The sequence below is a fragment of the Streptomyces sp. NPDC031049 genome (assembly GCF_055571015.1).
Map to the genome: position 1 here is coordinate 76,393 of NZ_JBVIGC010000006.1, position 56,516 is coordinate 132,908.

General features: G+C 73.6%; 50 protein-coding genes (2 of these 50 only partly in view). 25 read left to right on the top strand and 25 right to left on the bottom strand.

Annotation, left to right across the window (positions count from 1 at the left end; all coding sequences use genetic code 11):
- Together ACZ45Q_RS12240 and ACZ45Q_RS12245 are read right to left on the bottom strand one after the other, a co-directional pair.
- Positions 1–347, bottom strand: partial view of a guanyl-specific ribonuclease gene (locus ACZ45Q_RS12240; protein WP_468258781.1) — the 5' portion only. It extends 49 nt beyond the left edge of the window; the window shows 347 of its 396 coding nt (coding positions 1–347); it begins with the start codon at positions 345–347; the stop codon falls past the left edge of the window.
- An 86-nt stretch (positions 348–433) separates the two neighbouring features.
- Entirely contained in the window at positions 434–1,081 is a 648-nt protein-coding gene (locus tag ACZ45Q_RS12245) for a dihydrofolate reductase family protein (protein WP_468258783.1), read from the bottom strand.
- 166 nt (positions 1,082–1,247) lie between these two features.
- Between ACZ45Q_RS12245 and ACZ45Q_RS12250 the strand changes: the two genes are divergently transcribed.
- Positions 1,248–2,003 (top strand): SDR family oxidoreductase, encoded by a 756-nt coding sequence (locus tag ACZ45Q_RS12250; protein WP_468258785.1) that lies wholly within the window; start codon positions 1,248–1,250, stop codon positions 2,001–2,003.
- 75 nt (positions 2,004–2,078) lie between these two features.
- On the opposite strand, the gene alc is transcribed toward ACZ45Q_RS12250, so the two are convergent.
- Complete coding sequence (alc, locus tag ACZ45Q_RS12255; RefSeq protein WP_468258788.1) at positions 2,079–3,194, bottom strand: allantoicase; 1,116 nt, start codon at positions 3,192–3,194, stop codon at positions 2,079–2,081.
- Between the two features lie 44 nt (positions 3,195–3,238).
- Positions 3,239–4,576 carry an allantoinase AllB gene (gene allB / locus ACZ45Q_RS12260; RefSeq protein WP_468258790.1) on the bottom strand — a complete coding sequence of 446 codons (1,338 nt, stop codon included), beginning with the start codon at positions 4,574–4,576 and terminating at the stop codon, positions 3,239–3,241.
- Positions 4,577–4,859: 283 nt separating this feature from the next.
- Here allB and allR point away from each other — a divergent pair, with 283 nt between their 5' ends.
- Positions 4,860–5,669, top strand: a complete 810-nt coding sequence (allR, locus tag ACZ45Q_RS12265; RefSeq protein ID WP_468258793.1) for an allantoin degradation transcriptional regulator AllR — start codon at positions 4,860–4,862, stop codon at positions 5,667–5,669.
- Between the two features lie 266 nt (positions 5,670–5,935).
- On the opposite strand, the gene ACZ45Q_RS12270 is transcribed toward allR, so the two are convergent.
- The gene (locus ACZ45Q_RS12270) at positions 5,936–6,250 is read right to left on the bottom strand and encodes a DUF5955 family protein (protein WP_468258796.1); all 315 of its coding nucleotides are present in this window, start codon (positions 6,248–6,250) and stop codon (positions 5,936–5,938) included.
- Between the two features lie 200 nt (positions 6,251–6,450).
- Here ACZ45Q_RS12270 and ACZ45Q_RS12275 point away from each other — a divergent pair, with 200 nt between their 5' ends.
- The gene (locus tag ACZ45Q_RS12275; RefSeq protein WP_468258798.1) at positions 6,451–7,050 is read left to right on the top strand and encodes a nucleotidyltransferase family protein; all 600 of its coding nucleotides are present in this window, start codon (positions 6,451–6,453) and stop codon (positions 7,048–7,050) included.
- Between the two features lie 216 nt (positions 7,051–7,266).
- The gene (gene aceB, locus ACZ45Q_RS12280) at positions 7,267–8,889 is read left to right on the top strand and encodes a malate synthase A (RefSeq protein WP_468258801.1); all 1,623 of its coding nucleotides are present in this window, start codon (positions 7,267–7,269) and stop codon (positions 8,887–8,889) included.
- A 3-nt stretch (positions 8,890–8,892) separates the two neighbouring features.
- Here aceB and ACZ45Q_RS12285 read toward each other — a convergent pair whose 3' ends face one another.
- The 3 genes from ACZ45Q_RS12285 to ACZ45Q_RS12295 all read right to left on the bottom strand — a co-directional run bounded on the left by ACZ45Q_RS12285 (position 8,893) and on the right by ACZ45Q_RS12295 (position 12,158).
- Positions 8,893–9,171, bottom strand: coding sequence for an Rdx family protein (locus tag ACZ45Q_RS12285; protein ID WP_468258804.1), 279 nt, complete (start codon positions 9,169–9,171; stop codon positions 8,893–8,895).
- 11 nt (positions 9,172–9,182) lie between these two features.
- Positions 9,183–10,097 (bottom strand): HipA family kinase, encoded by a 915-nt coding sequence (locus ACZ45Q_RS12290; protein WP_468258807.1) that lies wholly within the window; start codon positions 10,095–10,097, stop codon positions 9,183–9,185.
- Positions 10,098–10,661: 564 nt separating this feature from the next.
- The gene (locus ACZ45Q_RS12295; RefSeq protein WP_468258810.1) at positions 10,662–12,158 is read right to left on the bottom strand and encodes a cation:proton antiporter domain-containing protein; all 1,497 of its coding nucleotides are present in this window, start codon (positions 12,156–12,158) and stop codon (positions 10,662–10,664) included.
- A gap of 186 nt (positions 12,159–12,344) precedes the next feature.
- On the opposite strand from ACZ45Q_RS12295, the gene ACZ45Q_RS12300 reads away from it, so the two are divergent.
- On the top strand, positions 12,345–13,010 hold the full coding sequence (locus ACZ45Q_RS12300) for a hemerythrin domain-containing protein (RefSeq protein ID WP_468258813.1): 666 nt from the start codon (positions 12,345–12,347) through the stop codon (positions 13,008–13,010).
- 72 nt (positions 13,011–13,082) lie between these two features.
- Here ACZ45Q_RS12300 and ACZ45Q_RS12305 read toward each other — a convergent pair whose 3' ends face one another.
- Positions 13,083–13,679: a PepSY domain-containing protein gene (locus ACZ45Q_RS12305; RefSeq protein ID WP_468258815.1), complete on the bottom strand. Its 597-nt coding sequence runs from the start codon at positions 13,677–13,679 to the stop codon at positions 13,083–13,085.
- A gap of 104 nt (positions 13,680–13,783) precedes the next feature.
- A complete protein-coding gene (locus tag ACZ45Q_RS12310) occupies positions 13,784–15,286 on the bottom strand; it encodes an IucA/IucC family protein (RefSeq protein WP_468259494.1) in 1,503 nt (500 codons plus the stop codon).
- Between the two features lie 94 nt (positions 15,287–15,380).
- Here ACZ45Q_RS12310 and ACZ45Q_RS12315 point away from each other — a divergent pair, with 94 nt between their 5' ends.
- The 3 genes from ACZ45Q_RS12315 to ACZ45Q_RS12325 all read left to right on the top strand — a co-directional run bounded on the left by ACZ45Q_RS12315 (position 15,381) and on the right by ACZ45Q_RS12325 (position 19,070).
- The gene (locus tag ACZ45Q_RS12315; protein ID WP_468258818.1) at positions 15,381–16,922 is read left to right on the top strand and encodes an IucA/IucC family protein; all 1,542 of its coding nucleotides are present in this window, start codon (positions 15,381–15,383) and stop codon (positions 16,920–16,922) included.
- Between the two features lie 64 nt (positions 16,923–16,986).
- Positions 16,987–18,255, top strand: a complete 1,269-nt coding sequence (locus ACZ45Q_RS12320) for a VWA domain-containing protein (protein WP_468258821.1) — start codon at positions 16,987–16,989, stop codon at positions 18,253–18,255.
- Complete coding sequence (locus tag ACZ45Q_RS12325; RefSeq protein ID WP_468258824.1) at positions 18,255–19,070, top strand: hypothetical protein; 816 nt, start codon at positions 18,255–18,257, stop codon at positions 19,068–19,070. Before ACZ45Q_RS12320 ends, ACZ45Q_RS12325 begins: the two co-directional genes overlap by 1 nt.
- A gap of 49 nt (positions 19,071–19,119) precedes the next feature.
- On the opposite strand, the gene ACZ45Q_RS12330 is transcribed toward ACZ45Q_RS12325, so the two are convergent.
- Positions 19,120–19,755 (bottom strand): winged helix-turn-helix transcriptional regulator, encoded by a 636-nt coding sequence (locus ACZ45Q_RS12330; protein ID WP_468258826.1) that lies wholly within the window; start codon positions 19,753–19,755, stop codon positions 19,120–19,122.
- An 87-nt stretch (positions 19,756–19,842) separates the two neighbouring features.
- On the opposite strand from ACZ45Q_RS12330, the gene ACZ45Q_RS12335 reads away from it, so the two are divergent.
- A complete protein-coding gene (locus tag ACZ45Q_RS12335; RefSeq protein WP_468258829.1) occupies positions 19,843–21,051 on the top strand; it encodes a pyridoxal phosphate-dependent aminotransferase in 1,209 nt (402 codons plus the stop codon).
- 28 nt (positions 21,052–21,079) lie between these two features.
- Here ACZ45Q_RS12335 and ACZ45Q_RS12340 read toward each other — a convergent pair whose 3' ends face one another.
- A complete protein-coding gene (locus tag ACZ45Q_RS12340; protein WP_468258831.1) occupies positions 21,080–21,547 on the bottom strand; it encodes a hypothetical protein in 468 nt (155 codons plus the stop codon).
- Between the two features lie 62 nt (positions 21,548–21,609).
- On the opposite strand from ACZ45Q_RS12340, the gene ACZ45Q_RS12345 reads away from it, so the two are divergent.
- The 5 genes from ACZ45Q_RS12345 (at position 21,610) to ACZ45Q_RS12365 (ending at position 25,423) form a co-directional block, all read left to right on the top strand.
- Positions 21,610–22,209, top strand: a complete 600-nt coding sequence (locus tag ACZ45Q_RS12345) for a histidine phosphatase family protein (protein WP_468258834.1) — start codon at positions 21,610–21,612, stop codon at positions 22,207–22,209.
- A 69-nt stretch (positions 22,210–22,278) separates the two neighbouring features.
- Positions 22,279–22,950, top strand: coding sequence for a hypothetical protein (locus tag ACZ45Q_RS12350; protein ID WP_468258837.1), 672 nt, complete (start codon positions 22,279–22,281; stop codon positions 22,948–22,950).
- Between the two features lie 116 nt (positions 22,951–23,066).
- Positions 23,067–23,534 carry an acyl-CoA thioesterase gene (locus ACZ45Q_RS12355; protein ID WP_468258840.1) on the top strand — a complete coding sequence of 156 codons (468 nt, stop codon included), beginning with the start codon at positions 23,067–23,069 and terminating at the stop codon, positions 23,532–23,534.
- Positions 23,535–23,768: 234 nt separating this feature from the next.
- The gene (locus ACZ45Q_RS12360) at positions 23,769–24,641 is read left to right on the top strand and encodes a lysozyme (protein WP_468258843.1); all 873 of its coding nucleotides are present in this window, start codon (positions 23,769–23,771) and stop codon (positions 24,639–24,641) included.
- A 122-nt stretch (positions 24,642–24,763) separates the two neighbouring features.
- Positions 24,764–25,423, top strand: a complete 660-nt coding sequence (locus tag ACZ45Q_RS12365) for a peptidoglycan recognition protein family protein (RefSeq protein WP_468258845.1) — start codon at positions 24,764–24,766, stop codon at positions 25,421–25,423.
- 73 nt (positions 25,424–25,496) lie between these two features.
- On the opposite strand, the gene ACZ45Q_RS12370 is transcribed toward ACZ45Q_RS12365, so the two are convergent.
- The 8 genes from ACZ45Q_RS12370 to ACZ45Q_RS12405 form a co-directional block, all read right to left on the bottom strand.
- Positions 25,497–26,879: a nucleobase:cation symporter-2 family protein gene (locus ACZ45Q_RS12370; protein ID WP_468258849.1), complete on the bottom strand. Its 1,383-nt coding sequence runs from the start codon at positions 26,877–26,879 to the stop codon at positions 25,497–25,499.
- 260 nt (positions 26,880–27,139) lie between these two features.
- Positions 27,140–28,525 carry an 8-oxoguanine deaminase gene (locus ACZ45Q_RS12375; RefSeq protein ID WP_468258851.1) on the bottom strand — a complete coding sequence of 462 codons (1,386 nt, stop codon included), beginning with the start codon at positions 28,523–28,525 and terminating at the stop codon, positions 27,140–27,142.
- Between the two features lie 69 nt (positions 28,526–28,594).
- Positions 28,595–30,007: a nucleobase:cation symporter-2 family protein gene (locus ACZ45Q_RS12380; RefSeq protein ID WP_468258853.1), complete on the bottom strand. Its 1,413-nt coding sequence runs from the start codon at positions 30,005–30,007 to the stop codon at positions 28,595–28,597.
- Positions 30,008–30,071: 64 nt separating this feature from the next.
- Entirely contained in the window at positions 30,072–30,995 is a 924-nt protein-coding gene (pucL, locus tag ACZ45Q_RS12385) for a factor-independent urate hydroxylase (protein WP_468258856.1), read from the bottom strand.
- A gap of 4 nt (positions 30,996–30,999) precedes the next feature.
- Positions 31,000–31,398: a hydroxyisourate hydrolase gene (gene uraH / locus ACZ45Q_RS12390; RefSeq protein ID WP_468258859.1), complete on the bottom strand. Its 399-nt coding sequence runs from the start codon at positions 31,396–31,398 to the stop codon at positions 31,000–31,002.
- A 2-nt stretch (positions 31,399–31,400) separates the two neighbouring features.
- Entirely contained in the window at positions 31,401–31,913 is a 513-nt protein-coding gene (gene uraD, locus ACZ45Q_RS12395; RefSeq protein ID WP_468258862.1) for a 2-oxo-4-hydroxy-4-carboxy-5-ureidoimidazoline decarboxylase, read from the bottom strand.
- A gap of 204 nt (positions 31,914–32,117) precedes the next feature.
- Positions 32,118–32,486, bottom strand: coding sequence for a helix-turn-helix domain-containing protein (locus tag ACZ45Q_RS12400; RefSeq protein ID WP_468258865.1), 369 nt, complete (start codon positions 32,484–32,486; stop codon positions 32,118–32,120).
- A complete protein-coding gene (locus ACZ45Q_RS12405) occupies positions 32,483–32,734 on the bottom strand; it encodes a YkoF family thiamine-binding protein (protein ID WP_468258868.1) in 252 nt (83 codons plus the stop codon). The genes ACZ45Q_RS12400 and ACZ45Q_RS12405 overlap by 4 nt, the downstream gene beginning before the upstream one ends.
- 140 nt (positions 32,735–32,874) lie before the next feature.
- Here ACZ45Q_RS12405 and ACZ45Q_RS12410 point away from each other — a divergent pair, with 140 nt between their 5' ends.
- The 5 genes from ACZ45Q_RS12410 (at position 32,875) to ACZ45Q_RS12430 (ending at position 37,939) form a co-directional block, all read left to right on the top strand.
- Positions 32,875–33,714, top strand: a complete 840-nt coding sequence (locus ACZ45Q_RS12410; protein ID WP_468258871.1) for a TIM barrel protein — start codon at positions 32,875–32,877, stop codon at positions 33,712–33,714.
- Positions 33,715–33,745: 31 nt separating this feature from the next.
- Positions 33,746–34,642, top strand: a complete 897-nt coding sequence (locus tag ACZ45Q_RS12415; protein WP_468258874.1) for a 2-hydroxy-3-oxopropionate reductase — start codon at positions 33,746–33,748, stop codon at positions 34,640–34,642.
- A gap of 216 nt (positions 34,643–34,858) precedes the next feature.
- Positions 34,859–36,322, top strand: coding sequence for a catalase (locus ACZ45Q_RS12420; RefSeq protein ID WP_468258877.1), 1,464 nt, complete (start codon positions 34,859–34,861; stop codon positions 36,320–36,322).
- 488 nt (positions 36,323–36,810) lie between these two features.
- Complete coding sequence (locus ACZ45Q_RS12425) at positions 36,811–37,143, top strand: barstar family protein (protein ID WP_468258880.1); 333 nt, start codon at positions 36,811–36,813, stop codon at positions 37,141–37,143.
- A 151-nt stretch (positions 37,144–37,294) separates the two neighbouring features.
- Positions 37,295–37,939 carry a TIGR04222 domain-containing membrane protein gene (locus tag ACZ45Q_RS12430; protein WP_468258882.1) on the top strand — a complete coding sequence of 215 codons (645 nt, stop codon included), beginning with the start codon at positions 37,295–37,297 and terminating at the stop codon, positions 37,937–37,939.
- 63 nt (positions 37,940–38,002) lie between these two features.
- Here the strand turns inward: ACZ45Q_RS12430 and gcl are convergent, their stop codons facing one another.
- Positions 38,003–39,787 carry a glyoxylate carboligase gene (gene gcl, locus ACZ45Q_RS12435; RefSeq protein WP_468258885.1) on the bottom strand — a complete coding sequence of 595 codons (1,785 nt, stop codon included), beginning with the start codon at positions 39,785–39,787 and terminating at the stop codon, positions 38,003–38,005.
- A 202-nt stretch (positions 39,788–39,989) separates the two neighbouring features.
- Between gcl and ACZ45Q_RS12440 the strand changes: the two genes are divergently transcribed.
- On the top strand, positions 39,990–40,649 hold the full coding sequence (locus tag ACZ45Q_RS12440; protein ID WP_468258888.1) for a hypothetical protein: 660 nt from the start codon (positions 39,990–39,992) through the stop codon (positions 40,647–40,649).
- Positions 40,650–40,668: 19 nt separating this feature from the next.
- Here ACZ45Q_RS12440 and ACZ45Q_RS12445 read toward each other — a convergent pair whose 3' ends face one another.
- Together ACZ45Q_RS12445 and ACZ45Q_RS12450 are read right to left on the bottom strand one after the other, a co-directional pair.
- The gene (locus ACZ45Q_RS12445; protein ID WP_468258891.1) at positions 40,669–42,297 is read right to left on the bottom strand and encodes an AMP-binding protein; all 1,629 of its coding nucleotides are present in this window, start codon (positions 42,295–42,297) and stop codon (positions 40,669–40,671) included.
- Positions 42,294–43,967, bottom strand: coding sequence for an AMP-binding protein (locus ACZ45Q_RS12450; RefSeq protein ID WP_468258893.1), 1,674 nt, complete (start codon positions 43,965–43,967; stop codon positions 42,294–42,296). The genes ACZ45Q_RS12445 and ACZ45Q_RS12450 overlap by 4 nt, the downstream gene beginning before the upstream one ends.
- A gap of 141 nt (positions 43,968–44,108) precedes the next feature.
- Here ACZ45Q_RS12450 and ACZ45Q_RS12455 point away from each other — a divergent pair, with 141 nt between their 5' ends.
- The 3 genes from ACZ45Q_RS12455 (at position 44,109) to ACZ45Q_RS12465 (ending at position 49,746) form a co-directional block, all read left to right on the top strand.
- Complete coding sequence (locus ACZ45Q_RS12455) at positions 44,109–44,945, top strand: helix-turn-helix transcriptional regulator (RefSeq protein ID WP_468259497.1); 837 nt, start codon at positions 44,109–44,111, stop codon at positions 44,943–44,945.
- A gap of 802 nt (positions 44,946–45,747) precedes the next feature.
- Positions 45,748–48,558, top strand: coding sequence for an AAA family ATPase (locus tag ACZ45Q_RS12460; protein WP_468258896.1), 2,811 nt, complete (start codon positions 45,748–45,750; stop codon positions 48,556–48,558).
- A gap of 396 nt (positions 48,559–48,954) precedes the next feature.
- Complete coding sequence (locus ACZ45Q_RS12465; protein ID WP_468258899.1) at positions 48,955–49,746, top strand: S1 family peptidase; 792 nt, start codon at positions 48,955–48,957, stop codon at positions 49,744–49,746.
- A 120-nt stretch (positions 49,747–49,866) separates the two neighbouring features.
- Here ACZ45Q_RS12465 and ACZ45Q_RS12470 read toward each other — a convergent pair whose 3' ends face one another.
- Both ACZ45Q_RS12470 and ACZ45Q_RS12475 read right to left on the bottom strand, forming a co-directional pair.
- Positions 49,867–50,979: a winged helix DNA-binding domain-containing protein gene (locus ACZ45Q_RS12470; protein WP_468258902.1), complete on the bottom strand. Its 1,113-nt coding sequence runs from the start codon at positions 50,977–50,979 to the stop codon at positions 49,867–49,869.
- Between the two features lie 115 nt (positions 50,980–51,094).
- Positions 51,095–54,871 carry an nSTAND1 domain-containing NTPase gene (locus ACZ45Q_RS12475; protein ID WP_468258905.1) on the bottom strand — a complete coding sequence of 1,259 codons (3,777 nt, stop codon included), beginning with the start codon at positions 54,869–54,871 and terminating at the stop codon, positions 51,095–51,097.
- Between the two features lie 411 nt (positions 54,872–55,282).
- Between ACZ45Q_RS12475 and ACZ45Q_RS12480 the strand changes: the two genes are divergently transcribed.
- Both ACZ45Q_RS12480 and ACZ45Q_RS12485 read left to right on the top strand, forming a co-directional pair.
- On the top strand, positions 55,283–55,684 hold the full coding sequence (locus ACZ45Q_RS12480) for a hypothetical protein (RefSeq protein ID WP_468258907.1): 402 nt from the start codon (positions 55,283–55,285) through the stop codon (positions 55,682–55,684).
- A protein-coding gene (locus tag ACZ45Q_RS12485) for a hypothetical protein (protein ID WP_468258909.1) crosses the window boundary here: on the top strand, positions 55,681–56,516 show its 5' portion. The gene runs 559 nt beyond the window's last position; 836 of the gene's 1,395 nt are visible here — the first part of the coding sequence; its start codon is at positions 55,681–55,683; its stop codon lies beyond the right edge, outside the window. Before ACZ45Q_RS12480 ends, ACZ45Q_RS12485 begins: the two co-directional genes overlap by 4 nt.

Here is a 56,516-nt window from a genome sequence, read left to right on the forward strand (position 1 = left end):
TAGTAGTCCTCCTGGTGCTCCTCGCCAGTGACGACGCGGCGGGCGCCGCGGGTCTCGGAGCCCGCGGTGATCACGGTGTACTCGTGGTAGTAGCCGGTCGGCCGGCCGGGCAAGATGCCCTCGCGGTTGTGGAAGACGGTCCCGTCCTGCTCGAAGGGGTAAGGGCCGCCCTGTTCGATGAGGTCCAGGGTGTCGTGCGCCTGTGGGGGCAGATCGCTGTAGCAGATGTCGCCGACCGCCTGGGCGGCGGCGCCTGCCGGGGTCGCGGTGACGGTGCCGCCCACGAGGAGGGCGGACAGGAGTGCGGCTGCGGCGCCGGTCCGAGCGGCGCGTGGGGGGAATCGCATGCGGTCATGATGACGCGCGTAGACGATGGCACGTCAATGACACCACCGAGGATTCCCCCGCCAACTCCCCCGGGTTCTCACAGATTTCACGCACCGCTCCGCTGGTCCCCGGCGTTCTCCGGCAGTTCGAACGAGCCGTACTCGGGGCGGCCCGCGGCGTCGTACGACTGGACGGACACCCCGGCGGCCGTGACGCTGCCGCCCGTGTGCCGGAAGGCGGTCGGCACCGAGCCGTCGGCGAACAGGCGGCGGCCGGCGCCGAGCACGACCGGGAAGGTCAGCAGATGGAGGCGGTCGACCAGGCCGGCGTCGAACAGCGACCGGACGAGCGCGCCGCTGCCGTGCACCTGGACCTCGCCGCCGGTGCGCTCCTTGAGTGCGGTGACCTCCTTGGCGAGGTCACCGGCGAGCACGGTGGTGCCGGCCCACGCGGGGTCGGTGAGGGTGCGGGAGACGACGTGCTTCGGCAGGGCGTTCAGCTTGCCGGCGACCGGGTCACCGGGGTCGGTCACCTTCGGCCAGTGCGCGGCGAAGATGTCGTACGTCCGGCGGCCGAGGAGGAAGGCGCCCACCCGGGAGAAGACGCCGTCGACGAACCGGCCGAAGTCCTCGTCGATGTACGGGACGACCCAGCCGCCCTGGTCGAAGCCGTCCCGGGTGTCCTCGTGGGGGCCGCCCGGGCCCTGGTAGACGCCGTCGAGGGAGACGAAGGTGGTGACAACGAGCTTGCCCATGGCGGCGGCCTCGCTTTCGTGCTCGGAGTGATGCGGTCATCAGCTCAGACCCCGCCGCCGGCCGCAACTCATCGGTCCCCCGGCATGCCGGCGTCATCGGTCGCCCCGGCAGGTCGACGTCCGTTGGCCGCCGGTGTCGCGGCACCGGTGCCGCTGTGATGGAGGCATGAACACGACGACGAACATTGCGGAAGACCTGACCGGCCGGGCGGCCCTGGTGACCGGCGGCAGCCGCGGGATCGGCGCCGCGACGGCACTGCGGCTGGCGCGCGAGGGCGTGGACGTGGCCGTGACCTATGTGCACGGTGAGGATGGCGCCGCGGAGGTCGTCCGCGCGGTGGAGCGGCTCGGGCGCCGGGCGGTGGCCCTGCGCGCCGACCTGGCCGACGCGGCGCAGGCCACGGGGGCCGTCGAGCGGACGGTGGACGCGCTGGGCGGGCTCGACGTCCTGGTGAACAACGGGGGCGTGGGGCTGCTCGGCCCGATGGAGGGGATCTCGCTCGCCGACCTGGACCGGGTGCTGGCCGTCAATGTGCGGGGCGTCTTCCTCACCTCGCAGGCCGCGGCCTCGCGGATGACGGAGGGCGGGCGCATCATCACCGTCGGCAGTTGCATGGCCCAGCGGGTGCCCGGCCCCGGCGGGACGCTGTACGCCATGAGCAAGTCGGCGCTGGTCGGACTGACCCGGGCGCTGGCGCGCGAGCTGGGCCCGCGGGGCATCACGGCCAATCTCGTCCACCCCGGCCCGATCGACACCGGCATGAACCCGGCGGACGGCCCGTACGCCGACGGCCAGGCGGCGCTGACCGCGCTGGGCCGCTTCGGCAGGGCCGACGAGGTGGCCGCGACCGTCGCACACCTGGCGTCGGCCGCCTATGTCACCGGGGCGCAGTTCGCGGTGGACGGCGGCCACGCGGCGTGATGCCGCCGTCGGGGTGATGCGCGTGGGGCGCGCCGGTGCTGTCCAGGCCGGGCGCGCCCCACGGGTCGGGGTGGGTCAGCCGCCCAGTTCCTGGTGGCGGGCGGCGAGGTGGGCCGCGCCGTCCTCGGTCAGGGAACCGAACAGGCGCAGGCGGGAGATACCGCCGTCGGGGAAGATGTCGACGCGGGCGTGGGTGCCGACGGCCGGCTCCGGCAGGACGAAGCGGTGGTTGGTGTCGGGCTGCATCCGGGTGCGCGGCAGCACCTCGCGCCACTCGCCGTCCTCGCCGTCCTTGACGGAGACGGACGCCCAGCCGGCGCTGTTGCCCTTCAGGTACGCCGTGTCGATCTCGACCGCGCGGATCTGGGAGCGGTCCGCCAGCCGGTAGCGGATCCAGTCGTTGCCCTGGTCGCGGCGGCGGCGGGTCTCCCAGCCGTCGTCCATCTTGCGCGAGCGGCCCGGCTGGATGGTGTTGGTGGCCGGCGAGTAGAAGAGGTTGGAGGCGTCCTCGACCTGGCCGCCGTTCTCCAGCGCGACGACGTCGAAGGTGCCGAGGGCCGCCAGCCACTTCGGGTCGGGGAGCACCTCGCCGTGCACGCGCAGCCGGGCGATGCCGCCGTCGGGGTGCTGCTTGACCCGCAGGTGGGTGAAGCACTGCTCGACGGAGACCGCGAAGCCGTTGGCCGCGTGGCCGCCGACCGGCGTGCGCGGGACCAGGGTCGTCCACTTCACGTCGTCCGCGAGCAGCTCCTCGGGCGACGGGGAGCCCGGTACGCGGGCGCCCTCGACGGAGACCGCCTGGGGGTAGTTGCCGCGGAAGTGGGCCGTGTCGACGACGATGCCGCGGATCACGCCGGGGGCGCCGAGCCGGATCAGCGCCCAGTCGTGGTCGTCCTCGGCGGGCCAGGGGTGCTCGGCCGAGACGCCGCGGCGCCGACGGGTCTCCCAGCCGTCCATGACCTTGCCCTTGTGCCCGAAGTGCTCGGGGTCGAACTCGGCGCGCTCGGGCACCAGCAGGTTCTCGCGCTGGGCGAAGAACTCGTCGTTGGCCGCGACGACACCGGCGCCGAGCTGCCGGTCGGCGAGGTTGGCGTAGTGGGTGAAGGGGAGGTCGGCCGTGCGGTAGTCCGCGTACGGGTCACCGCCTCCGTAGGGGTTCGCGTCGCCGGTGAAGCTGGGTATCGCCGTCACGGTGATCTGGGCCTGCCTTTCGAGTCTCGAGCGCTGTGGTGTGGTCAGTTGGTCCGGGTGAGGAGCTGCCCCTTCGGCTCGGTGAACTCGCCCTCCGCCACGATGCGCCGTCCGCGCAGCCAGGTCGACTTCACGACGCCGTACAGGGTCCGTCCGGCGTACGCCGTGACGCGGTTGCGGTGCTGGAGGGCCGCCGGGTCGACGACGAAGGTCTCGTCGGGGGCGAGTACCGCGAAGTCGGCGTCACGTCCTGCCTCGATGGCGCCCTTGCGGTCCAGTCCGACCAGGCCGGCGGTCTTCGCGGACATCCAGCGGACGACGTCCTCCAAGCCGTGCCCGCGCTCGCGGGCCGCGGTCCACACGGCGGGCAGGCTGAGCTGGAGGCCGGAGATGCCGCCCCAGGCGGTGGCGAAGTCGTCGGTCTTCAGGTCGGCGGTGGACGGCGAGTGGTCGGTGACCACGCAGTCGATCGTGCCGTCCGCCAGGGCCTGCCACAGCAGGTCCTGGTTGGCGGCCTCGCGGATCGGCGGGCAGCACTTGAACTCGCTGGCGCCGTCCGGGACCTCCTCGGCGGTGAGGGCCAGGTAGTGCGGGCAGGTCTCGACGGTGAGGCGGACGCCCTCGGCGCGGGCCTCGGCGATCATCGGCAGGGCGTCGCTGGAGGACAGGTGCAGCACGTGCACCCGGGCGTCGAACCGCTTGGCCTGCGCGATCAGGCTCGCGATGGCGGTGTCCTCGGCGTCGCGCGGGCGGCTGGCGAGGAAGTGGGAGTACCGGGGGCCGCCCTGCTGCGGGGCGGAGGCCAGGTGGTGCGGGTCCTCGGCGTGCACGATCAGCAGGCCGTCGAAGGCGGCGATCTCGGCCATCGAGCGGGCGAGCTGCTCCTGGTCGAGGTGCGGGAACTCGTCCACGCCGGAGGGGGACAGGAAGCACTTGAAGCCGAAGACCCCGGCGTCGTGGAGCGGACGCAGGTCCCTGACGTTGTCGGGCAGGGCGCCGCCCCAGAAGCCGACGTCGATGTGCGCCTTGTCGGCGGCCACCTTCTGCTTGGTCCGCAGGTGGTCGACGGTGGTGGTCGGCGGCAGCGAGTTGAGCGGCATGTCGACGAGGGTCGTGATGCCGCCGGCCGCCGCGGCGCGGGTGGCGGTCCAGAACCCCTCCCACTCGGTGCGGCCGGGGTCGTTGACGTGCACGTGGGTGTCGACCAGACCGGGCAGGACGACGTGGTCGCCGACGTCCTCCAGCCGGGCGCCGTCCGGCACGGGGGCGTCGTACGGCAGGACCGCCGTGATCGTCTCCCCGGTCACCGCGATCGACGCGGCACGCGTTCCCTCGGGAGTGATGACACGCGTCGAGCGCAGCACCAGTTCAGCCTCGGACACCCGAACCCCTCTCTTCGCCGCCGGTCCACGTCCCGGGAGGGGGACATGACGGGAGTTGTCCCCATCCAGCCGTTTCAACGTTCTGTTGAAGGAGTCTTGCCCCGCCGCTTCCACGCCGTCAAGAGGCACACTGCTCGTAGGCATGCTCGAGGCGCCGCCCTGGACGTTTCCACAAAGCGGAATTAGAATTCCAGCAAGCAGAACGTAGCTACGTACAAGCGGGGAGTCAACCGGGTCCCGGGTAGGCTTCTGCCCTCCCGTCCGCCTCGAAAGGAACCGCGCCGTGCCGACGTCCAGCGCCAGCACCACCGACTCCGCCAGGCCCGCCGCCACCGGCGGCGTCCAGTCCCTGGAGCGCGCCTTCGACCTGCTCGAACGGATGGCGGACGCGGGCGGCGAGGTCGGCCTGAGCGAGCTGTCCGCGAGCAGCGGACTGCCCCTTCCGACCATCCACCGCCTGATGCGCACGCTGGTGGCCTGCGGCTACGTACGCCAGCAGCCCAACCGCCGCTACGCGCTCGGCCCGCGGCTGATCCGGCTCGGCGAGTCCGCCTCCCGGCTGCTGGGCACCTGGGCGCGCCCGCACCTGGCCCGGCTGGTGGAGGAGACCGGCGAGACGGCGAACATGGCGCTGCTCGACGGGGACGAGATCGTCTACGTGGCGCAGGTGCCGTCCAAGCACTCGATGCGGATGTTCACCGAGGTGGGCCGGCGGGTCCTGCCGCACTCCACCGGCGTCGGCAAGGCCCTGCTGGCCGACTTCCCGGCCGAGGAGGTGCGCGCGCTGCTCGCCCGGACGGGCATGCCGGCGGCGACCGAGAAGACGATCACCACGCCGGACGGGTTCCTCGCGGCACTGGAGGAGGTGCGGCGCCAGGGCTATGCCGTCGACGACAACGAGCAGGAGATCGGCGTGCGCTGCCTGGCCGTCTCCGTGCCCGACTCCCCGACCGCGGCGGCCATCTCCATCTCCGGCCCGGCGGGCCGGGTGACCGAGGCCGAGACCGACACCATCGTGCCGCTGCTCCAGCAGGTGGCGGCGGAGCTCTCGGAGACGCTGCTCAGCTCCGGCGTCAACGGCAACGGGGGTTAGCGGGGCCGGGGGGGCCGTGAATGGCCTCCGGGGTGCCGTGGTCCGCCGTAGGGGGTGCGGCCGGTCGCAGGGGGTGCCAGGGCCGGTCGTGGGGCGGCTGCGGGTTCGTCGGGGCTGGTCGCGCAGTTCCCCGCGCCCCTGGGGTGTTGCCGGGCCGCCCCTTGGCCGGTGAGCCGGCGACTTACGACGACGGCCGGCGATCCGGCGGATCACCGAAGGCGGCCGGCGCCCGGCCACTCGCCGAAGACGGCCGGCGCCGCAGACGGTCAGTGACCCGGTGGCTCGCCGAAGAGGTCCACGGCGTTGCGGACCTCCGTCAGCCCGGGGCGCAGTGCGCTGACCGAGCCGATGGCGCCGGCGATCAGCAGGAGGGACCGGCGCAGCCGGGCCACCTCCGGGACGCCGTGCCGCGTCATCGCGTCGAGGTCGGCGAGTTCGTCCTCGGCGACGGCCCGGTCGGGGAAGTCGGCCGGCAGCACGGCCAGGCGCCGCCGCAGCCGGGACACCGCGGCCCGCAGTTCCGTCACCCGGATGTCCTCGTCGCCGACCGTCACGCGCCTCTGCCCCACGCTCCGCAACACAGCCCTCCCCCTCGCACGCCGTTGTGCGCCCCTAGTGGTGAACCTGCCGAGCACCCCCGCGGCGCTTCCCGGGCGCCGGGGGACGCGGGCCAGTAAACGACAACCGGCCCGGGGCGCGCCACCGTGGGGGCCGAAATTCAGTCCCCCGTGCACCCGCCGTCCGACGGGTCGTCAGGGGCGGGGTCCGGTATGCAGGACCCATGACGGACAACGAAGACCAGGTGGCCGGGCTGCTGCTCGCCGCGGGCGGCGGACGCCGGCTCGGCGGACGGCCCAAGGCACTGCTGCGCCACCGTGGCCGACCCCTTGTCGAACACGCGGTCGGCGTCCTGCGCGCGGCAGGGTGCGCCCGCGTGCACGTGGTGCTGGGGGCGCGCGCCGACGACGTACGCGACCGGGCGGCGCTGCCGGGATGCGTGCTGGTGGACAACCCCGACTGGGAGCAGGGCATGGGCTCCTCCCTGCGGGCGGGACTGGAGTCACTGGCCGGGACGGGGGCGCGGGCCGCCCTGGTGTCGCTCGTCGACCAGCCGGGGATCGGTGCGGAGGCGGTGGCCCGCGTGCGCGCGGCCTACCGGGACGAGACGTCGCTGGCCTCGGCCGCCTACGACGGTGTGCGCGGCCATCCCGTCCTGCTCGGCGCGGCCCACTGGGCGGGCATCGGCGCGACTGCGACCGGGGACCGGGGGGCACGCGCCTATCTGAGGGAGCACGAGGCGGCGATCACGCTGGTGGAGTGCGGGGACGTGGCGGTGCCCCACGACATCGACACCGAGGCGGACCTGGGCCGGCTGGAGTGAACGTGGAGTGAACGGCGTGGCACCGAGCGCCACCTTCCCTCGACTCAGAGAATCTCGACATCAACAAACCATTGAACTTCCACTATGAGGAAACTACTATCCACTGTTCAGAAGCGCCCGGCCGCTCCGCGGGGCGCGACATGCCGTGTCCGGGCTCCTGACACCCGGTGCCACGAAGAAGCTCGCGAAGAAGCTCGCTGAAGGAAGTGACAGCTCATGTCCGCACCAGCGCCGTCCCCGCTGGCCATCGTCGACGCCGAGCCCCTGCCCCGGCAGGAGGAGGTCCTCACCGATGCGGCGCTCGCCTTCGTGGCCGAGCTGCACCGGCGGTTCACGCCCCGGCGTGACGAGCTCCTCGCCCGCCGTGCGGAGCGCCGCGCCGAGATCGCCCGCACCTCCACCCTCGACTTCCTCCCGGAGACCGCCGCGATCCGCGCGGACGACTCCTGGAAGGTGGCCCCCGCTCCGGACGCGCTCCAGGACCGCCGGGTCGAGATCACCGGTCCCACGGACCGCAAGATGACCATCAACGCGCTCAACTCGGGCGCGAAGGTCTGGCTCGCCGACTTCGAGGACGCCTCCGCCCCGACCTGGGAGAACGTCGTCCTCGGCCAGCTCAACCTGATCGACGCCTACACCCGCAGCATCGACTTCACCGACCCGCGCTCCGGCAAGTCGTACGCGCTGAAGGCGGACGAGGAACTCGCCACGGTCGTGATGCGCCCCCGCGGCTGGCACCTGAACGAGCGTCACCTCCGGCTCGACGGCCGCCCGGTGCCCGGCGCGCTGGTCGACTTCGGCCTGTACTTCTTCCACAACGCCCAGCGGCTGCTGGACCTCGGCAAGGGCCCGTACTTCTACCTGCCGAAGACCGAATCGCACCTGGAGGCCCGCCTCTGGAACGACATCTTCGTCTTCGCGCAGGACTACGTCGGCATTCCGCAGGGCACCGTCCGCGCCACCGTCCTGATCGAGACGATCACGGCGGCGTACGAGATGGAGGAGATCCTCTACGAGCTGCGGGACCACGCCTCCGGGCTGAACGCCGGCCGCTGGGACTACCTGTTCTCCATCGTCAAGAACTTCCGCGACGGCGGCGAGAAGTTCGTGCTCCCGGACCGCAACGCGGTGACGATGACGGCCCCGTTCATGCGGGCGTACACCGAACTGCTGGTGCGCACCTGCCACAAGCGCGGTGCGCACGCCATCGGCGGCATGGCGGCCTTCATCCCCTCCCGCAAGGACGCCGAGGTCAACAAGGTGGCCTTCGAGAAGGTCCGCGCCGACAAGGACCGCGAGGCGAACGACGGCTTCGACGGCTCCTGGGTCGCCCACCCCGACCTGGTGCCGATCGCCATGGAGTCCTTCGACAAGGTGCTCGGCGACAAGCCGAACCAGAAGGACCGCCTGCGCGAGGACGTCGACGTCAAGGCCGCCGACCTCATCGCCATCGACTCGCTGGACGCCAGGCCGACCTACGCGGGTCTGGTCAACGCCGTCCAGGTCGGCATCCGGTACATCGAGGCATGGCTGCGGGGCCTCGGCGCAGTCGCCATCTTCAACCTGATGGAGGACGCGGCCACCGCCGAGATCTCCCGCTCGCAGATCTGGCAGTGGATCAACGCCGGAGTCGTCCTCGACAACGGCGAGCAGGTCACCGCCGAGCTGGCCCGCAAGGTCGCCGCCGAGGAGCTTCAGAACATCCGCGCCGAGATCGGCGACGAGGCCTTCGCGGCCGGCAACTGGCAGCAGGCGCACGACCTGCTGCTTCAGGTCTCCCTCGACGCCGACTACGCCGACTTCCTGACGCTGCCGGCGTACGAGCAGCTCAAGGGCTGAGGCTCACCGCTCACGGTCCGAGTGGCCCAGGGACTTCCCCGGGGCCACTCGGTCGCGTACGGCCCGCTTCACGGCCGTCGGCTCGGGAAAGCCCTGCTCCCGGCGGTCCCAGACCACCTCGCCGTTCACCCGGACGACGAAGACGCCGCCCGTCCCCGGCCGCAGCGCCAGCTCGCTCAGCTCGGTCTCGAAGGTGGTCAGCAGCTCCTGCGCCAGCCAGGCGGCGCGGGGCAGCCAGCGGCACTGCGTGCAGTACTCGATCTCGACGCGTCGCGCGTCCACGGGGCCCTCCGTCATCCCAGGTGCACCGACCAGTCCTGTTCCGCCGCCGGTTTGCCGTGCAGGTCGGGGACCCGCTTGAGCCAGTCCGGCCGGCCCCGCTGGGTGCGCTCCGCGCGCCGGGCCTCCTCGGCGGCGAGCTCCTCGCGGCTGGGGAACCCGGTGGGCAGCCAGGCCTCGGAGACCCGCACGCGCGCGTGCAGGTGGTCCACGTACGCCTGGCGCGCCTCGTCCGGCGTGCCGCGTCCCGCCTCGGGCACCAGCCAGGCGTCCGGTACGGCGGCCGTGACCTCGCGCAGCAGGTCCGGCGTCACCCGCGGCGCCAGCTCGGCGTCGGCCGCGCGGACGTCCGGCCCGTAGTGGCCGAGGGCGTGGTGCCGGAAGTCGTAGGCCCTGGCGGGGTCCGCGCCGTCCCAGCGGTGGTGGAAGACCAGGGCGGCGCCGTGGTCGATCAGCCACAGACGAGGCGGCACGGTCCCCAGGGTCGGCCAGACCATCAGGTTGGAGCTGTGCACCGTGCGGTCCACGTTGGCGGTGAGCGCGTCCAGCCAGACGATCCGCCCGGCCTCCACCGGGTCCACGTCGAAGGTCTTGGCCACCTCGGGGGTGAAGTCCCGCGCCCCCGGCAGCCAGTCCATGCCGAGATTGACACCGGCGCTCGCGCCGTGGAGGTCGCGCACCTCCTGGTGCGGCTCGTCCCCGGCGATCGCCGGGTCGAAGTGCACCAGCACCAGCTCCGGGAACCGGAACCCCAGCGCCCGCGCCAGCTCCCCGACGATCACCTCGGCGACCAGCGCCTTGAGCCCCTGCGCGGAGGCGGTGAACTTCACGACGTAGGTCCCGAGGTCGTCGGCCTCGACCAGTCCGGGCAGCGAACCGCCCTCACGCAGCGGCGTGATGTAGCGGGTGGCGGTGACCTCGGTCAGCATTTCCCCAGGTTACGCGATCTCATGACCTTACAATCCGTGACTTTCCCGGATCCCCCCCGCTCCAGGAGGAGTCCGGCACGGAGGTGAACACCGGTCCCGTGGCGCACGGGGCCGCGTGGAAGCGTCAGGAACGCGCGGCACGGAGGACGAGGGCGGCGGTGGCTCCCGGGGAACCGGAGGGGAAGCCGTGAACTCCGGGCAGCGTCGCCGTGCGGCCGTCGGGTGCCCGCCGCGCCGCCTGCTCCACCCAGCCGGGCGGCGCGAGAGGATCGTGCGCGCCGCCGGCGAGCAGGACGGGACAGGCGGCGTGCGGAATCCGGCACTCACCGGCGAAGGGGCCACCGGCCGCAGACGACTCTGCCGCCCGCCCGGGCCGTTCGCATCCGCGGTACCCGCCCGCGCCGTCGTCACGGCACCCGGCGCCCGGCGTCGCGGGGGCCGCCTCGCCGCTCTCGGGGACACCTGCCGGGGGCGTCACCGCGCGGGCGGACGGCTTGAGTCACCGGCCGGCGAGGCGACCGAACGGGGTACCCGGTACGCCGTCGGGACGCACCGACGGCGGCGTCAGGAACGCGGCTCCGGCGGCCGGCGGCCGGAGCCGAAGACCTCCTCGGCCGGCCGGCCGGATTCACCGGCCCGCGGATCGGTCACCACCACCTCGTCCCCGGCCCGCAGGGGGGTACGAGGGCTCAGTGACACCAGCTCACCGTCCCTGACGACCAGGGAGACCCAGACGTCGGGGGGAAGCCCGAGGTCCGCGAGGGGGGTGTCCTCGGCGGCCGCACCGGGCCGGACCCGGTAGCGGCGCACCCCGGAAGGAGGATTCTTCAGGCGGACGCCGAGGGGCCACGGCCGCAGCGGCGTCTCGGTCAGCGGGATGCCACAGCGCCGGGCCAGCCACGGGATCAGCGTCCCCTGGACGACGACGGAGGCCGCGACCACCACGAACACGATCGCGTAGGTGGACTGGCTGTGGGCGGCGTGGCCCGTGACCAGGAAGCTGCCCAGCAGGATCGGCACGGCCCCCTTCAGCCCGGACAGCGCCAGGAACACCCGCTCACCGCCGCGCAGCCGCACCGGCAACAGCATCAGCAGCATGACGGCGGGGCGCACCACCACCAGGGTGACCGCCGCCATGACGGCACCGTCGACGAAGGTGTCGACGCCCCGGAAGTCCGCGAGCGTCACCGTCAGTCCCAGCGTGGTGAAGGCGGCGATCTCGCCCAGGCTGGCCAGCGCACCGTGGAAGCGTCCGATCTCCCGTTCGAAGGGCAGGTCCCGCTCCGCGAGCAGGAGCCCGGTGGCGAAGACCGCGAGGAATCCGGAACCGTGCGCCACGGTGGCCACGCCGTAGACCGCGAGGGCACCGGCCAGCACGGCCAGCGAGTACAGGCCGCCCTCCGGAAGGCGGACCCGCCGGAGCAGCCACCGCAGGGCGAGTCCGCCCGCGACGCCGATCGCGGTGCCGACCGCGAGCTGGACGGCGAAGACCAGGGCGACGTGACCGAACGCGGCCGAACCGGTCCGGCCGCCCAGTTCCAGCACCCCGGCCAGCAGGGCCACGCCCGCCGGGTCGTTCAGCCCCGCCTCCCCGTTCAGCAGGGTGCCGCTGCGGCCCCGCACCTCCTTGCGGCCCAGCGCCGAGAAGACCGCCGCCGGGTCGGTCGGGGCCAGGGCGATGCCGAGGAGCATCGCGGCGTGCCAGGAGAAGTCCAGCAAGAGGTGCGCCAGCGTACCGGTCGCCCCGGCGATCACGACGGTGCCGACCAGGCCCATCCAGGACGCGGCCGCCAGCGACGGCCGCAGCCTCCGCCAGCCCAGTGAGGCACCGCCGTCGAGCAGGATGAAGATCAGCGCCACGGTGACCAGTTGCTGGGCGGCGCCCAGCGGGATCGCGGGCACCGCGGGCACCAGCTCCGACACCGCGATCGCGGCGAACAGGAAGAACGCGGGAGCGGGCACCCGGGTGCGTGCGCTCACCGGATGGAAGACGAGAGCCGCCGCCACCACCGCACCGGCGACCAGCAGTACCCAGCCGAACGACTCGAGTTCGTGCGTCATCCCTGCCGACCTCACCCCTCACCGAGACACCACCGAACGCCCCGGGTTCCCCGGCGCCGCCGGCGAACCACGCCGTCGGCCGGCGAACGCCCCGCTGTCGGCCGTCGCCTACTCCGCGGGCTGAGTCATGGCGGAAGCGCGGGGTACCCGCCGGGCCGTTCACGTCCTCCGGCATGAGGAGAACTCATGGGAGCGTTGATCAAGAAGACGGCGTTGACTGCCGCGGCCAAGCAGTTCCTCGTCACGAGGACGACGGCGAGGGCCGCGAAGCCGGCTCCGACCCGGCCTTTGCAGGCCGTTCGCGCGCTGGGCGGCGAGAACGTCGTCGACGTGCTCACCCGCCAGCACCGGCAGATCAAACACGGGTTCCTGCGAGCGGCTCTGCCCGGGCCGCAGCGCCGCCGGAACTTCGAGGGGCTGATGCGTCTGCTGGCCGTCCACGAGGCCGCCGAGGAAGCGCATGTCCACCCCGTGGCCCGCCGGGCGCTCACGCATGGGCGCGAGCTGGCTGCCCGCCGTCGCCACGAGGAAAAGGAGGCCAAGCGCATGCTGGTCCGGCTGTGGCGCACCGGTCCGTACGGCCACGGCTATCTCCGGCAGCTCAATGAAGTCCGCCGCGCCGTCGTCGGCCATGCGGCGCGTGAGGAACGGGAGGAGCTGGCCGCGCTGGGCAAGGCGCTCAGCCCCGCACGGCTGCGCATGCTGGGCGCGGAGGTCAAACTCACCCAGGCCTACGCACCGACCCGGCCGCACCGCTGGGCCAACAACGAGATGGCGAGCAAGCTGGCCGCGCCGGTGCTCGGCCCCCTGGACCGGGTCCTCGACGCCGCCCACGGCCGAAAGACCGCCTGACGACCACGCCCCGGGGTCGCCGGTTCCGCGGACCGCGGGCCCGGCCCCGGGTGACGTGCGGCTGGTGTCCGCTCAGGCCTCGTGGCGTTGCAGGACGTCGCCCGTCCTCGCGTTCACGAGGTGGACGGTGGCCTGCTCGTCACGCACACCCACGGCGCTGACCTTCCAGACCGGGGCGCCGTCACGCCGGTCCAACTCGATCGCCTTGATGACCTCACCGTTCTCCGTGTCGGCGACTTCACGGGCCGCCTGGCCCGGCAGGAGCGTGGCCTCCTCGAGAAGCCGCCGCAGGTCCTGCCGCTCGGCGTCCGTCAGGGCGGGGCCGGAACTCCTCCCCAGCACCTCGCCGCGAGTCGCCTCGACGCGCACGGTGGTGAGTCGCCCCTCCTCGTCGGCGACCCGGCTCTCCCACACGGGCGACACCGAAGCGGGGTCCTTCAGGTCGAGGGCGACCAGCTCACCGCCGGAGACCTCGGCCACGGACAGGCGGATCGCCCGCTCGTAGTCCACCTCGACCATGTCGTACCGCTCGTGGGGATCGTTCAGCGGTTCGTCCCGGCCGCAGCCCACCAGCAACCCCAGGGCCACGACGGGCGCGAAGAGGATCACGGCGAGCCGCCTCCACACCCGTCCGCCTGCGTATCGGGAGAAGGTCTCCATCGCTGCCATGAGAGCCGTGTATCCATCGCCATCGGCGCAAACCGGGAGTATGTGGTGCTTTCCCGTTCACCTCATCCGTGTCCGATCTTCCCTTCAGTCACGTTTCCCTTCAGTCACGCAGCCGTGCGCAGCGGGTTGGGCAGCGGGCGGTAGCGGGACGCCGCGCCGTCGGCGTTGGTCCAGCGCAGGAGGAGGTTGGTCTTGCCGGGGAGGGTGGGCGAGGCCAGCAGGGCGGGGATCTCCGGGAGGTCGTGGCGGGCCAGGGCGCGGCGGGCGGCGGGCCAGGGGTCGAGGCCGGGGTGGTGCTCGGCGAGGGCGGTGGCGATCTCGCACAGGTGGTTGACGACCAGGCAGTACACCAGCCGCTCCCAGCCGGCTGCCCGGCCCACGTCCCGCAGCAGCTTGACGCCCTCGGCGTCCCGGAACAGGGCCTGCACCGGGGTGCCGGCGCGGTCCACGGCGACCAGGGTGTTCTGGAGGTGGGCCTCCAGGACGACGCCGTGGCCGTGGAAGGCGGTCAGGACCGGTGGTACGACGGCGTCCAGGTAGGCCTCCCACCAGGCCGCCGGGTCCGGGGCCGCGGGCAGCGGGCTGTCCGGGAAGCCCTCCGCGAGGGCGGCGGCCAGCAGCGGCGTCGCCCCGGCCAGCAGGTGGCCGCGCAGCCCGCCGCGGACGAGGACGGCCAGCTCCTCGAAGGCGAAGCCGGCGGTGCGGTACCCGCGGTCGGTGAGCCAGGCGGCCGGCGGGCCGATCGCGGTGAAGGCGTCGGCGACCGCCGTGTCGGTACGGCGCAGGGCGCGCAGGTCGTGGCGCCACAGCCGCCGGATGTCGTTGGTGATGCGCACGTCGAGGCTGAACTTCAGGAACAGGTCGCGGCCGGGGGCGTACACGGTGCGGATCGCGGCCGTCGGCCAGACGGGGAAGGGTGTGGTGCCGAGCCGGATCAGCCGGCCGTCGGCGAAGGCCGGGGCCAGGGCGGCGCCGGTCAGGTCGAGTTGCCAGGGGTGAGCGGGCAGCAGGCGGTAGCCGGGGGGTGCCTCGCCGAGGGCGTCCAGGGCGGAGGTGTCGCCCTCCTCGGCGACCGTGTCCTCGCGCACGCCGAGGAGGGCCATCGGGAAACGGGCGTGCGCCTCGGGCGCGTACGGCAGCCAGCCGGTGTGCGGTCCGCCGCCGCGCGCCTTCGGGGCGGGGTGCTGGGGGTGACCGGTGATCAGGGACTGCTCGGAGCGCAGGTACGGGTCGTCGGGCGGGGTGGCACGCGCGCGTGCGGTCAGCAGTGCGGCGACCGCGTCCCGGCTGTCGATCATCTCGGTGGGCAGCTCGTGGTTGGGCAGGCCGGTGTGCCGGCGCAGTTCCTCGGCGACGATCTTGACCAGTTCGGTGTGGCCGACGCGGTGCCAGGCGCCCGCCGCGTGCACCTCGGGCTCGGCGGGCCGACGTCCGCCGCGCACGCGCAGCAGCCTGCCCCCGGGCAGCCGGTACACCTGCCGGTCGCCGGCGCCGGGAGCGGGTTCCGCCACTTCCCGCAGCAGGCAGTTCAGCAGCGGCGCGGTGGCGCAGGCGTCGGCGCGGCTCGCGGTGTCGGCGGGTGGGGGCTGGCGGTCCACGCGGTCCACTCGTTCCTTACGGTCTGTCATAGGGCGGAGACGATCAGTATGTCGCTCGTCGTCGTCCGCCGTGCCGTCCCACCCGTACCCGAGGAGCCCGACCGTGCACCGTCCCCCCACCGCCGAGGCCGAGGTCGCCGACGAACTGCTCGCGCTGCGCCCCGGTCTCGTCCCCCGGTTCACGGCCGCGCTGCCCGGCGCCCGTGCGGCCGTGCTGACCCGGCTGTGGCGTGCGCTGGTCCACGAGCCGCTGCCGTGGATCGCGCACCGGGGGCCCGAGGGCGGCGGATGCGAACTGCGGCTGGCGGACGGCCGCCGGCTGCGCGGTCCGGTCGCCGACCCCTACGGCACCGGCGCCCGGGTCGAGGCCGTGCACCTGGACGGTGTGGCGTACGACGACCCGGCGCGGCTGACGACGGCCCTCGCCGTACCGCACTCGGCGGGGTTCGCCGCCGAACTGGGGCACGGTGTCGCGTCGTTGGCGCTGTCCCGGACGGCCGGGGAGCCTCACCCGGACGAGTGGCCGGGCACGGACTGGGAATGGGAGCGGCGGGTGGTCGACGGGCACCCGTTCCACCCCAACTGCCGTTCCCGGCCCGGGTTCTCGGTGGCCGAGCAGCTCGCCTACGGGCCCGAGCACGGCCCGGTGGTGCGGCTCGGTCTGGTGCCGGTCCGGGCGGCGGAGTGCCTGGTGACCGGCGCCTGGCCCGCCCAGCTGCGGGACGCGGACCGGCTGCTGCTGCCGGTGCATCCGTGGCAGGCGGCCCATGTGCTGAAGCGGCCGCAGGACCCGGACGGGGCCGACGGACCGGACGCGGCCGAGGGCCCGGGCACGGGCGAGGGGCTGGACGCGCACCCGCTGATGTCGCTGCGCACCCTCGCGGTGCCCGGCGGACCGCATGTGAAGACGGCGCTGAGCGCCCGGCTGACCTCGTCGGTGCGGGACATCTCCGTAGCCTCCGTCGCGGCCTCGGCGACCCTGTCGGCGTTCGGCGAGACGCTGGCGGCGCGCTCGGAGGGGCTGCTGCACCTGACCCGCACGCTCGCCGCCGCCACTCCGCACTCCCCCGATCTCGCCGCCGTGCTGCGCGAGTCGCCGCGGGTGTACGCGGCACCCGGCGAGCACATCGTCCCGGTGGCCGCGCTGCCGACGACCCGGCTGCCGGGCCGTCCCGCCTGGCTGTCCCGCTTCGCCCGGCTCGCGCTGAGGGCCGGCCTGCGGATGCTGGAGCTGGGCGTGGCCCTGGAGGCGCACGGCCAGAACCTGCTGGTGGTGCTCTCCCCCGACGGTGAGCCGCTGCGCCTGGTCTACCGCGACCTGGCCGACATCCGGGTCAGCCCGGCCCGGCTGGCCCGGCACGGCGTCCCGGTCCCCGAACTGCCCGCCCGGATGGTCACGGACGATCCGACGACGCTGCGGCGCAAGCTGTTCGGCTCCCTGGTGGCCGGCGCGCTGGCGTCGGCGGCCGGGTCCCGGGCGGCGCTGCGGGCGGCGCTGGAGCCGGCCGTGCGGGACCTGCCGCGCACGCCGGACCTGGTGGCGCTGTGCGAGGAGCCGCTGCCGGCGAAGGCCCTGACGCTGATGCGGCTGACTCCGGACCGGATCGGGGACCTGTGGACACGGCTGCCCAACCCCCTGCGGTGAGCGGGCCGTCGGCTGCGCCGACCCCGTTTTGGAACGGACCGGGAATGATCAATAGGATCCGCCGATGATCACAACAAGACGGCTGGCGGCGGGCGTCTGCGCCCTGGTCGCCGCGCTGACGGCCGGGCTCGCGTTCCCGGCCGCGGCGAGCGCCGGCGAGACCACGGACGACGACGCGCCGAAGGTGAACCTCGTACTCGACGTCAGCGGGTCGATGCGGACGCGGGACATCGACGGCGGCACGCGCATGGCGGCGGCGAAGCAGGCGTTCAACGAGGTGCTGGACGCGACGCCCGAGAAGGTGCGGCTCGGCATCCGCACCCTGGGCGCCGACTACGCGGGCGACGACCGCGAGCGGGGCTGCGAGGACACCGCGCAGCTCTACCCGGTCGGCCCGCTCGACCGCACGGAGGCCAAGACGGCCGTGGCGACCCTGGTGCCGACGGGCTGGACGCCGATCGGGCCCGCGCTGCTGAAGGCCGCCGACGACCTCGACGGCGGCACCGGCTCCAAGCGGATCGTGCTGATCAGTGACGGTGAGGACACCTGCGCCCCGCTGGACCCGTGCGAGGTGGCGCGGGAGATCGCCGCCAAGGGCATCGGGCTGACCATCGACACCCTCGGCCTGGTCCCCAACGCCACGATGCGGCGGCAGCTCAGCTGTATCGCCGAGGCGACCGGCGGCACGTACACCTCGGTGGAGCACACCGACGAACTCACCGACCGGGTCAACGAGCTGGTGGACCGGGCGGCGGACCCGGTGGTGACGCCGACGCCCGCCGAGGGCGCGGACCGCTGCACGAAGGCGCCGTCCCTGGCGTCCGGTCTCTACACCGACCGCGGGGGGTTCGGGCAGCAGCGCTGGTACCGCGTCGAGGTGCGCCCGGGGCAGGAGCTGCGCGCCTCGGTGAGCGTGGCCGCCGACCGGGCCGTGGCGCCGTCCTACGGGGTGCTGCTGCGGGCCGTCACGGTCCACGGCCGGGAGATCGTGCGCGGCGAGGCGGCGGGCGACGGCCGCACGGACGTGATCTCGACGGGGCTGCGGTATCCGAAGGCGGAAGCCGATGACGGTGACGAGGCGTCGGCCGAGACGGTGTGCCTCCAGGTCACCCACTCCTTCGCGGCGGCCTCCGGGGAGAAGACGACGCCCGGCCTGCCGCTGGAGCTGACGGTGGACCTCGTGGCCGGTCCGGGCGAGGCGGACGACGTGGCCTCCTTCGGTCTCGGGCGCGGCTGGTGGCTGCTCGGCGCGCTGGTGCTCACCGGCTTCGTCGCCGGTCTGCTGTGGGGTTGGCTGTCACGCTGGCGGGTCGCGGTCTGGAGGACCAACTGATGCGTATCGCACGGACGCTGGGCGCGGCCCTGCTGGCGGCCGGTGTGGCCGCGGCGCCCGCCGTCGCCGCCGAGGAGGACTCCGCGCCCGACCGGGCGGGCACCTCGTTCCGGACGGCGGCCGGGATACCGCAGGGGCGGACGGCCACGGCGAACGCCTCCGCGGGCGACTACCTGTACTGGTCGTTCCCGGCGGACGCCGGTCAGCGCCCCACGGTGCGGGCGAAGGTGACGCTGCCCGAGACGCACGCCGCCGAGACCTGGCGGATCGACGTGTACGACGGGCTGCGCCGCAGGCAGGCCTGCCAGTACGGCGCCCAGACACGCACGGCGGCGGCGGACGCGGCCTCCGTGGAGCTGGCCTGCGTCCTGCGCACGGTCCGCGCCTGGTCCCAGCCGTGGGCGAACGACCCGCTGCCGGGCACGTACTACGTCCGGCTGACGGCCGTGGACGTGCCCACCTCCGACCGGGGCCTGCGGGTCGGCGCCGAGGTCCGGGTGGACTCCCGGGACATGGGCGGGGCGGCGGCGGTGGACGGCTCGCTGGGCGAGCCGCTGGTGCCGGGCATCGCGACGGCGTCCCCGGCCGAGGAGGGCGAACGAGAGGACGAGCGGGAGGAGTCCGCCGCCGCGGCGGGCGAGGCGGCCGTGCTGTCCGCCGTCGAGCCCGAGGACGGCTGGTCGTCCGGCTGGTGGTCGGACCGGTGGGTCTGGACGGCGGTGGGCGGCGCCCTGGCCGCGCTGGCCGGCGTCGGCGGCTACACCCTGACCCGCGGCTCGGGCCGCCCGCGCCGCGTGCCGCCACCGGGCGCCTGACGCCCGGCGGGAACCGGCACGGCGGATACGCGGCCGGTTCCCCGGCCGGTCACACCTCGCGCAGGGACTTGGCCAGGGGCCCGTCACCGGTCACCTCGGCGCGGCCGGCGCGCACCGCGTCCGTCAGGCTCAGCTCGCCCCGGCCGACGGCGGCGCACGTGGCGGCGTCCAGCACGACCCGGGCGTCCGGCTCACCGGGCGCCGGGCCGTCGCCGTGCACGGGCCCGTCCTCGGCACCGACCCACAGGTGGAAGTCGCCCTCCTCCAGCCGGACCTCGACCAGGCCCCGTTCGCCGTCGAGGCAGCGCAGCAGGGGCAGGGCGAACCAGTGCGCCCGTACGGCGTCCGTGGGCCGCCGCTCCCCCAGTTCGCCGGCGCCCCACTCGCCCAGCGCCTGGAGCACCGGCAGCAACGCGCGTCCGCGGGCGGTGAGTTCGTACACGTAGGCCGCTCCGGGCGGGGGCAGCCGGCGGCGCGTCGCCAGTCCGTCGCGCTCCATGTCCTTCAGCCGTGAGGCGAGGACGTCGGTGCTGACGCCCGGCAGGTCCGCGTGCAGATCGGTGTAGCGCCTCGGCCCGGCGAGCAGCTCGCGGACGATCAGCAGGGTCCAGCGGTCGCCGACCAGGTCCAGGGCGCGGGCGACGGAGCAGTACTGGTCATAGCTTCGGCGAACGCGGGGTGACATGCGAGGCAGTCTAGACAAGTTGTTGGACTTTCCAAGCTCCCACTTGGTAAAACCAAGCAACACCAGATACCGGAGGGGAAGCGGCGCATGGAGTTCCGGCAGTCGAACAAGCTCAGCGAGGTCTGCTACGAGATCCGCGGCCCGGTGATCGAGCAGGCCAACGCTCTGGAGGAGGCGGGCCACAGCGTCCTGCGCCTGAACACCGGCAATCCGGCGCTGTTCGGCTTCGAGGCGCCGGAGGAGATCCTCCAGGACATGATCCGGATGCTGCCGCAGGCGCACGGCTACACCGACTCCCGCGGGATCCTCTCCGCCCGCCGCGCCGTCGCCCAGCGCTACCAGACCCTCGGTCTGGAGGTCGACGTCGACGACGTCTTCCTCGGCAACGGCGTCTCGGAGCTGGTCTCCATGGCCGTGCAGGCCCTGGTCGAGGACGGCGACGAGATCCTCATCCCCGCCCCCGACTTCCCCCTCTGGACGGCGGTGACCACCCTCGCGGGCGGCAAGGCGGTCCACTACCTGTGCGACGAGCGGGCCGAGTGGTACCCGGACCTGGCCGACCTGGAGTCGAAGATCACCGACCGCTCCAAGGCCGTGGTGATCATCAATCCCAACAACCCCACCGGCGCGGTCTATCCGAAGGAGATCGTCGAGGGGATCCTCGACCTCGCCCGCCGCCACGGCCTGATGGTCTTCGCCGACGAGATCTACGACCAGATCCTCTACGACGACGCCGTCCACCACTCGGCCGCCGCGCTCGCCCCCGACCTGGTGGTGCTGACCTTCTGCGGGCTGTCGAAGACCTACCGGGTGGCCGGCTTCCGCTCCGGCTGGCTGGTCGTCACCGGCCCCCGGCAGCACGCGAAGGACTACCTGGAGGGCCTGACCATGCTGGCGTCCATGCGGCTGTGCGCCAACGCACCGGCACAGTACGCCATCCAGGCCGCGCTCGGCGGCCGGCAGTCCGTCCGGGAGCTGACCGCGCCGGGCGGGCGGCTGCGCGAACAGCGGGACGTGGCCTGGGAGAAGCTGAACGAGATCCCCGGTGTGTCCTGTGTGAAACCGAAGGGCGCGCTGTACGCCTTCCCGCGCCTCGACCCCAAGGTCCACGCGATCCACGACGACGAGAGGTTCGTCCTGGACCTCCTGCTCCGCGAGAAGATCCAGGTCGTCCAGGGCACCGGCTTCAACTGGCCGTCCCCCGACCACTTCCGCATCCTCACCCTGCCGCACGCCGAGGACCTGGAGGCGGCGATCGGGCGGATCGGGCGCTTCCTGAGCGGGTACCGGCAGTAGCCGCCCGCCCGGGGCGAGCGGCCGGGGCTCAGCGGTAGTAGGTGTCGAACGTCCCGATCCACGACGCCGCCGCCGGCAGGACGGTCAGCTGCACGCCCGCCGTGATCCAGCAGCGGCCGAGCACCGCGGTCCCGAAGCTCCACCACGCCGTGGCGTACAGGGTGCTCACGGCCGCGGCCTGGTAGCCCTGTCCGGTGGGGTCCATCATCCCGGGGTAGCCCATCCAGTCCTCGGTGAAGACGCCGTCGCTGCCGAACACGAGGACCGCCGACACCAGCCACAGGTCGGCCAGGAGGGCGAACACGGCGAGCGCCCGGTCGAAGCGCAGGTAGGCGGGTGTCGGCAGCAGCAGCCGCAGCGCCGGGTGCCCGTCGCGCCGCAGCCAGTCCAGGCGCCGGACGCGCACGAGGGTGGCGGCGCAGTAGCCCAGCGCTCCCGCGGCCACCAGCCATCCGGACATGAAGAACAGCGCCAGGAGCGGCATCGCCAGACCCATGCCCGTTCAGATGCCGTCCCGCGCGGCACGGTTCCGGGCGGGGGCGACGTAGCCTGTGCGGCATGGGTGATCTCTTCCTCGTGCGGCACGGCGAGACCGAGTGGTCGCGCTCGGGGCGGCACACCGGGTGGACGGACGTACCGCTGACCGACCGGGGGCGCGACGAGGCACGGCGGCTGGTGCCGCTGATCCGGTCGCACCGGATCGGGGCCGCGTTCGTCAGCCCGCTGCAACGGGCGCGGGAGACGGCCGAGCTGATCGGACTGCACGACGTGCGGGTCGACGCGGACCTGCGGGAGTGGGACTACGGCGGCTACGAGGGGATCACGACCGTCGAGATCCAGCGGTCCCGGCCGGACTGGTTCCTGTTCACCGACGGCGTCCCGCCCGGTTCCGCGGACCACCCCGGGGAGAGCCCGGAGCAGGTCGGTGAGCGGGCCGACCGGGTGCTGGCCAGGGCCGAGGCGGCCTTCGCCAACACCGAGGGGTGCGTGGTGCTGGTGGCGCACGGCCACTTCCTGCGCGTGCTCACCGCGCGGTACCTGCGGCTTCCGCCGTCGTCCGGGGCGCTGTTCCAGCTGGCCACGGGGACGCTGTGCCGGCTGGGCACGGAGCACGGGCGGCCGGTGATCGCCGCCTGGAATGTCAGACCCCCGGCGTAGTCTGCGAGCAGACCGGCCGCTCGGGCCGGAGCCGGGCAGGTGCGGGCCCGAGCCGGGGAGGAGGACGCCGTGACACGACCGCCGACCGCCGCGCAGCGCCGGCTCATCGACGCCGCGGACCCCGTCACCGGACGGCTGAGGGGGACACCGGCACAGCTGGCGGCACTGGTGAAGCGGGGGTTCGCCTTCCGTCATCCCCGGCCGCCGCACGACCACTTCCTGACGCCGGCCGGGCACCGCGTACGGGAGGGGGCGGCGCCCCCGACGGCACGGCACGAGCCCGCCGCGCGGCCGGAGGGCGGCGGGCGTCCGGACGGCGGCGGGCGTCCGGCGGACGGTGTGTTCGCCGCGCGGGTCGGCGGGGAGGAGTCGGGGCCCACCGGCCCGGCGCGGCTGCGCGAGGTGCGCGGCGCCTGGCAGGGGCTGCTGGAGTTGCGCCGGATGACCCGTGCGGACGGTGACGCCGAGCGGCCCTGCGGCTGGGAGCGGACGCATCTGGTGCAGGCCGCGGCGCTCGCCCTGGAGGCCGCCGGGCACCGTCCGGCCAACGCCTCCGGCCAGGACGGCGGCTACCGGGTGCGGGCGACACCGCAGCCGGACGCGGTCGCCGTGTACGAGCCGGCGGCCGAGGCCCTGCGGGCCTGCGCGCGCACGCTCGAGCGGGCCGGCTGGCAGGTCGGGGAGCACACGGAGCCGCGGAGCCGGGCCCGCTACCTGCTGGCCTCCCCGCGCAGGGGGTGAGGGGCGTGAGCATGAGCGGCGTGACAGGATCGTCCGACGGCAGCGACCATGACGAGCGGCCGCGACCAGACGCGCGGCCACGCCATCACGAACAGCCGGACGAGAGAGGGCCATCCGTGAGCGAGCCGTTCTCCGTTCCCGTGACCGTCCGCGGGTACGAGACCGACACCCAGGGCCACCTGAACCAGGCCGTGTACCTCAACTACGCCGAGCACGCCCGCTGGTCGCTGCTCCAGGCGGCCGGCATCACCCAGGCCGCGCTGGTCGGCAGGGGCGTCGGGCCCGTGGCCCTGGAGACGACGATCCGCTTCCGGCGGGAGCTGCTGGCCGGCGACGAGGTGGAGGTGACGTGCGCCTTCGACTGGGGCGAGGGCAGGACCTTCCGCATCGAGCAGACGATCCGCAAGGCGGACGGCACGGTGGCGGCCGAGATCTCGGCGGTGGGCGGCCTGATGGACCTCACGGCGCGCAAGCTCGTCGAGGACCCCGCAGGGTACTTCCGCGAACTGGCCTCCGACCCGGCCGTCTTCGGCTTCCGACCTGCCTCGGCGCCCTCCCGTCCGGCGGGCGCCCAAGGAAACTGACTCCTGTTCAGCTTTCACCACGCTGAAAGTTCTCGCCGCCCGGTTCCCAACTCTCCAGGCCATCCACTCCTACAGTGGACCAGACCACCAGAGAGGACCGGAAACTCTTTACACGCATGGATTCTACGTGCGTAACTTGTGACGCGCGCACGACAAAATCGAACCATCTGCCCTGGTGGCAGCGGCCGACGTCACCTCCTCCCCTCCCCACCCCACATGCAGCAGGAGGAAGTCATGTTCTCGCTCAGCCGTTCGACTGCCAGACGGTCCGCCACAGCGGTGGCCGTACTGGGCGCCGCCCTCGCACTGACCGCCACCACGGCGGCGGGAGCCGCCGCCGCGCCCGCACCGGGCAAGGACCGCGTGAACATCAAGCCGGGCCAGGCGTACATGGGCGTGGGCCAGCGCATCCACGAGGGCGCCCCCGCCGAGAGCCCGTCCCTGGGCGTCCTGGCACCGACCGACGGCGTCCAGGGCATCGACGTCTCGCACTGGCAGGGCGCCATCAACTGGAACTCCGTGCGGGGCGCCGGCATCCAGTTCGCCTGGATCAAGGCGACCGAGGGCACCAGCTACAAGGACGACCGCTTCAACAGCAACTACACGAACGCCTACTACGCGGGCGTCATCCGCGGCGCGTACCACTTCGCGCGCCCCAACGTCTCCAGCGGAGCCGTCCAGGCGAACTACTTCGCCTCCAACGGCGGCGCCTGGTCGCGCGACAACCTGACGCTGCCCGGCGTGCTGGACATCGAGCACAACCCCTACGGGGCGATGTGCTACGGCCTGTCCACGACCCAGATGCGCGGCTGGATCATGGACTTCTACAACACGTACAAGGCGCGCACCTCGCGTGACGTCGTCATCTACACGACGGCCAGCTGGTGGAACACCTGCACCGGCAACTGGAGCGGCATGGGCAGCCTGAGCCCGCTGTGGGCGGCGCACTGGGGCGTGTCCTCCCCGACCATCCCGTCCGGCTTCCCGACCTGGACGGTGTGGCAGTACACCAGCACCGGCTCGGTCAGCGGCGTCTCCGGCAACGTGGACCGCAACAAGTTCAACGGTTCGCGCGACCGGCTGCTGGCGCTCGCCAACAACACCTGACGCGCCCGCGGCGCGCCAGTCCCCGCGCCGCCTTTCGACCAGCACGCGATCACGCGGTGGAGCCGGTTCCGCCGGCTCCACCGCATCCCCCCACCCTCCCCATCTCCGCACGAGGAGTGATCGTGAACGCCGAGAACGCCCTACGGCGCCGCCTTCTGCTGGCCGCGACGGCCGGACTGGTCGCCGGCACGGCACTGCCGGGCACCGCGCACGCCGCGCGGGAGAAGGCCGCCGCTCTCGAACCGGACATCGACCCCACCACGGCCTGGGGCGCCCGTGCGCCGGCGGGGAGCATCAGCACCCTCCGGTACCGGCCGGGCAAGATCGTCGTCCACCACACGGTGAGCGCCAACACGGCCGACTTCTCCCGCGCCCAGGCGCACTCCCACGCCCGCTGGGTGCAGAACCTGCACATGGACAAGAACGGGTGGGTGGACACCGGCTACCACTTCCTGGTCAGCCGGGGCGGCTGGATCACCGAGGGGCGGCACGGCAGTCTGCGCACGCTCACCGGCGGGACCAGCTTCGTGCAGGGCTCCCACACCGCGGGGCAGAACGGTTCGGCCATCGGCATCGCCAACGAGGGCTCCTACCACGACGGCGCCACCCCGCCCGGCGCCCAGTGGGACGTCCTGGTACTGCTGTGCGCGTACGTGTGCGCCCGGTACGGCATCCCCGCCGGCCAGATCCACGGTCACAAGGACTACGGAGACACCCTCTGCCCCGGGGTGTTCCACGACATGCTGCCGCGGCTGCGGCAGGAGGTCGCGGACCGGATGTGACGCGGACGCACGACGCCCGGCCGGGGCGGCTGACCCGGCCGGGCGGCGTCGTGATGCGGGGTGCGGCCGTGGCTCAGGGCGTGGCCGGGGCTTTCACGCCGGTCAGTTCCTCCCCCGCCTCCATGGGATGGGTGACCTCGTGGGCCTCCTTGCCCTTGCCGATGTGGTTGAAGACCAGGTTGAGCAGGACGGCGGCGACACAGCCCGTGGAGATGCCCGAGTCCAGGACGATCTTCGCGTTCTCCGGGAAGGCGTGGTAGAACTCCGGCGCCGCGATCGGGATGATGCCGACGGCCAGGGAGACGGCCACGATCAGGACGTTGTTGTCCCGGTCGAGCCCGGCGCGGGCCAGGGTCTGGATGCCGCTGGCCGCGACCGACCCGAACAGCACCACGCCGGCGCCGCCCAGCACCGGGCGGGGGACGACGGCGATCAGCGAGGCGACCACCGGCAGCACGCCCATCAGGATCAGGAAGGCGCCTCCGGTCGCCACGACGAAGCGGCTGCGGATCCTGGTCATCGCCACCAGGCCGATGTTCTGCGCGAAGGCGCTGCACATGAAGCCGTTGAACAGCGGGCTGATCGCGGAGCCGAGGGTGTCGGCGCGCAGTCCGGCGGCGATGGTCTTCTCGTCGGCCTTGCGGTCGACGATCTCCCCCAGGGCCAGCATGTCGGCGGTGGACTCGGTCATCGAGACCACCATCACCACGCACAGCGAGATGATCGCGGCGAGCTGGAACTGGGGCGCGCCGAAGTGGAACGGGGTGGGGAAGCCGATGATGTCGGCCTCGCCGACCGGTGAGAAGTCGGTGACGCCGAAGGGGATCGCGATCAGCGTGCCGACGACCAGGCCCAGCAGGACGGCGATCTGCTTGACGAAGCCCCGGGTGAAGCGGCGCAGCAGCAGGACGATCACCAGGGTGATGGCGGCCAGTCCCAGGTTGGTCGCCGAGCCGTAGTCGTCGGCGTCGGGGCTGGAGCCCTGGGCCCAGCCGAAGGCGACGGGGAGCAGCGAGACACCGATCAGGGTGATGACCGTGCCGGTGACGACCGGTGGGAAGAAGCGGATCGCCTTGCTGAAGAAGGGGGCGGCGAGGAAGCCGAGGAGACCGGCGACGATGACGGCGCCGAAGATGATCGGCAGCGCGTCGTCCTTGTCCGGGGTGGCGGCGACGACCGCGGTCATCGGGGCGACACCGGCGAAGGTGACGCCGTTGACGAAGGGCAGTCGGGCTCCGATCTTCCAGATGCCGAGGGTCTGAAGAAGGGTGGCGAGGCCGGCGGTGAACAGGCAGGCGCCGGTGAGGAAGGTCAGGTCGGTGGCGGACAGGCCTATGGCCGCGCCGACGATCAGGGGCGGGGCGACGACTCCCGCGTACATGGCGGCCACGTGCTGAAGGCCGGTGGTCGCCATCTTGAGTGGCGGAAGCTTTTCGTCAACGGGGTGGTCGGCCACTGCGGCTCTCCTCCGGTCGGTTACACGTCCGCTCTGACGTGGGTTTCAGGGAGGTGGTGCGGGTGGTCGTGCGGGACCGGGACGGACCGTTCGAGCAAACGGGGGGGAGTACCGTTCCGGGACGCGCGCGTTCACGCGCGCCCCGGAGACGGCCGCCATGGACCCCGCTCGGGTCCACGGCCGCCGGTCGGGAGCCGTCCCTCCCGACCGGAGATCAAGTGCCGTACGTCGGTTCAGCGCCGCCGTACGGGTGGGGCCGGTCAGCTCTGCGCGGCGATGCGCGCGAGCCGCTGGGACTCGTCCCGCGTGGAGCGGGCGATGGTGTCCTCGTCGACCGTGAGCAGCCGGCCGTCCTCGACGATCTGCTCGCCGTTGACGAACGAGGCCGTGACCGGGGCGGCGGCGCCGAAGACCAGGGCGGTCACCGGGTCGGCGATGGAGGCGTGGGCGAGGGTGTCCATCTTCCACAGCACGACGTCGGCGAGCTTGCCGGCCTCCAGGGAGCCGATCTCGGCGGCCCGGCCCAGCACCTGCGCGCCGCCGAAGGTGCCCAGCCGCAGCGCCTGGCGTGCGTTCAGGGCGGCCTCGCGGTGGGCGCCGAGGCGGTTGATGAGCAGGGCGTTGCGCAGTTCGGTGTGGAGTTCGCCGGACTCGTTGGAGGCGGTGCCGTCGACGCCGAGGCCGACCGGGACGCCTGCGGCGAGCATGTCGGGGACCCGGGCGATGCCGGCGGCGAGCCGGGCGTTGGAGGATGGGCAGTGGGCGACGCCGGTCTTCGTGCGGGCGAAGGCGGCGATGTCGGAGTCGTTCATGTGGACGCAGTGCGCCATCCACACGTCCTCACCGAGCCAGCCGGTGGACTCGAAGTAGTCGGTCGGGCCCATGCCGAACAGTTCGTGGCAGAACTTCTCCTCCTCCACGGTCTCCGAGCCGTGGGTGTGCAGCCGCACACCGAGCCGGCGGGCCAGCTCCGCGCCTTGCTTGAGCAGTTCGGTGGAGACGGAGAACGGCGAGCAGGGCGCCACGGCGACCTGGGTCATCGCGTCGAAGGAGGCGTCGTGGTGCCGCTTGACGGTCTCCTCGGTGGCGGCGAGGGCGCCCTCGAGGGTCTCGACGGCGAAGTCCGGGGGCAGCCCGCCGTCCTTCTCGCTGCGGTCCATGGAGCCGCGGGCGAGGGTGAACCGGACGCCCGTCTCGCGTGCGGCGCGGATGATCGAACCGGACAGGTCGCCCGAGCCCTGCGGGAAGACGTAGTGGTGGTCCATGGCGGTGGTGACGCCGCCGCGGGCCATCATGGCGAGCGAGCCCTGCGCGGCGGCGTAGGTCATCCGCTCGTCGATGCGCGCCCAGACCGGGTAGAGGGCGACCAGCCAGTTGAACAGGTTGTGGTCGGTGGCCAGGCCCCGGGTGATCCACTGGTAGTAGTGGTGGTGGGTGTTGACCAGGCCGGGCGTGGCCAGGTGGCCGGTCGCGTCGATCCGGCGTACGACGTTCTCCAGCCCCTCGGGGGCCTTGCCGGCCCCGACCGACTCGATCCTGTTGCCCGCGAGGACCAGGTGGCCCGAGGCGTACTCCGTGTCGCCCGCGTCCACGGTCGCGATCGCACAGTTCTCGATCACCACACGCTGGGCTGCCGATGGTGCCATGATGCTTCCTTCGTCTTTCTGTGGCGGCCCGTGGGTGGGGAGTACCCACGGGGAGGGCACGGCAGGACCCTAGGAGGATTTGAGTGCCGGAACCGCAGTGCGGCTCCGGGTGCCGAGATGGTGGAAGAACAGGTTCAGTGTGACCGCGACGAGCGCGCCGGCGCTGATGCCGGAGCCGAGGACGGTCTGGGCCCAGGCCGGGAAGCCGGCGTAGAAGGTGGGGGCGGCGAGCGGGATGATGCCCGCGCCGAGCGCCACCGCCACCAGGATGATGTTGGAGCTGTCGTCCAGTCCCGCCTCGGCGAGGGTGCGGATGCCGCTGACGGCGATGGAGCCGAAGAGCACGATGCCCGCGCCGCCGAGGACCGGCATGGGGACCAGGGAGACGACCGCGCCGAGGACCGGGAAGGCGCCGAGGACCAGCAGGGTGGCGCCTGCGACGGCGACGACGTAGCGGCTGCGGACCCGGGTCAGGGAGACGACGCCGACGTTCTGGGCGAAGGCGGAGGTGGGGAAGCCGCCGAAGACCGGGCCGACCAGGGTGGCGATGCCGTCGGTGCGCAGGCCGCGGGTGATGGTCTTCCCGTCGGCCCTGCGGTCGCAGATCTCGCCGAGGGCGAGCATGCCGGCGGAGGACTCGGTCATCAGCACCAGCATCACGATGCACAGCGACAGCACGGCCGCGGGCTGGAAGACGGGGGCGCCGAACGCGAAGGGCGCGGGCAGCGCGGCGACGGGCGCGGAGGACAGGGCGGTGAAGTCGGCCATGCCGAAGGGGATGGCGGCCAGCGTGCCGACGAGCAGGCCGAACAGCAGGGCGACCTGCTTGACGAAGCCCTTGCCGAAGCGCTGGACGAGCAGGATGACGGCGAGGGTGAACCCGGCGAGCGCGAGGTTGGACATGGCCCCGAAGTCGGCGGCGGTCTGGTCGCCGCCCTGTGCCCAGGCGACGGGGACCGGCATCAGCGTGACGCCGATGAGCGTGATGACCACGCCGGTGACCAGCGGCGGGAAGAAGCGCAGCAGCCGTCCGAAGAAGGGGCCGACGGCGAGGCAGAAGACTCCGGCGACCATCACCGCGCCGTAGATCGCGGGGAGTTGCCGTCCGGGGTCGTTGGTCTCGGCGATGGCGAGGATGGGGGCGATGCCGGCGGAGGAGGCGGCGTTGACGAAGGGCAGGCGGTTGCCGACGAAGCCCTTGACGCCGATGGTCTGGATCAGCGTGGCGACGCCCGCGATGAGCAGGCTCGCGGCGATCAGCCGGGTGCGGGCCGCGAGGTCGAGTCCGCAGGCCTGGCCGATGATGAGCGGAGGTGTGACGACGCCTGCGTACATCGCGGCGATGTGCTGGAGCGCGGCGGGGACGAGCCGCGAGGGGTGGAGCTTGACGTCCACCGGGTGCACGGACGTGGCGGCGTCCTCGGTGTGCCCCGGCGGGGTGGGTCCGGGCTCTGGTGCCGGCCCCTTTGCAGGCTGTGCCATGGTGTTCCCTCCGGTGTGGCGCGCCCCCGGCCGCGGTGGCCCGGCCGGGGGTGCGCGTCCCGCGTCAGAGGTTGGTCATGTCGACCGGGATACGGGCCTCGCAGCCGTCCCGCAGGATGGTGGCCTCGATCAGGCCGTAGGGGCGGTCCGCCGCGAAGTAGACCTCGTTGTCGTTCTTCAGCCCGAACGGCTCCAGGTCCACCAGGAAGTGGTGCTTGTTCGGGAGGGAGAAGCGGACCTCGTCGATCTCGCTGCGGTTGTTGATGATGCGCGCGCCCATCTGGTACAGCGTCTGCTGCAACGACAGCGAGTAGGTCTCGGCGAAGGCCTGGAGCATGTGCTTCTTCACCTGCTCGTAGGACTTCTCCCAGTTGGGCGCCTTCTGCTCGTCGTCGGTCCAGTTGAACCGCCACTGGCTGGACACCTGCGTGGCCAGGATGCGGTCGTAGGCCTCCTGGAGCGTGGTGTACTTGTCCTTGACGTAGCCCCAGAACTCGGAGTTGGTCGAGTTCATCACGACCAGGTCCTTCAGGCCGGAGACGACCTCCCACTTCTCACCGTCGAAGGTGATCTGGGTGGTGCGGGTCTCCTGGCCCTTGCGGACGAAGGAGTGCTTGACCTCGTCGGCGCCGATGAACTTGGAGTTGGCGTCGGAGGTGGCGATGCGCTCCCAGGCGTACTCCTCGATGCGGATGCGCGCCCGGTGGATGGGCTCCTGCGAGGTGACGAAGTGCCGGGCGAGGTGGATGCCGAACTGCTCGGCGGACTCGATGCCGTACTCCTTGGCGAACGCGAACACCGTGTTCTTGGTGGTGTCGGTCGGCAGGACGTTGGCGTTGGAGCCGGAGTAGTGGACCTCGTCCATGTCGCCGGAGAGGGCGACGGAGACGTTCAGGTCCTTGATGTGGTGGGTGGCGCCGTCCCGCGTGATCTTGACGACTCGGTTCTCGGCCTTGCCGTACTGGTTCTGTCCCAGGATGGTGGGCATTTAGCTAGCTCCCTCGGTAAACGGAGTAGCCGAACGGGTTGAGCAGCAGCGGTACGTGGTAGTGCTCGCCGGGCGTGACCGCGAAGGTGATCACTACCTCGGGAAAGAACGCACCGCTGTCCCGAGTCGCGGGGGCGTCCTGCTGCGCATCGGCTTGCTTCTTCTCAGAACTTGCGAAGTACGGCTCGACCGCGAAGTCCAGCCGTACGTGGGTGGTGCCCTCCGGCAGAGCCGGGAGGTCCTTGCACCGCCCGTCCGCGTCGGTCGCGGAGCCCCCGAGCGGCTGCCAGTCCGCATCCCGCCCGCTGCGGGCGGAGAGCTGGACGGCGACGCCCTCGGCGGGGCGGCCGGCACTGGTGTCCAGGATGTGCGTGGACACGGAGGCGGTGGTGCTGGTGCTCATGGTCAGGCGTCCTCTTCGACGAGTCGGGAGAGCCGGATTCGGTTGATCTTGCCCAGTTCGGTGCGGACGATCTCCCGCTCCTGTTCCGGGGCGTTGCCGATCCGTTCCTTGACCGCGTCCCACATCTGCTCGCCGGTCCTGCCGGTGGCGCAGATGAGGAAGACGTGGCCGAACTTCTCCTGGTAGGCCAGGTTCAGTTCCAGCATCTCCGTCTTGAGCGCGTCGGAGGCGCCGGCCATGCCCGCCTGCTCGCGGGAGGAGGTCGGGTCGCCCGGCTTGGGGCGGCCGATCGGCGGGTGCCCGGCCATCGCCTCCTGAAGGTCCGCCGGGGTCAGCTCGGCCATGGCGGCGTCGCTGGCGGCGTAGAGGTCCTCGGGGGTGGCGTAGGGGCGGGCGGCGAGCAGTTGCCGGGCCCACGCCGTGGAGGCGCACGCCTCGTGGAGCGCGGCGAAGGCCGCGTGCTCCTCGAGGGCGTTGAAGCGGGCCAGGCCCGGCGGCGTGGAAGTGGACGTCACGGGAGCCTCCGTGGCCTTGTGCTGAACGGGCGTGCCGATAGCTAACGCCCTCGGAAACACTGCGTCAACAGTTTGTTGAAAATTCGGGGTAACAAATACGAGAGCCACGAAGCCGCCGTCCCGGAGCCGGGACGGCGGCTTGCCACAGAGGTCAACCCCCAGGTCAGGGGCCCGCCGAGCGCCCCGGGGGCGCGGGGGAAGGGGTCAGGCGCCCTTCTCGCGGTTGAGGTAGTTGTAGACGGTGAAGCGGCTGACGCCGAGGGCGCTCGCCACCGTCTCCACGCCGTGCCGCACGGAGAAGGCGCCGCGCGCCTCCAGGGTGCGCACGACCTCCTGCTTGGCCTTGCGGTCCAGTTCGGCCAGGGGCCGGCCCCGGCGGCGCTCCATGGCGGCCAGGATGTGGTCCAGCGAGTCGGCGAGCTGCGGCAGGCGCACGGCGACGACGTCGGCGCCCTCCCAGGCGAGGACGACGTCGTCCTGGCCGGCCTCGTCGGGCGGGAGCAGCTCGCCGCCGATGGCGTCGACCAGGGGCTTGACGGCCGCGATGAAGGGCTCGTCCGCGCCGCCGGTCACCGCTCCCCCTCCGCGACCACGTTGACCTGGAGCGAGACGCGGGTGGCACCGGCGCCCAGGGTGCGGCGCAGCAGGGCGTCCACGGCGGTGAGCACCGCGTCGGCGTCGCCCTCGGCGGTGTTGCCGAACGGGCCGACGTCGACCGCGTCCAGCTCAGCGGCCTGGATGACGTCCCGGGCGACCAGCGCGTGGGCGGGCGCCTCGTCGAGGTCGAAGGGCTCGGTCGTGAACTCCACTCTCAATCGCACCCGGTCAACCTAACGCGCGGTGACCGTTTCCGCAGACCCCTCTTGACAAGGCCCGACCTTCCCCGGCAATCTTCCATTACGCAGAAACGAACTTCCGTAATACGGAAACAGTAGCGACACGGAAGGGAGCGCGGCACCCGATGGGATTCGCAGACCAGCGCTTCAACGTCAACCTGTCGATCCTCTTCACGGAACTCCCGCTCCTGAAGCGCCCTGCGGCCGCCGCCGCGGCCGGCTTCACCGCGGTCGAGCTGTGGTGGCCCTGGATCGACTCGCCCACCCCCGAGCAGGCCGAGCTCGACGCCCTGAAGAAGGCGATCGAGGACGCGGGCGTCCAGCTCACGGGGCTGAACTTCTACGCCGGACAGCTCCCCGGCCCCGACCGCGGCGCCCTGTCGGTGCCCGGTGAGGAGTCGGAGAGGTTCCGCGCCAACATCGACGTGGCCGCCGGCTTCGCCCAGTCGCTGGGCTGCAAGGCGCTCAACGCGCTCTACGGCAACCGCGTCGAGGGCGTGGACCCGGCCGAGCAGGACGCGCTCGCGCTGGAGAACCTGGTCCTGGCCGCCCGCGCCGCCGACCGGATCGGCGCGATCCTGCTGATCGAGACCCTGAACAAGCCCGAGTCGCCGCTGTACCCGCTGGTCTCGGCGCCCGCCGCGATCGAGGTCGTCGACAAGGTCAACGCGGCCACGGGCCTGACCAACGCCACCTTCCTCATGGACCTTTACCACCTGTCCATGAACGGCGAGGACCTGCCGCAGGTGATCGAGCGGTACGCCGCGAAGACCGGCCACGTCCAGATCGCCGACAACCCCGGCCGCGGCGCCCCGGGCACCGGTTCGCTGCCGCTGGAGGAGCTGCTCGACCAGCTCCGCAAGGCCGGATACGACGGCTGGGTCGGCCTGGAGTACAAGCCGGGCGACCGCCCCAGCACCGAGGCCTTCGACTGGCTGCCCCGCGAGGCCCGCGCCGCCCGCTGATCACCCCCGTATTTCCGAGAGGCACCCCATCATGAGCAACACCGCCCTTCCCAAGATCGCCTGGATCGGCCTCGGCATCATGGGCTCCCCCATGTCCGAGAACCTGATCAAGGCGGGTTACCAGGTCACCGGTTACACGCTGGAGCAGGAGAAGCTGGACCGCCTGGCCGCCGCCGGCGGCACCGCGGCCGGCTCGATCGCCGAGGCCGTGCGCGACGCGGACGTCGTCATCACCATGGTGCCGGCGTCCCCGCAGGTCGAGGCCATCGCCTACGGCCCGGACGGCATCCTGGAGAACGCGAAGTCCGGCGCCCTGCTGATCGACATGTCCTCGATCACGCCGCAGACCTCCGTCGACCTGGCGAAGGCCGCGAAGGACAAGGGCATCCGCGTGCTGGACGCCCCGGTGTCCGGCGGCGAGGCCGGCGCCATCGAGGCCGTGCTGTCCATCATGGTCGGCGGCGAGCAGGCCGACTTCGACCAGGCCAAGCCGATCTTCGAGGCGCTGGGCAAGACCATCGTGCTGTGCGGTCCGCACGGCTCGGGCCAGACGGTGAAGGCCGCCAACCAGCTGATCGTCGCCGTCAACATCCAGGCGTGCGCCGAGGCCGTGGTCTTCCTGGAGAAGTCCGGCGTGGACCTGAAGGCCGCGCTCGACGTGCTCAACGGCGGCCTGGCCGGCTCGACCGTGCTGACGCGGAAGAAGGACAACTTCCTCAACCGCGACTTCAAGCCGGGCTTCCGCATCGACCTGCACCACAAGGACATGGGCATCGTCACCGACGCCGCCCGCAACGTCGGCGCGGCCCTGCCGGTCGGCGCCACCGTGGCCCAGCTGGTGGCGTCGCTGCGCGCCCAGGGCGACGGCGGCCTGGACCACTCCGCGCTGCTGCGGGCCGTGGAGCGCCTGTCCGGCGCCCAGGTCTGACGCGGGACCGCAAAGCCTCCGGGTGGCGCCGCGCGCTGACACCTGTCCTGTCGCGCCCGAGCGTGCGGCGCCGCCCGGAACCCCACGTCGACCGCCGCCGTGCCGGCCACGGCTTCAACAAACTGTTGACGTTCACTTCACCCGTCCTTAGGCTCCACCACAGGCTCCACAAAGCGGAAACAGTTTTCCGCTGACCCCTCGCACGGAAGGTCCACGATGTCGCAGCGCGTGCTCACGACAGAGTCCGGCGCCCCGGTCGCCGACAACCAGAACTCCGCCTCCGCCGGCATCGGCGGCCCGCTTCTGCTCCAGGACCAGCACCTCCTGGAGAAGCTCGCCCGGTTCAACCGCGAGCGCATCCCGGAGCGGGTCGTGCACGCGCGGGGTTCCGGCGCCTACGGCCACTTCGAGGTGACCGACGACGTCACCGACTACACCCACGCCGACTTCCTGAACACCGTCGGCAAGCGCACCGAGGTGTTCCTGCGCTTCTCGACCGTGGCCGACTCGCTCGGCGGGGCGGACGCGGTCCGCGACCCGCGCGGCTTCGCGGTGAAGTTCTACACCGAGGAAGGCAACTACGACCTCGTCGGCAACAACACCCCCGTGTTCTTCATCAAGGACCCGATCAAGTTCCCCGACTTCATCCACTCGCAGAAGCGCGACCCGTTCACCGGCAAGCAGGAGCCGGACAACGTCTGGGACTTCTGGGCCCACTCCCCCGAGGCCACCCACCAGGTGACGTGGCTGATGGGCGACCGCGGCATCCCGGCGTCGTACCGCCACATGAACGGCTACGGCTCGCACACCTACCAGTGGACGAACAGCAAGGGCGAGGCCTTCTTCGTCAAGTACCACTTCAAGACGAACCAGGGCATCCGCTGCCTGTCCACCGAGCAGGCCCAGGAGGTCGTCGGCAAGGACGCCAACTCGCACCAGACGGACCTGCTCCAGGCCATCGAGCGGGGCGTGCACCCGTCGTGGACCCTCTACGTCCAGCTGATGCCGGCGGAGGAGGCGGCCGACTACCGCTTCAACCCGTTCGACCTGACCAAGGTGTGGCCGCACAAGGACTACCCGCTCAAGCGCGTGGGCCGCCTGGTGCTGGACCGCAACCCGGACAACGTCTTCGCCGAGGTCGAGCAGGCCGCGTTCTCCCCGAACAACTTCGTGCCGGGCATCGGCCCCTCGCCGGACAAGATGCTCCAGGGCCGGCTGTTCGCCTACGCCGACGCCCACCGGTACCGTCTGGGCGTCAACCACACCCAGCTCGCGGTGAACGCCCCCAAGGGCGTGCCCGGCGGCGCCGCCAACTACGGCCGCGACGGCTTCATGGCGGTCAACGGCCAGGGCCGCCACGCCAAGAACTACGAGCCGAACTCCTACGACGGCCCCGTCGAGACCGGCCGTCCGCTGTCGGCGCCGCTCGCCGTGTCCGGCCACACCGGCACCCACGAGGCGCCCCTGCACACCAAGGACGACGATTTCTTCCAGGCGGGCGAGCTGTACCGGCTGATGTCCGAGGAGGAGAAGAAGCGTCTGGTCGCGAACATCGCCGGCGGCCTGTCCCAGGTCTCCCGCGACGACGTGATCGAGAAGAACCTCGCGCACTTCCACGCCGCCGACCCTGACTACGGCAAGCGCGTGGAGGAGGCGGTCCGCGCCCTGCGCGAGGACTGATTCCCCCGGCTCGCGTAGGGACTTGACGGGGAGGTCAAGACCGTACGCGGGTCCGCGGAGGCACGGACGGCCCGGATGAGGGGTGGCCGTCCGTGCACCGCGGACAGGAACGCGGACCGCGGCGGCGTGCGAGCCAGTGCGGTGGTGAAGGGCCCGGAGCATCCTCCTACGACCTGAGGGGAGGAGATCCGGACCCGTCGCACCCGCCGCGGTCCCGGCCACACCACTCCCGAGACTCCGTCCGGCGGCGCGAACGTCCTGTCGCGCCCAGCCTCGCACCGTCGGACGGCCACAACCGCACAGAACCTCACCGGCCGGAGAGCGCCGGATGCGGACGGTCCCGCATCCGGCGCTCTCCGGCATGCCCGGCTCCGCCGGGCGGTCCCTGAAGAACCCTCGGAAGCTGCCGACGACGGCCTGCTGTACGTGACCACCGACCACTACAGGACCGTCGATTTCGCCGGCACCTACTGATAGATCTGGCCGTGATGACGGACGAGACAGACGGAACAAACGAAGCGGAACCCGCGGTCCCCGACTCACTGGTCATCGACCTGACCGAGGTACGGGACGCCGAGAGCCTCCAACGACTCCTTCAGCGGGAGCTGGAGTTCCCCGACTTCTACGGCCGGAACCGGAACGCTTTCTGGGACGCGGTCACCGGCCTCGTCGACCTGCCGTACGAACTGACCTTCACCGGGTGGGGCGCCTTCTCAGCGTCGCTCCCGGCAGAGGCCGGGAAACTGCGTGAACTCCTCGACGACCACCTCAGCGAATGCGGCCAGTACCTCGCTGTCCCGCGCCGCATCCGGTACCAGTAGTGCCGACTCGTCGCTCCGCCGCGGGCGTACGACAACAGCTTCTCAGGCCAGGCTCTGAAATCCGCCCCGCCGGGCTTGAGCCGCGGCCCGGCACGGGCACATACCCGGTACCGGAGGTCCGTCCGGGCCCGGTATCCGGGGGGGTGGTCCCATGAACGGCGAGGACACGCGGTTCGCGATGGCTGCGCACGAGCTGGCGCTGCTGCGCGGCGGGCCACGGGCGGCGGTCGCGGTGGCGGTGGTGGCCCTGCATCTGCGGGGCGCCGTGGAGACCGGACCGGGCGGCACACTGTGTGCGGTGGGGCCGCCGCCCCAGGGGCTGCCGCCGTTCGAGGAGACCGTCCTGGATCGTCTGTACGAGCCGCTCACCGTACGGGAGGTGGTCCGGGACCCGGACGTGCGGCTCGCGCTGGCCCTGACGCGCATCCCGCTCGCCGACGCCGGGCTGCTGAGCTACCCGCGGCTCGCTCCGAACCGGGCCGCCCGCCGCCGGGTGGCGTTCCTGCGGGAGCGGCACCCGCTGCCGGCGGCCGGGCACGGGCTGGCGGACGACGACACGCTGCTCGCCGTCGCCCTGCACGGCGAGGCGGCGCTCCGCGTGCTCCTGCCGCGCTTCGCCCTGCGGGCCGGTCTGGTGACGGGGCCCGCCGCCCCGGCCGACGGGCGCCCGCGCCGCGGTCGCCTGCTCCGTGGACGCAAACCCGCCCAGGGGGCGGCCGGCGCCGGCCGTGGCGACCCGGAGAACCGCGCGGGCGGCCCCGGCGGCGCGGACGGGGACGGGAACCACAGGGACTGACCCGGGCACGTCGAAAGGGCGGCCCGTCCGCGGGGGACGGGCCGCCCTTCGGCGGTGTGCGCGTCAGACCTTCAGGGTCTTCACGGCGGTCGGGGCGTGCCCCGGCTCGGTGGCGAGTTCCTCGAACTCCACCACGTTGGAGATGTCGTTGGTGCCCGACATGGAGATGTTGGTGACGCGCTCCAGGATCGCCTCGACGACGACCGGCACCCGGTGCTCGGCGGCGAGCTTCTTGGCCTGCTCGAGGGCCGCGCCCAGCTCGCTCGGGTCGGTCACCCGGATCGCCTTGCAGCCCAGGCCCTCGGCGACCTTGACGTGGTCGACGCCGTAGACGCCCAGCTCGGGCGAGTTGATGTTCTCGAACTCCAGGTTGACCTGGAAGTCGATCTCGAACGCCCGCTGCGCCTGGCGGATCAGGCCCAGGTAGGAGTTGTTGACCAGGACGTGGACGTAGGGGATCTTGTGCTGCGCGCCGACGGCCAGTTCCTCGATCATGAACTGGAAGTCGTAGTCGCCGGACAGGGCCACGACCTGGGCGTCCGGGTCGGCCTTCGCCACGCCGAGCGCCGCCGGGACGGTCCAGCCGAGCGGGCCCGCCTGGCCGCAGTTGATCCAGTGCCGCGGGCGGTAGACATGCAGCATCTGGGCGCCGGCGATCTGCGAGAGGCCGATGGTGGAGACGTACCGGGTCTCGGGCCCGAACGCCTTGTTCATCTCCTCGTAGACGCGCTGCGGCTTGATCGGGATGTTGTCGAAGTGCGTACGGCGCTGGAGGGTGGCCTTGCGCTCCTGGGCGGAGGCGGCCCACTCCGAGCGGTCGGGCAGCTCGCCGGCCGCCTTCAGCTCCTTGGCCACCTCGACGAACAGCTCCAGCGCGGCCTTGGCGTCGGAGGCGATGCCGTAGTCCGGGGCGAAGATCTTGCCGATCTGGGTCGGCTCGACGTCGACGTGGACGAACTTCCGGCCGGCCGTGTAGACGTCGATCTTGCCGGTGTGGCGGTTGGCCCAGCGGTTGCCGATGCCGAGGACGAAGTCGGACTCCAGGAAGGTCGCGTTGCCGTAGCGGTGCGAGGTCTGGAGGCCGACCATGCCGGCGTTCAGCTCGTGGTCGTCGGGGACGATGCCCCAGCCCATCAGGGTCGGCACGACCGGGGTGCCGGTCAGCTCGGCGAACTCCACCAGCAGGTCGGAGGCGTCCGCGTTGATGACACCGCCGCCGGCGACGATCAGGGGGCGCTCGGCGGCGTTGAGCATGCCGATCGCCTTCTCGACCTGGGCGCGGGTCGCGGCCGGCTTGTAGACGGGCAGCGGCTCGTAGGTCTCCGGATCGAACTCGATCTCGGTCAGCTGGACGTCGATCGGCAGGTCGATCAGGACCGGGCCGGGGCGGCCGGAGCGCATCAGGTGGAACGCCTGCTGGAAGACGCCGGGGACCTGCGCGGCCTCCAGGACGGTCACCGCCATCTTGGTGACCGGCTTGGCGATCGAGGCGATGTCGACGGCCTGGAAGTCCTCCTTGTGGATCACGGCGGTCGGCGCCTGGCCCGTGATGCACAGGATCGGGATGGAGTCGCCGATCGCCGAGTACAGACCGGTGATCATGTCGGTGCCGGCCGGGCCGGAGGTGCCGATGCAGACGCCGATGTTGCCCGGGTGGGTCCGGGTGTAGCCCTCGGCCATGTGCGAGGCGCCCTCGACGTGCCGGGCGAGGGTGTGGGTGATGCCACCGGAGGCCTTGAGCGCCGCGTAGAAGGGGTTGATCGCCGCGCCCGGCACACCGAACGCGTCCGCGACGCCCTCGCGCTTGAGGATCTCAACTGCCGCGCGGGCAGCGGTCATACGAGCCATCGAGTACTCCTGCTTCGGCTGTCGGATTCGCACTCCCGTCGCGCCCCGCGGTGGCAATTCCGTAGCAACTTCCGTATAGCGAAATTTGGTTTCTACGATCTGGAAGTAATGTAAGGCGGTGGCCGAGGGCCGTCAAGAGACGGGCGGGCGACCGGCACGCGATGCGGCGTCCCGCGGACGGCGGGGGGCCGTCCGGAGCACGATGGGGGGCGTGTCCGAGAGCATCGTGGTGCGCTGCCCGGCGTGCGGGCGCCGGCACCGCTGTACGCCGTCGACGTACCCCTGCGTGTGCGGTGCGCCCGTCGCCCCGCGGCTCGACCCGGACGGCCGCCCCACGGCGGTCACCCGCCGGGTGTGGGACGAGGAATGGATCGCCGTGCGCTGCGCGGCCTGCGGCGAGGAGGGCGAGTGGCCCCGCCCGGAGCAGGGCTGCCCGTGCGGCACGACCCTGCGGCTGCCGGTGGCGTGGACGGACGACGGACGGGGCGCCCGGCCCGCTCCCCGTGTGCGCGGCGCCCTGGACGCGGTCACCGCCGCCGTGCTCCACCTGCGGCGGCTCGGCCACCACGACATCCGGCGCGCCGGCCGGCGCCCGGCGGGCGGCATCTCACTCGCCGGGCCGGGGATCGCCGTCCGGGTGGACCCGACGGCGGGGCGGGCCTCGGTGCGGGACGTGGAGTGCCTGTGGCTGACGGCGATGACGCAGGCCGCCGACTGCGTCTACTTCTCCCTCGGCGGGTACGCCGACGACGCCCGCGCCCGCGCCGACGACCTGGGCGTCCCGCTGTTCGTGCTGGGCGCGACGGGGGCGCCGCGCCCGGTCAACGCGCCGGCCGTGGCGCTGGACGCCACGGCCGGGTGAAACGCGCGGTGCCGGGGGCCTACGCCCCGTACCGCTGCCGCAGTTCGATCTTGCGCACCTTGCCCGAGACGGTCATCGGGAAGGCGTCGAGGACCTGGAGCCGGCTCGGCACCTTGTAGTGCGCCAGCCGTCCGTCGCAGTAGCCGCGCAGCTCCTCCAGGGTGGGCGGGTCGGCCGGGTCGGCGGGGACGACGCAGGCGAGGACCTCCTCGCCGTAGCGCTCGTGCGGCACCCCGACCACCTGGACGTCCGCGATCTTCGGATGGGCGTGCAGGAACTCCTCGACCTCGCGCGGGTAGATGTTCTCGCCGCCCCGGATGATCATGTCCTTGATCCGGCCGACGATCTCGACGTACCCGTCCTCGCGCATCACCGCGAGGTCCCCGGTGTGCATCCAGCGGCCGGCGTCGATCGCCTCGGCGGTCTTCTCCGGCTCCTCCCAGTAGCCGAGCATCACGCCGTACCCGCGAGTGCACAGCTCCCCGGCGCCGCCCCGGGGCAGGGTGACGCCGGTGGCCGGGTCGACGACCTTCACCTCGATGTGCGGCAGGACCCGGCCGACGGTGCCCGTGCGGTGCTCCAGGTCGTCGTCCATGCGGGTCTGCAACGACACCGGGGAGGTCTCGGTCATGCCGTAGCAGATGGAGACCTGCTCCATGTGCATCTCGGCCACCACCCGCTTCATCACCTCCACCGGGCAGGGCGAGCCCGCCATGATGCCGGTGCGCAGGGAGGACAGGTCGTACGTGGCGAAGTCCGGCAGGTTCAGCTCGGCGATGAACATCGTCGGCACGCCGTACAGCGACGTGCACCGCTCCCGCTGCACCGCCTCGAGCGTCGCCCTCGGGTCGAAGGACGGCGCCGGGATGACGATGCAGGCGCCGTGGGAGGTGGCGCCCAGGTTGCCCATGACCATGCCGAAGCAGTGGTAGAAGGGCACGGGCAGGCAGATCCGGTCCTGCTCCGTGTAGCCGATCGTGCGGCCCACCCAGTAGCCGTTGTTGAGGATGTTGTGGTGGGAGAGGGTGGCGCCCTTCGGGAAGCCGGTCGTCCCCGAGGTGTACTGGATGTTGACCGGGTCGTCGCAGCTCAGCTCCGCCCGGGCGGCCAGGAGCCGGTCGGGCGGCACCGAGGCGGCGCCCGCCGTCAGCGCCTCCCAGGAGGGGTCGCCGATGTAGACGGTCTCCCGCAGCGCGGGGCACCGGCCGCGGACCTCCTCCACCAGCGCGCGGTAGTCGCTGCTCTTGTGGGTGAGGGAGGCGATCAGCAGGCTGATGCCGGCCTGCCTCAGCACGTACTCCAGCTCGTGCGCGCGGTAGGCCGGGTTGACGTTCACCATGATGGCGCCGATGCGGGCGGTGGCGTACTGCACGAGCACCCACTCGGGGCAGTTGACCGCCCAGATGCCGACCCGGTCGCCCTTGGCGACGCCCTTGGCGAGCAGCCCGCGCGCCACCTCGTCGACGGCCGCGCCGAACTCGGCGTAGGTCCAGCGCCGGCCGGAGGGGAGGTCGACGAGGGCCTCGCGGTCGGGGTGGGCGGCGACGGCCCGGTCCAGGTTGGCGCCGATGGTGTCGCCGAGCAGCGGTGTGCCGCTGGTGCCGTGGGCGTAGGAGAGGGTGTCGTGGGCGTGCGGCCGGGCGCTCACCGGAAGTCCTCCTCGCGGTACTCCGCGTCCGAGCCGGCGGCGGTGGCCTCGCGCAGCTCGATGCGGCGGATCTTGCCGGAGACGGTCTTGGGCAGCTCGCCGAACTCCAGGCGGCGGATGCGCTTGTACGGCGCGAGGACCTCCCGGGAGTGCTCGAACAGCACCTTCGCCGTGTCCGGTCCCGGCTCCCAGCCCGCCGCGAGGACGACGTAGGCCTTGGGCACGGCCAGCCGCAGCGGGTCCGGCGCCGGGACGACGGCGGCCTCGGCCACCGCCTCGTGCTCCAGCAGCGCGCTCTCGAGCTCGAACGGGGAGATCTTGTAGTCGGAGGCCTTGAACACGTCGTCGGCGCGGCCGACGTAGGTGAGGTGTCCGTCGGCGTCGCGGGAGCCGATGTCGCCGGTGCGGTAGTAGCCGCCGGCCATCGCCTCGGCGGTGCGCTCGGGGTCGCCGTGGTAGCCGGTCATCAGGCCGACGGGCCGTTCGGAGAGGTCCAGGGCGATCTCGCCCTCGGTGGCGCCGGGGGCGCCGGTGACCGGGTCGAGGAGTTCGACGCGGTAGCCGGGGCTGGGGCGGCCCATGGAGCCGGTCTTGAGCCGCTGGCCGGGGCTGTTGGCGATCTGCACGGCGGTCTCGGTCTGCCCGAAGCCGTCCCGGACGGTGCGGCCCCAGGCCCGGCGGACCTGCTCGATCACCTCGGGGTTGAGCGGCTCGCCGGCGGCGACGACCTCGCGCGGCGGGGTGGCCAGCTGGGTGAGGTCGGCCTGGATGAGCATCCGCCACACCGTCGGCGGGGCGCAGAAGGTGGTGACGCCCGCCCGCTCCATCTCCCGCATCAGCCGGGCCGCGTCGAAGCGGGCGTAGTTGTGCAGGAAGACGGTCGCCTCCGCGTTCCACGGCGCGAACAGGTTCGACCAGGCGTGCTTGGCCCAGCCGGGCGAGGAGATGTTGAGGTGCACGTCGCCGGGCTTCAGCCCGATCCAGTACATGGTCGCCAGATGGCCGACGGGGTACGAGACGTGGGTGTGCTCCACCAGTTTGGGGCGGGCGGTGGTGCCCGAGGTGAAGTACAGCATCAGCGGGTCGTCGGCCCGGGTGGGGCCGTCGGGCCGGAAGGCGGCCTCGGCGCCGTACACCCCGTCGAACGGCACCCAGGCGCCGTGGGCGTCGCCGCCGGTCACGACGCGGGTGTAGTCGCCGGGCACCTCGTCGAACTTGCCGGTGTCCTCCGCCCGTACGATCACGTGCCGCACCCGGCCGCGGTCGACGCGGTCGCGCAGGTCGGCGGGGCCGAGCAGCGGCGTGGCCGGGATGACGACGGCGCGCAGCTTCATGGCCGCGAGCGCGGTCACCCACAGCTCCTGCTGGTTGCCGAGCATGACCAGCACCCGGTCGCCCGCGCGCACGCCGAGCCCGCGCAGCCAGTTGGCGGCCTGGTCGGAGCGGACGGACAGCTCCGCGAAGGAGAGGGCGACCTCGCGGCCGTCCTCCTCGACGATGTGCAGGGCGGTGCGGGCGTTCCCGTCGGCGATGGCGTCGAACCAGTCCAGCGCCCAGTTGAAGTGCTCGGGCCGGGGCCACCGGAATCCCTCGTAGGCGGTGGCGTAGTCCTCGCGGTGCTCCAGCAGGAAGTCCCGCGCGCTGCGGAACAGCTCCGTCGCCGTCGTCATCTGTCCTCCTTCGTGCCGGACCATTGCCGGGCGGCTGTCCGCCATCGTGTAATCCGTGATGTGGGTCTCACTACCCCCGAACGGGGGTGTGCGGTACGTGACGGCGGAGGCGGGCTGGTGCCAGTGGAGGCGGCTGGGGTGGTGGAGGTCCGGGGTGCGCTGGCCGGGCTCCGGCGCGCGACGGGACTGCCGGTCGCCTTCGGCGGGCTGGTGGAGTCCGGGCGGCGGCAGGTCCGCATCAGCGAGCTGAGCGGCACCGCCACGGCGGCGCTGAGCGCCCTCGCGGTGTCCTCGGGCAGCGGGCTGGGCGGCAAGGCGGTGGCGCTCGCCCGGCCGTGCGCGGTGACGGACTACTCGTCGTCGCGGCAGATCAGCCACGAGTACGACGCCCCCGTGGCCGCCGAGGGGCTGCGCTCGGTGGTGGCGGTGCCGGTGGTGGTACGGCGCCGGGTGCGCGGTGTGCTGTACGGCGCCCTGCGCGCCGCCCAGCCGCTCGGTGACCGCACGCTGAGCGCGGCGGTGGCGGCGGCCCGGGACGTGGAGCAGGCGCTGCTGCTGCGCGACGAGGCGCGGGAGCTGCTGGCGGCGGCCCGGCCGGCGCCGGAGGCGGGCGGGAGCGCGCGTGCCGGTGCGGACGCGGGCGCGGGCGCGGCGCGGGAGCAGGTCAGGGAGGCGCACGCGGCGCTGCGCGCGCTGGCCCCGCGCATCGCCGACCCGGCGGTCCGCGAGGAGCTGCTGCGGGCCTGCGGGCTGCTGGCGGCGGGCACGGACCGGACACCGGCGGTGCGGCTCGCGCCGCGCGAGGTCGACGTGCTCTCCTGCGTCGCGGCGGGCGCCACCAACGCGGTGACCGCCGAACGCCTGGGCGTGGGCACGGAGACGGTCAAGGCCTACCTCCGCTCGGCGATGCGCAAGCTCGGCGCCCGCACCCGCGGGGAGGCCGTCGTCGCGGCACGGCGCGCGGGATGGCTGCCGTGACGGGCCGGACGGCAGCGGTGGACACGCGGTCACCGACGGCGACCGCGCGGAGGACGGGCGCGCGAGCGGCGCGCCCACGGGCGACCAGCGCCGCGGCGCGCGCACGGGTGGCTCGCGCCCCAGCGCGTGCACGGGTGGCTCGCGTCCCGGAAGCGACGAGAACGGAGCCGTCCGGCTTACCGACGGGCGCCGGGGCACGCCGAGACCGCACGGGCGGGCCGACCACCGGACAGGGGCACGCACATCGCCACAGTCGGCTGGAGGGCGGGGCGGGACGTCGCGTGGGGCGGCCGGAGCCAGGGACGGGACACGGGGCGGGACACGGCGCGGGGCCGCCGGAGGCCCGGACCGGGGCCGGCCGTGGGAGCCAGGCGGACCCCGCGACGGAACGCCACGCCGGGCGGCCCGAGCCAGGGACCGCACACGGGGCGGGGCCGCCGGAGGCGCGGACCGGGGCCGGCCGTGGGAGCCAGGCGGGCGGCGTGGTGGGGCGCGGCCGGGGGTGGGGACCGGGGCCCGGCGGGGCGCGCTGCCTCGGGGCGGCCGCTCGCCGGGGCGGGGGCGGGGCGGCGGGGCGGCCGGAGGGCGCCGGAGGCGGGACGGGGCGGAGAACGGTGGCTGGACGGGGGCGGCGGGGCGGCCGGGGGTTGCCGGTTTGTTGCGGGGACTTTGCGGATTTTTCTCGGGCACACCGTGATTCCATTTCGGCACGCTCCCTGTTATTTCCCTCACCCCGCCGTGCGTCCGAAATTCAACGGGTCGTTGCCTAACATTGGCCCGGACACGACACTCGGAGGGAGCGGTGACCGTGCGACGGGACTTCCAGGAGTCTGCCCCGAGCCGCTCCGACCTGGTCGTCGGCCGGGAGGAGCTGTTCGACGCGGCGCGTGAGCAGCTCGGCCGGGGCGGCAGCGTGCTGCTGCACGGCCCCGCCGGAATCGGGAAATCGACGGTGCTGCGCGCCCTCGCCGCGGAATACGCCGAGACGGCACGGACCGTACTGCGCTGCTCGGCGACCGAGTCCGAATCCCATCTCCCCTTCCTCGCCCTCGCCGATCTCCTGGGCCTGGTCCTGGAGGACGTGGCTCCCGCCCTGCCCGCCGCGCAGCGCACCGCGCTCGAGTCGGCGCTCACCGGCCGGGCGTCCACCCTCGAGCGCGACGGGCTCGCCCTCCGGCTGGCCGTGCTGTCCGCGCTGCGGGCCCTCGCCGCCGAGGGCCCGGTCCTGGTGGTCGCCGACGACCTCCAGTGGCTGGACGCGGCGAGCGCCGAGATCCTCGGTTTCGCCGCCCGCCGCCTGGGCGACACCCCGGTGCGGATGCTGTGCGCGGTCCGCACCGAGGGACAGGACTACGACCGGCATCTCGCCTCCGTCCCCCCGGACACCCTCGCGGTGCGGCTGGGACCGCTGTCCCGCGCCCAGACCTCCGCCCTGCTCGACCACCGCGGCTACACCGGCCTGCCCCGCTCCACCGTCCGTGAGATCCACCGCACCAGCGGCGGCAACCCGCTGTTCGCCCTGGAACTGGGCCGGGCCCTGGCCGAGAGCCCCACCCCGCCCCGGCCGGGCGAGCCGCTGCCGGTGCCGACCTCGCTGCGCGACCTGGTGCTGAGCCGCCTGGAGATGCTCTCCGACGAGGCGCGCCGCACCCTCCTCGTGGCCAGCGCGGGCGCCCGCCCGACACCGGCCCTGCTGCACGCGGCCGGCCGGGCCAACGCCGAGGCGGAGACGGCCCAGGCCGCCCGGCTGGGCCTGCTGGCCGCGGACCCGGAGGGCCCCGCCGTACGGTTCGCGCACCCGCTGATCTCCGCCGCGCTGTACGCGGAGGCCCCGGCGCGGGAACGGCGCGCGGCGCACGCGGCGCTGTCCACGGCCGCGTCCGACCCGATCGAACGCGCCCGGCACCTGGCCCTGGCGACCACCGGCACCGATCCGGAGGTGGCGGCCCGGCTGGCCGAGGCCGCGGCGCTGGCCCGGGACCGGGGGGCGCCGTCGGTGGCGGCCTCGCTCGGGCTGCTCGCCGCCCGGCACACCCCGGCGGACGGCGAGCCGGGGCCGGACGAGCACCGGCTCCAGGCCGCCGAGGACGCGATCACGGCGGGCGAGGTCGACCTCGCGCGGGACGTGGCCCGCGAGGTGCTGACGCGGGCCACCGCGCCGGCCGAGCGGGTGCGGGCGTGGATGGTGGTGATCGAGGCGGCGGGGCAGGCCATCGGCGAGGTCGACGCGGCCTTCCCGCAGGCGCTGGCCGACGCGGGCGACGACCCCCGGCTGCTGACCCTGGTCCACTACCAGCTGGCCTGGCGGGGCCTGGTCGTCCAGGGCGACTTCGAACAGGGCCGTGAGGAGGCCGCGCACGCCGCGGCGCTGGCCGCGCGGGCCGGGGACCGGCGCGCCGAACTTCTCGCGCTCGCCTTCCAGGCGCAGGCCGAGATCCTCATGGGCCACCCGGACGCCCCGACGACCATCCAGCGGGCGCTGTGCGAGCCGCAGGACCCGCGGGTGGCGTGCCATCACAACGGGGCCCGCTCGGCCCGCTTCCGCTGGCTGATCATGAGCGACCGGCTGGCCGAGGCACGGTCCACGGTCACGGCGCTGCTGCGGGAAGTGCGGCGGCGCGGCATGGCCGAGAGCGAGGTCCACTACCTGCGCTTCCTCGCCGAGACCGAGCTGCGCGCCGGGCAGTGCGGCCGGGCGCTGGCGCTGGCCCGGGAGAGCCTGACCCTGGCCCGGGACGCGGGCATCGGGGAGGGCGCGAGCACGATGCAGGCGGCGCTGGCCGAGGCGGCCGGCGGCGATGTGCGGCGGGCGCTGGAACTGGCGCGGGAGGCGGTGGACCGCGCCGAGGACGACGGGGACGCCGTCTACCTGTCGCGGACCCTGGCGGCGCTGGGCCACGCCCACCTGGTGGCGGACGACGTGCGGGCGGCGGTGGACACGCTGCGCCGGGTCCGGCGGCTGGAGGCGGGCGCGGGCATCACCGACCCGGCGCGCGGCCGGTGGCAGGGCGACCTCGCGGAGGCCCTGGTACGCGTCGGTGAGACGACCGAGGCGCAGGAGGTCATCGACGTCACGCGCACCCACGCGCTGCGGCTGGGCCGGGAGAGCGTGCTGGCCGACCTGGACCGGGCCGAGGCGCTGGTGCGGGCCGAGCGCGGCGAACAGGAGGCGGCCGTCGCCCAGTTGACGTCGGCGCGGGACCGGCTGGCGAAGCTGGGGCTCGGTCTGGAGGAGGCGCGGACCGCGTTCGCGCTGGCGTCCCTGCCCGCGCGCCGGCCGGGTCCGGGGGCGTACGACGAGGCGGCGCGGCTGTTCCGGCGCTGCCGGGCGCTGCCCTGGCTGCAACGGGTGGAGGCGGCGGCCGCGGCGGGCCCGGCGGAGCCGGCCGCCCCGGCCGGTGGCCTGCCCCCCGCCTGTCTGGAGGCGCTGGCCTCGATGGAGCGTCAGGTGGCGGCGCTGGTGATGGAGGGCGCGACCAACCGGGAGATCGCCGGGCGGCTGTTCGTCAGCGTCAAGACGGTCGAGGCGACGCTGACGCGGGTCTACCGCAAGCTGGGGATCCGGTCCCGTGTCGACATCGTCCGCCTGGCGGCGGGCCAGCGCCGCCACTGAGGAGGCGAGGGCGCCGGGGGCTGGGGCGCCGAAGGCGCGGACGCCGGTGCGATGGCCGGCGGTCGGCTGCGGCAGCCGGCCGTCGACGCGCCGTCGCCGACCACGGGGCCGGGTGGGCCGTTGAGGCCGGACGGGCCGGACGGAGGCCCTGGGACGGAACGGAATCGTCGGGCCGGTGCGGCGCGTGGGGCCGGACGGGCATCGTGGGCCGGGTGGGGCGACCGAGGGTTTTCCCTGCCCAACTCCCTTAGGGGGTTCCCTCATTGGGCGTGCGCGGGCCCGCTCCTAGCGTAAGGGCAGTGCCGCTCGCCGGGCACACGGGGGTCTGTCCCGAGGCCCCCGTGCTCCACCCCCCACCCCGCGCGACCCCCCACCGGCAACCCACCGAGGAGACGCATGTCCGGGCTCACCCGCGCCAGACGGACCGCCGCCGCGCTCATCGCCACCGCTGCCGCCGCCGCGACCGGCCTGCTCACCGCCCCGTCGGCCGTCGCCGCACCCCAGCCGATCGTCGGCGGCACCACGACCACGACGTCCGCGTATCCATTCGTCATGCAGATCACGGACGCCTCCGAGAACCAGTTCTGCGGCGGCACCCTGGTCTCCCCCACCAAGGTGGTCACCGCCGCGCACTGCATGGCCGGCGAGTCCGCCGGCGGAGTCCGTGTCGTCGGCGGGCGCACCCACCTCGACGGCTCCGACGGCACCGTCGCCCGGGTCAGCAGGATCTGGGTCCACCCGGACTACAAGCGGGTCACCAGGGGCGAGGACGTCGCCGTGCTGACGCTGTCGACGCCGATGCCGTACCGGACCGCGCCCTACGTCTCCTCCTCCGACACGGGCGTCTACGCCCCCGGCACCACGGCCCGCGTCCTGGGCTGGGGCACCACCAGGGAGGGCGGCGGCTCCTCCGACCAGCTGCGGACCGCGACCGTGCCGATCGTCTCCGACGCGAGCTGCGGTGACTCCTACGGCCGCAGCTACGTCCCGGACGAGATGGTGTGCGCCGGCTACCCCCAGGGCGGGGTGGACACCTGCCAGGGCGACAGCGGCGGCCCGCTGCTCGTCGACGGTGTCCTGGCCGGCGTCACGTCCTGGGGCCAGGGCTGCGCGCGGGCCGGCTACCCGGGCGTCTACGCACGGCTGACGACCTTCTCGGACCTGGTCACGGCCCAGGTGAATTCCTGAGCCGCCGAGCCTCCTGAGCAACCCTCAGGTGAGAGCCAGGGGGCGTTGCGGGCTTCCACGAGCAGCCCGCAACGCCCCCTTTCCACGTGCCGCGGCCGCAGCCCGGTGCCCGCGGCGTCCTCAGCCGTCCTGCCGTACGGCGCCGAACGCGATGTCGTACGACCGCCCGGGGTGCAGGATGCGCAGCATCCGCTCCCCCTCGGCCGTGATCTCCTCCCGCTGCGCCCCGGTCGGCCGGTCGAAGGTCTCGACGACGAGGGTGTCGTCGTCCAGTCTCCACAGTCCGGCCAGGAAGCCGTCGACGAGCAGCGTGCGGTAGGCCTGGTTGCCCCGCCAGTGGCGGCCCCGGTGTTCCGGTGGCACCACGCGCGTGCGGTCGGCGTGGGAGAGCAGCAGGTTGTCGAACTCCGGCAGGAAGCGCGGCGGGGCCGGGGTGTCCGGGTCGGGGCGGGGAGCGTCGGGGAGGTCGAACAGCTCGGCGCCGGCGGGGTCCCGGAAGGTGACGAGCCGGGGGCGCAGGCGTTCGAAGGCCGCCCGCAACCCGGTCAGTCCCGACCAGGTCTGCATGTCCTTGACGGAGGCCGGGCCGAAGGCGGCGAGGTAACGCAGGACGGTGGCGTCGGGCGAGGGAGCCGGTTCGGCGGACCGGGCGAACCAGTGCTCGGCGGTGGTGAGCGCGACCTGGCCGCTGCGGTCCCACAGCCCGCGCGGGGTGACCTGGACGAGCGGGAGGAGACAGCGGGCGGCGACGGACAGCGCCGGCGGGTCGGCGTCGGGCCACTCGGCGCCGAGGACCTCGCGCAGTTGCTTCGGTGTACGGGGTTCGGCCTCGACCAGCTCACGGGCGAGGGCGGCGAGCCGGTCCAGGTCCACGCCCGCCAGCCCCTTGCGGAAGACCGTCAGCTCACGGTCCCGGGCGGCCTGCACCAGGGGCCGCAGGGCGAGGCAGTCGTCGGCGGTGTGGGTGTGGATGGTGGAGCGCAGGGTGACGATGCGGGCGACGCGGCGTTCGGCCATGAGGGCGGACAGCGCCTCGGGCGTGAAGCCGTCCAGGCGGGCGGCGAGGGCGTAGTACGGGGGCTTGACGTTCTGTGCCTGCAACCCGAGGAGGTGCGCGACGGCCGCCTCGGCGGACAGCGGGGCGCGGCCGAGCAGCAACTGCCGGGCGAGCGTGGCGCGGTTGAGGGCGCGGGCGCCGAGCACGGGGGCGGTCGTGGATGCCTTGGGCGTCATGCCGGCACGGTAGCGGTGGTCGCGGACAGTGGCTGTCCGCAACCGCGCGGGAAGCGCGGTGTCGTCGCTCGGCGACGTCCGACGGAGCGTCAGGTGACCGGCGGTCGGGTGCCGTTCACCAGGGCTCCCCGCAGACCTGCCGGGGGGCGAGTTCGGGTAGGAGGGCGTGCCGGTCCGCGCGGGTGGGTTCGCCGTCCGTGCGGGCGCAGATCCGCCGGGCGGCCTCGTCCGGGTCGAGCGTCCAGATGCGGGCGGTGAGGTCCTGGCCGGCGGAGACGAGGGTGTCGCCGCGGGGTCCGAACGCGACCGAGGCGACCGTTTCGAGGTGGCCGGTGAGTTCCCGGCCGTACGGCTCGGCGTCGGAGGTGTTCCACAGGCGCACGGTGTGGTCCCCTCCGGCGCTGGCCAGCAGTCGGCCGTCCGGGGAGAACGCCACCGAGGTGACGGCGCCGCGGTGCCCGGTCAGCTCCCCGCCGCTCGCCCGGGCGGCGCCGGTCCGGGTGACCTCCCACAGCCGCACCGCGCGGTCCCGGCCGCCGCTGGCGAGGGTGCGGCCGTCGGGGGCGAAGGCCACGGACGTCACCGCGTCCGCGTGCCCGGTCAACGGCGCCCCCGCGGACCGTGCCCGCGACGCCTTGCGCACCTCCCACAACCGCACCGTGCCGTCCTCACCGCCGCTGGCGAGGACGCCGCCCTCCGGGGCGAAGGCCACGGACGTCACCGCGTCCGCGTGCCCGGTCAACGGCGCCCCCGCGGACCGTGCCCGCGACGCCTTGCGCACCTCCCACAACCGCACCGTGCCGTCCTCACCGCCACTGGCGAGGACGCCGCCCTCCGGGGCGAAGGCCACGGTGCGCGCTCCGCCCGGGTGGGCCTCGGCGAGCGTGCCGGCCGGGGCGGGGCGCGCCGGGTCGGAGAGGTCCCACAGCCGTACGGCCCCGTCGTCGGTCGCGGTGGCCGCCGTCCGCCCGTCCGGGGCGAAGGCCACGGCCCGCACGGCGGCGTCGTGGGCGAGCGGTCGCTCCAGCCGGCGGGGGCGGTCCGGGTGCCGCAGGTCCCAGAGGCGGACCAGCCCGTCGTCGGTGCTGGCGACGGCGAGCAGCCGGCCGTCGGGGCGGTGGGCGACGGAGGTGAGGGGGTTGCGGAAGTCGGTGAGCACCGTGCGGGGCAGGTGCCACAGGCGGACGCTGCGATCGGCGCCGGTGCTGGCCAGGGTGCGGCCGTCCGGGGAGAACGCCACCTCCCACAGGCCCTCCGTGTGACCGGTGAGCGGTTCGCCGATCTGCTGCGGATAGCGCGGGTCGGCCACGTTCCACAGCACCACGGTGTCGTCCTGGCCGGCGGTGGCGAGCGTGTGGCCGTCCGGGGAGAACGCCACCGACCACACCGCGGCGGAGTGCGTGGTCAGCGGCTCGCCCGCCGGTCGGACGCGGCCCGTGTCGGAGACCTCCCACAGCCGTACCGTCTCGTCGAAGCCGGCGCTGGCCAGGGTGCGGCCGTCCGGGGAGAAGGCGACCGACCACACCGAGGCGCCGTGCTCGCGCCGGGGCTCGCCCAGCGGGGTGAGCCCGTCGGTGCCGCGCACCCGCCAGGTCCGCACGGCACCGGTGTAGCCGGCGGTGGCGAGGGTGCGGCCGTCGGGTGCGAAGGCGACGGCCCGTACGCTGCGCTCGTCGGCGCGGGCCGGGGCGCCGAGCGGCGCGGGCCGGGCGGGGTCGGCGAGGTCCCACAGCCGTGCGGTGCCGTCGTCGCCGGCGGTGGCGAGGGTGCGGCCGTCCGGTGCGAAGGCCAGCGAGACCACGGTTTCCTCGTCGTGGCTCACCAGCGGCCGGCCGAGCGGACGGGGCCGGGTGCGGTCGGTCACGTCCCACAGCCGGATGCCGCCCCGCTCGCCGGACGCGGCGAGCACGGCGCCGTCGGGCGAGAACGCGACGGCGCCGACGGGCCCGGCCGGGAACCGCAGCGGCTCGCCGAGCGGGGCGCCCGGACGCGTTCCCGCCGTGTCCCACAGCCGTACGGTGCCGTCGTGGCCGCCGCTGGCGAGGGTGCGGCCGTCGGGGGCGTACGCCACGGAGCTGCCGAGCCCGTCGTGGCCGGGCAGCCTGCTGGAGAGCACCCGGCCCGCGTCCGCGGCCAGCCGGGTCCGCAGGTCGGGTGTGTCGCGCATGCCGTGGGCGGCGACGTCGAGCCGGGCGGACAGGGAGGCGGCGGTGGTGCGCAGCCGGTCGGCCTCGGCGGTGATCCGGCCGAACACGGCGTCGTCCCGCTCCGCCTGGGCGGTGGCCCGCAGGTGCAGGGCGACGACGGCGGTGCCCGAGGTGAGCAGCACCAGCAGGACGAGGGCCGCGGAGACGGCGCGCCGCAGCAGGCGGGCGCGGGCGCGGCGGCGCAGCGAGGCGGTCAGGAACTCCCGTTCGCCGGCGGTCAGTTCCTGTTCGCGTCGCTCCTCGGGGAAGGCGTCGCGGGCGGCGGCCAGGCGCGAGCCGGCGTACAGGGCGGCGCTCTCCCGGCCCAGCTCGCGCCAGGTGCGGGCCGCCGCGGAGAGCGCGCGGTGCACCCGGAGCCGGTCGCGTTCGGCATCGATCCACTCCCGCAGCCGCGGCCAGGCGGTGAGGAGGGCCTCGTGGGCGAGTTCGACGGTGCCGTCGTCCAGGGTGAGGAGCCGGGCGCGGACCAGGCGGTCCAGCACCCGGCCGGTGTCGTCCGGGTCGCCGACCTCGAGTTCCGCGCGCTCGGCCGGCCGCCGGGTGTCGGGGGTGCCGTCGCCGGGGGCGACGAGCCGCAGCAGGATGCGCCGCGCCAGGCCGGCCTGGGGCGCGGTGAGTTGGCCGTACACCTCCTCGGCGGTGCGCACGACGGCGCCGTGCAGTCCGCCGGCCGCCTCGTACGCGGCCCGGGTCAGGGTGCGCCCGGTGCGGTGCCGCCAGGTCTCCAACAGAGCGTGCGACATCAGGGGCAGGGCGCCGGGGGCGTCCGCCACCTCGTCCACCAGGCGGGCGGTGAGGGCGCGTTCGACGGTGAGTCCGGCCGCGGCGGCGGGCTTGACGACGGCCTCGCGCAGTTCGGCCCGGCTCATCGGCCCCGCGAGCAGGGTGGCGTCCTGCAAGGCGGCGGTGAGACCGGGGTGCTCGGCGCACCGGCCGAGGAAGTCGGCGCGGACGGCGATGACCACGCGCAGTCCGCCGCCGGGCGCGGTGGCGGCCAGCAGGCGGTCGACGAAGGCGGTGCGCCGGGCCGGGTCCGGGCAGAGTGTGTACAGCTCTTCGAACTGGTCGACGATCAGCCAGGTGTCGGCCTCGGTGTCCGGTACGGGGAGCAGCCGCTCGGCGTGGGTGGCGAGCGGGTCGGCGCCCGGGGTGAGGACGCGCACCGCGGCGGGGACCGGCTCCCCGTCGCCGGGTGTGCGCAGCCGGGGGATCAGGCCGGCGCGCAGCAGGGAGGACTTGCCGCTGCCGGACGGGCCGAAGACGGCGGTGAACCGGTGCCGCCGGGTCAGGTCGGTGAGCTTGTCCAGCAGGTCGTCCCGGCCGAAGAACCAGGCGGCGTCGTCGGGTTCGTAGCGGGCCAGGCCCCGGTAGGGCGGGCGGGCGTCGCCGTTCGCCGTGTGCTCGGCGGCCTCGGCGGTGGCCTGCCGCCAGCGCCGCTCCCACTCCCCCCGGTCGCCGCCGCACACGTCGGCGTAGGCGAGGGTCACCGCGAGGCTGGGCAGTTGCCGGCCGGCCGCCGCCTGGGACAGGGCGGTCACCGAGAAGGTCGTCTTCTGGGCCATGGCGCGGTAGGTCGGGCGCCCGGCGGACTCGCGCAGGGCGCGCAGGTCCGCGGCGAACCGCTCGACCGGTCCGGCGTCCGGATCCAGGCTGCGTTCCCGGCGTCCCGCCCCGTGTCCCGTCACGTGCCCGCCCCGTCGTCGCTGTCGGCAGTCGTCCGGGCGCCCACGGTAGGGAGCTGCCGCTCGGCGCGGCAAGCGGAAGGCACGTCACCGTGCCCGCACGCCCGAGGAGTTCACGACTTCTTCACCGCGCCGCCGGGGAGGTGACGGGTCGTGCCGGCCGACCGCGGGCCGCCGCGCCGGAGCCGGCGCGGGCTCGGCGCCGTTCCGCCGTGTCCGGTGCTGTCCGGGGCCGCTATCCCGGTTGTCCGGGGCCGCTTCCGGGTTGTTCAGTGCCGTTTCCTGGCTGCTGAACAACGGGGTACGGCGGTGCAATGGCTGCTCGGGGGAGCCCGGGGCGGCGCGGTCCGGCGCCGCCCCGCCGGCCCGGCGTTGTCCGCTCCCCCGCGACACCGAGACACCTGAGGGAGCCTCATGCACGGAAGGAAGCCGTCGACGACCGCGGAGCCGACCCGTCGGCCGCGGAGCGTGACACTGGCGGTGGTACTGATCGTCCTCGGCGCGCTGACGGCGGCCACCACGGCCGCCGGACCGCAGCAGGCCGGACCGTTGGTGATCCTGCTCGTGGCGGTCTGCGCCTGGTTCGCGGTGCGCGCCGGGCGCGGGCGGCGGACCGCCCGGACGACGGTGGTCTGCCTGCTGGCCGTCCTCTTCGTGCTCGCGGCGGCGTTCGCCTTCGACGACCCGCTCTACGGCGGCGCCACTCTGCTCCTCGCCCTCGCCCTGGCGGGGTCCGGGGCGGCCCTGCTGTACCTGCCCGCCGCCGAGGCGTACGTCCGCGCCCGTACCGCCCGCGGTGAGGGGGAGACGCCGTGAGCCACCCGCCGTACCCGCCGCCGTCCGCCCCGCCGGAGCCGGCCGGGGCCGATCCGGTGGCGGTCGCCGTCGGCAACGCCTCGCTGCTCGGGGTGGGCTATCTGCTGCTGAGGCGGCGCGGGCTGTTCTGGGCCGCCGCGGTGGTGACCGTCTCGCTGGTCTGGACGACCGCCTCGGTCGCCGAGTCCTGGTGCGAGGCGGTGCTGCTGGTGTGGTGGGCGGCCGTCGTCGCGCACGGGTGGTGGCTGGCGCGCCGCGGCCCTGCCGTGTCGCGCACCGGGCAGCGTCTGCGGGCGCTCGGACTGACGCTGACGGTGGTGCTGACGGTCGGTGTGCTGCGGTTCGAGGCCCATCTGATCGAGGACGACGTGGCCGAAGCGCGCGCGGACGGGGACTGCACGGCGGTGGCACGGGCGCAGGAGCGGGTGACGGACTTCAGTCACCGCATCGTCGCCGCGCCGTCGGCCGCCCGCGGCGACCGCGTGGTCGAGGTGTGCGACCGGCTCCAGATGGCCGCCGGGGAGCTGGGCCGGGGCCTGGACGCCGAACTCGACGAGCTGGACGCGGGGTTCCGGCGGCTCGGCGCGGTGCTGCGGGACCCCGCCAACGACCGGCTGGTCGAGGCGACGCTCGGCGACTTCCTGGGGCGGCTCCCCACCGCCGACGCCTGCGAGACCGTACAGGTCGCGGACTGGCTGCGCGAGCGGAAGACGCGGGAGAAGGCCCTGGCCGCCGCGCCCGCCACCGCGGCGCGGATCACGCCCGAGGCTCTGGCGGACTGCGGTGACACCCTCCTCGACGCAGCCGAGTGGTCCGAGGCGCGCGCCCGCTA

Bases quoted from the DNA above. Each gene is read 5' to 3' on its own strand.
- ACZ45Q_RS12250 (WP_468258785.1), top strand. From the start codon at position 1,248: ATGAACACGACGACGAACATTGCGGAAGACCTGACCGGCCGGGCGGCC.
- ACZ45Q_RS12470 (WP_468258902.1), bottom strand. From the start codon at position 50,979: ATGACGCCCAAGGCATCCACGACCGCCCCCGTGCTCGGCGCCCGCGCC.
- aceB (WP_468258801.1), top strand. From the start codon at position 7,267: ATGTCCGCACCAGCGCCGTCCCCGCTGGCCATCGTCGACGCCGAGCCC.
- ACZ45Q_RS12380 (WP_468258853.1), bottom strand. From the start codon at position 30,007: ATGGCACAGCCTGCAAAGGGGCCGGCACCAGAGCCCGGACCCACCCCG.
- ACZ45Q_RS12360 (WP_468258843.1), top strand. From the start codon at position 23,769: ATGTTCTCGCTCAGCCGTTCGACTGCCAGACGGTCCGCCACAGCGGTG.
- ACZ45Q_RS12245 (WP_468258783.1), bottom strand. From the start codon at position 1,081: ATGGGCAAGCTCGTTGTCACCACCTTCGTCTCCCTCGACGGCGTCTAC.
- ACZ45Q_RS12330 (WP_468258826.1), bottom strand. From the start codon at position 19,755: ATGTCACCCCGCGTTCGCCGAAGCTATGACCAGTACTGCTCCGTCGCC.
- ACZ45Q_RS12375 (WP_468258851.1), bottom strand. From the start codon at position 28,525: ATGGCACCATCGGCAGCCCAGCGTGTGGTGATCGAGAACTGTGCGATC.
- ACZ45Q_RS12425 (WP_468258880.1), top strand. From the start codon at position 36,811: ATGACGGACGAGACAGACGGAACAAACGAAGCGGAACCCGCGGTCCCC.
- ACZ45Q_RS12320 (WP_468258821.1), top strand. From the start codon at position 16,987: ATGATCACAACAAGACGGCTGGCGGCGGGCGTCTGCGCCCTGGTCGCC.
- pucL (WP_468258856.1), bottom strand. From the start codon at position 30,995: ATGCCCACCATCCTGGGACAGAACCAGTACGGCAAGGCCGAGAACCGA.
- ACZ45Q_RS12340 (WP_468258831.1), bottom strand. From the start codon at position 21,547: ATGGGTCTGGCGATGCCGCTCCTGGCGCTGTTCTTCATGTCCGGATGG.
- ACZ45Q_RS12465 (WP_468258899.1), top strand. From the start codon at position 48,955: ATGTCCGGGCTCACCCGCGCCAGACGGACCGCCGCCGCGCTCATCGCC.
- ACZ45Q_RS12440 (WP_468258888.1), top strand. From the start codon at position 39,990: ATGGGGGGCGTGTCCGAGAGCATCGTGGTGCGCTGCCCGGCGTGCGGG.
- ACZ45Q_RS12275 (WP_468258798.1), top strand. From the start codon at position 6,451: ATGACGGACAACGAAGACCAGGTGGCCGGGCTGCTGCTCGCCGCGGGC.
- ACZ45Q_RS12430 (WP_468258882.1), top strand. From the start codon at position 37,295: ATGAACGGCGAGGACACGCGGTTCGCGATGGCTGCGCACGAGCTGGCG.
- ACZ45Q_RS12325 (WP_468258824.1), top strand. From the start codon at position 18,255: ATGCGTATCGCACGGACGCTGGGCGCGGCCCTGCTGGCGGCCGGTGTG.
- gcl (WP_468258885.1), bottom strand. From the start codon at position 39,787: ATGGCTCGTATGACCGCTGCCCGCGCGGCAGTTGAGATCCTCAAGCGC.
- uraH (WP_468258859.1), bottom strand. From the start codon at position 31,398: ATGAGCACCAGCACCACCGCCTCCGTGTCCACGCACATCCTGGACACC.
- ACZ45Q_RS12305 (WP_468258815.1), bottom strand. From the start codon at position 13,679: ATGGCAGCGATGGAGACCTTCTCCCGATACGCAGGCGGACGGGTGTGG.
- ACZ45Q_RS12290 (WP_468258807.1), bottom strand. From the start codon at position 10,097: ATGCTGACCGAGGTCACCGCCACCCGCTACATCACGCCGCTGCGTGAG.
- ACZ45Q_RS12415 (WP_468258874.1), top strand. From the start codon at position 33,746: ATGAGCAACACCGCCCTTCCCAAGATCGCCTGGATCGGCCTCGGCATC.
- ACZ45Q_RS12410 (WP_468258871.1), top strand. From the start codon at position 32,875: ATGGGATTCGCAGACCAGCGCTTCAACGTCAACCTGTCGATCCTCTTC.
- ACZ45Q_RS12345 (WP_468258834.1), top strand. From the start codon at position 21,610: ATGGGTGATCTCTTCCTCGTGCGGCACGGCGAGACCGAGTGGTCGCGC.
- ACZ45Q_RS12420 (WP_468258877.1), top strand. From the start codon at position 34,859: ATGTCGCAGCGCGTGCTCACGACAGAGTCCGGCGCCCCGGTCGCCGAC.
- ACZ45Q_RS12480 (WP_468258907.1), top strand. From the start codon at position 55,283: ATGCACGGAAGGAAGCCGTCGACGACCGCGGAGCCGACCCGTCGGCCG.
- ACZ45Q_RS12335 (WP_468258829.1), top strand. From the start codon at position 19,843: ATGGAGTTCCGGCAGTCGAACAAGCTCAGCGAGGTCTGCTACGAGATC.
- ACZ45Q_RS12295 (WP_468258810.1), bottom strand. From the start codon at position 12,158: ATGACGCACGAACTCGAGTCGTTCGGCTGGGTACTGCTGGTCGCCGGT.
- ACZ45Q_RS12300 (WP_468258813.1), top strand. From the start codon at position 12,345: ATGGGAGCGTTGATCAAGAAGACGGCGTTGACTGCCGCGGCCAAGCAG.
- ACZ45Q_RS12450 (WP_468258893.1), bottom strand. From the start codon at position 43,967: ATGACGACGGCGACGGAGCTGTTCCGCAGCGCGCGGGACTTCCTGCTG.